Origin of the sequence: Pseudomonas syringae group sp. J309-1, assembly GCF_032582135.1 — a bacterium.
GTDB lineage: Bacteria > Pseudomonadota > Gammaproteobacteria > Pseudomonadales > Pseudomonadaceae > Aquipseudomonas > Aquipseudomonas quasicaspiana.
This window is the reverse complement of the sequence record NZ_JAWHNU010000005.1, coordinates 1-57,671: the sequence shown is the minus strand read 5'-3', so window position 1 is coordinate 57,671 and position 57,671 is coordinate 1. Positions and strand designations below refer to the sequence as shown.

The following is a 57,671-nucleotide window of genomic DNA, read 5'->3' as shown; positions in this document are numbered from 1 at the left end:
GGCGTTGCTGGTGGAAAATCTCGAGAACTTCCTAGCGCTCAAACAGACCGTCGACATCCTGGCCGACTGTGGCGTAGCTGAGCAAAGTGAAAGTTTCGACGTCATTTTCAGCGCCGGTAATCAGATCACCAACAGACTGAACATGCCATTTCTCATCCAATACCAGAGGTTGTACTGCCTTTTTGATGTCGACTTAGGTGGGCTGACAATGTATCGAACTCTTCTCAGAGGGTTGCCAGACGGGCACCGGGTAGTGTTTGTGTACCCTTATGATATCGCCGACCGGTTAAGCGCTTCCAAATACTCACTAAATGAGCAAACGAGACAGGATCTCCTTGAGTTTGTTGGTCTATCCAAGGAAACCAATGAACTGATCGGACTTATGCGAGACAGCCAAAAAGCGCTAGAGCAAGAAACCTATTTGATGTCGACAAGGACAAGGGACTGATGATGTTGAGCGACTCCTACGCGTTCCAGGACGTATACAAATTCCACAGGCTGATTTTTGTTAACAGTGCTGCCTATGCCTACACCGTAATCCGCGTGGACAAGCACACCGCTTTGTGTGGCCAGAACAACCTCGGAAAGACCTCGATGCTGAATGCATTGAAGCTTTTTTTGCTGCCACACGAGAACTTCAAGAGCTGCAATAAGAAATTCGCCTTCAAGGGGCCGGCCGGGACGTACTACTCGACTGATGCTAGCTACAGCTACTACTTCCCGGAAAACCACTCCTTCATCATCCTCGAAGCGGAGAACATGCACGGCCCGTTCTGCCTGGTCCTGCACCGCGGGAATCGACCATTCTCATACGGCCGTATGGCAGTACCTTGCAAGTATGCCGATATCCAGCACATGTTTTGGGACCTTGAGTCGCCCATCAATGGAGGCATGGGGGCTCCGATAGAAGGCATCTCACTTTCTGGTGTGCTTTCGGATCTCCGAGCTCGGGGCGGGGAAGCAATGAACGACAGTGCTATCATTCGCCAGCGGCTCTTCGGTGAACAGGCTCTTAATCGTGAGGAGGGCCGATTCTGCTTGCTGCCTCTTAGGAATGGCGGTACCGCACGCGAGATCGACGCGTGGAAGATGCTAATCCACCTGGCCTTCGACATTGGGGCGAAGGACAACCGCACTCTGCCGGATACTATCGCCACGATCATCGAAGGGGATAAGGACCGAAAGAATGCAGAGCTGAGTGTCAGCCTGAGCGAGATCCTCGATGACTATGAGAACCTGAAAAAAGAAGGCGATCGCCTGGCGGACATAGAAAGCGCGCGGAGGTCTTGGGAGGGCTTTGATAGCCAGTTCCAACTGTTTGAGACGAAATCCGAACTGATCGTTCAGAGTATCGTCGATGTTGAGCATGCCTTGGCTGAAAGGCAGTCCAGCATTCTTGATGATGTTAAGGCAGCATCCGAGAGATATCAGGCTCTTGATGTGGCTCACTCAGCTAAGAGACAGCACCACGGTCTGGTCAAGGCTGAGTATCTGAAGCTGGCTGGAGCACTGAGTCTCCGGCATAAGGATTTGGACGGTGTCCAAAAGCAGCTATTCAGGGTCAGCGAGATTCTTCGGCGTTACCCTGGCACAACAGAGCATGAGGTCCGCGAGCTCTTATCCGATCTCTCCGCAGAGTTGACCGCAGAGATCGAGACCCTGACAAACAAGGTTCAGAGCGCTGAGCAACTAGCCCAGGCGATCAGGAATAAGAACAGTCTTTCCCACCAGCGCGACCAACTCCGAAAAATTCTTGATGAACATGTGGAAACTGTTCTCGAGCAGGTCGATCGTCACAGTGCGTCGGTGCTGAGTAGCTTGAACTCGACGCTGTTCACCAAGCTGACTCCTCGACTCAACTCTGACCAGAAGCAAGCCATCAAAGAGTTTGGCTGTCTATTCCAGGAGCGAGGTTCGTTCATCAGCTTCCTGAGCCAGGAGACCTCATTTGGTTTCATGTCTTTCGACCCGACCAGAGCAAGGAAGCAGCACGAGCAAGACCTGATCAAACTGGATGACGATATCAAGGACTGTGATGACCTCATTCGGCGTCTAAACGATGACAGCAAGTTGACTGCTGAGCAGGCCAAGGATAAAGCCAAGAAGCTGACCCGCGAGCGGATTGAAACTGATGAAGAGGTTCAACTACTCAGTCGGCATGGCTACATGCGCGAGCAGCAGAAAGCATTGGAACTTGAGGTGGGGGAACAGACGGTAGAGTTGGCCAAGCTACATGAGAGTGTGGCGGATGCCGCCGGCGAGTTGGAGGACCTAGCGGTACAGGTTGAGCACGCAAAAGAAGTGCTCGGCAGGGTCAGGAAGGAAAACGAAGATCTGCGCAATTACCTTGAGCAGATCCGGAACGTAGCTGAGATCACTTTAGGATTCCTTTCGATCCGCGAAATGAAGCTGAAAGCTCGCGATACTTTCTTTCACCCTAGCCAGATCAAGGAGATTTCCCAGTTCGCTTCTGAGGTAGCCAAGAGCAGAGAAGCTCTGCAAGTGGCCTTGGATGAACTGCTGAAACGTAACTTGCTGGGCGAAGAGGGCAGAGACTTTGGCTACCATGCTTTCCATGACTTGAGTCGGATGCGTAGCTGTCGGAGAGCTTTCGCGGCGATGTTTGGCACCTTGGAAGGCGAGCAGCAGACCTACCAGGCCAAGGTCACCGCGCATAACTCGAATACCTCTATTCAAATCGACGAAATCAAACACGCCAGAAGGATGATCAAGGAGTTCGAGAAAGAGGTAGACGACCAGCTCTCGGAGTTCAGTGTGTCTGACCTCGAGGCGATCGAGATTTACTGCGTATTGAATCCCCATTTCGAAGAGCTGTTGGTCGATATTGATTCCATAAACCTCATGACAACCGGGCTCCACGAGAAGCGCTTGTATGAACGGTTACGAGCTTTCTGTACCGAGTTCTTTGTTAACGGTGGCCGTCGGGGGACCACCCTGGATATGAGCCTACTGATTGATCGGGTTGGATATCGGTACCGCAAGCGTGGGCATGACAAGTACACCGAAGAGGATCAATCCAACGGTACTACGGCAATGATTAACTGCCGCCTTCTATCGATTCTTCTGCGTAGGCTGCTGGTTGCGAATACACAGATCTGTTTGCCATTGGTAATGGATGAGCTGTCGAATCTGAGCCACTTGAATCTGAAGGCTGCGCGTGGCATCGCTGAGTCAGAAGGGTTCGTGCTGTTCGGGGCAACGCCGGAGCCGACGTCTACTATCGCGAAAGTAATCGAAAACTACATCGACCTTTCGCATTTTCTCGCCACCGACAGGGCATACAGCCACTTACGTCGAGTGATCTACACAGGTGAAAGCGAGTCGCTGAGAACAAAGAAAGATCCCGCCGACGCTGTTGCGGAGATCACTGCCGGATGATCGTTGCAGCAGACAAAACGGTCATGCTCATGATCGAGCATAAGCACATTTTTCTTGATCTTATCGACATCATGGATGAAGGCTCGGCTGGCGAAGAAGTGTCAACTCGCCTGTACGAGTCCAAAGTGATGAAGTTGCTTGATTCGCTGGGAGACAGTAAGTCCGATCGGCAAAAAATTGAAGCGGCCTTCGACGTGCGTAACCTCGTCCGGGCAAGCCTGATATTGCACCATGACACCAAGCGAGGAGTCATTGCCTTCGCCCCGTTTTTGATCGAGTTATTTCGCCACTTTGATAGATCGCGTCTTCGGCAGCTGAGTAGCTCCGATCTTGAGGCGCTGTGCGACAGCTTCAATGATAGTCTTAAAAAGCTTCGCGATTTGACAGTGATTGAGCCGGGGAACGACACGTTCGAGGATGAGCTTAAGCTCCTCCGGGAACGCATCCGCTACGCTCAAGGGAAGATCAAGGAGAACGTGGACAGTCTTCAGGGGCAGACTCTTCGCCTGGCGGAGATCGTCGAAGTGATGAGCCTTGAGAACCTCGACGAGGTGAAGCAGGCTCGCGGTGCTTTGCAGGCGATCACCCGAATCTACGGCAGGCATGTTCTCCCCACATTGCAGTTCCTCAACGAGAGGGAACCTCTGAAGAAAGGCCTGCCGGCACTCACTGCCTTGCTGCGGATATCCGAGATGTTCCGCGATGCCAAGTTGCCAAAATTGGGTCAGCAGGTTCTCTATGCAGTGGCATCCATTCGCTCCTATCGCTACGACGTGGAAGTCATCAGCAAGTCTCTGCAGCGCTACGTGCATCAGAATGAACGTCAGCGTCGTGAGTACGACCAGGTTGAGAGTGTTTTCAACGATCTACTAGTTGCCTGTCGGGAGCTCCATGACGGGAAACTAAGGGGCAACCTCATCCCTAAAGATCATGAGGTACTGGAGCGTTTCTCTACCTTCAAAGGCATGAAGAGGCAGAGAGCCGATAGCAAGATTGAATGGCATAACGTAGATCATTGGCTTCACCTTCAGGAGCATCTGCGGAGTAGCCTGGATTCACTCAAAAATACCCGAGTAACAACAACGTCTGTTGATCCGGTTGGAGAGGACGTGCTCAAAGCCAGGCGTGCTTCAGACGTGCGCCGAAAACTAATTGGAAGGCTGATAGATGAGTGGCCTGTTCAGGTCGGGCCTGACGCCCATGCGTCGATTCACGCACATCTGGCCCAGCAGATCAGCGACTACGAAATTGCTGACCTAGTGGAAGGCGTGTCTTGGCTAAAGCACCGAGAGGACATTGTGCTAACCCCCCGATTCCAGTTAGGGGTGATTGAGGACGACAGGCAGAAGTTGACCTATTACAAACTGAGGATCGAGGAGCAGGGCAGTGAGACAACAGCTTAGCCAAGCCATCTACAAAGAGTTGATGTCGGGGAAGGTGATCAACAAAGACACCTACGAGAATGGTGAAATAAAACCCAACCCGCTCTTCGAAGAGATGCTCAATAACTACGATCAGAGCTACAAGCCCTTGTACTTGAACATCGGGTTTGAGTTGATGATGCGGAATGGCTTTATCTACATCCGTTCAGTCGAGCGCGATGAGGAGTACAGCGAGGTGGTCAGGAAAATACAGGTTCTGCTGCTGATCCTTGCTCGTGGACTGCATGAACAGGGGTACCAACTTGATATTCTGCGCGACGGGGAAGCTGGTGTGTCTGATGGGATCATGGAGGAGATCGGGAAGGGAGAAGACAAACAAGATGTCATGTCTGCCAGCAACATGAAAGGGGAGGCTCTTGCATCTGCAGTTAGAAAAAATCTCGAGCAGCGTGGGATCGCCTACAGGAACGCAAAAGGCAATCTGGTACTGACTCATGCTGGATTAGCGTTCTTTGACGACGTATTTAAGTACAGTAATGCTGAACCAGGTGCAGTTATGGTGGCTTGAGTTTCCGGCTTTATCAATTGGTAGATGTTTTCTTTACCCTCCATCACATCCTCGACATAGATTGTTGGCGCCTACGCCGAATTGCCCCAGTTGCTGAGATTTCACTGACCCAGTCTGACTCCTCGCGAATCCTTGTCTGTGCTGGATTTTTGAAGGTTTGGAGATGGGGCAGTCTTGCCTCGGCACGTGGGTCAATTCAGCGTCGGCGTGAACACCCCTGGTATCAAGCCGGAGCTATTCGTCGTGAGTGCCATCATCTGTTATAGCGGATCTTGGCAATCCTGCAACGAAATCACGGGCGCTCTGCATCTGACTGACGACACCAAAGCTTTCGAGCTGCAGGAACTTGGAGCCAAATACTTCGGTTGGGATTTTCAATTTAAGCAAATCAAAGAAGTTTTCGTCGTGAGTTGAGATTATAATTTGCTTGTCGAAACGTAGCGAAATATTTCTAAGTAGATCGATTACCGCGAGCACGTTAATTGAATCCATCGATTGAATAGGATCATCAATCAGAATGGCGTCAAGCGAATTGCCCTTGTCGTCTTTGGCGTGCAGAGCGTTGGCCAGAAAAACGCTGAGGCTTAGAATATTGAGTTGTGCGGCACTGAAATACAGTATTGGCGAGATCACACCACCGAAATCATCCTTTATCACGATATTGAGCCCTGGCTGAGCACTATCGAAATCGGGAATAAAATCAACTTCTTTGAAAGAGGGGTGAGGGTCAATTTTACTGTATATGGCGTTGATAAGATCAGAAAAAAAGAAAGATCCGATACGTTCCCGAAGTTCCGCGAAGACCAGTTCACGATCAGCTGACAGTTTCGAATCGACTAGCTGGTGTTCTAGGATTTTTTTATCAATCTCAGCAAGCCTTTCACGCAATACCAGGCTTTCCAGATAAGGTTTAAATGCTGCTAACTGGACTGTCAGTAGCTCAAGTCTGTCGATCTTCGTCCCTAAATAAGCGGATTGTTTAGCCGCGGCTTGAATTGCCATTTCAATTTTGGACTTGATGAAAGTTGGGTTAGGCTCAATATCTTCCCCTAACAGTCTGCTGAGGCTACCTAAGAAAGAGTCCACAACGAACGTTGCATCGCTGATAGTTCTGGACACATCAGCTTTCTGAGCGATTAGCAACTGGAAATCAATCCAGTTCCCGTCTTCGAGCATGGTCTTGTGTAGCTCATGACATTGCGCAGACAAAGCCTCCATTTGAGTTGAGCTCTCATGGGCAGAGCGTTCGAGATTGGCCCGTTTCTGGAAGCAATGTCCCTGAAGGTGAACGAAGTCCCGTACCGCCTCTTTCGATGCAAACGCTACAATTGTCTTGTTTTGTTCCTTTGCGGTGATGCCCGCCAAAAGTAGGTGCAGCGCTTCTATACGATTACTGATTTTAACCATCTGAGCCTGCACATCAGTAAGACGTTTATTGGCCAGACTAAGCTGCTCTCGTTGTGAAGTGCTCGTATGAGAAAGACTGGCTAACTCCGCATCGATACGCGTGTGTAATTCGTTGGAGTCTAAGCTCCAAACTCTGAGCTGCAGTGCTGCAATATTTTGTTCGGTGGTACTGATTATTGTGGCAAGTGAATGGCATTCCTGTTCAACGGAATGGATTCGTGAGGATAGCTGGTTAAGTTGAGTTTTTATACCAATAATTTTCTTGTCAAGTCGATCCTTGGCTTCGGTCAAAGCTGAATCGACGAGGTATTTAAGTGAGATTATACGCGCTGCGATCTGCTCTAACTGAATCGCATTCTGCCTTTCCGCTTCAGTCAGGAGATCATTATTCCTGATCGCAGATGTGAGGGCGTCTGAAGAGGGGTGATTTGCTCGGCATAAAGGACAGTTATCGCTAGGCCAGCTAGTGAGGTAAGTCAGACCATGCGAAACCAACAGTTCTATTGCTTGCTTCTGCCGTGTAAGCGCCGACTGAGTGGTTCTGATTGCAAAATCGTGCTTCTGCAGTAACTCCAGTTCCTGCTGAGCAGAATAAACTTCTTGAATGCGGGAGGGCGGTAGCTCAAAAAGAATGCCGTCCGGCCCTTTTAACGATTCTGAAGTGACGGGAAGCGCCGACAATTTATTCAGATTTAATGTAATACGCTCCCGCTCTCCTTTGTCTATCTTAATGGAATCATGTTTTTTCTGGAGTTGAGATTTCAGCGCCAGCAAACCATCCTTATGCATTGAAATTTCTGAATAAATCGCTGAACTACCAGCTATCATTGAACGCAGGGCTAATGCACGCTGATCAGTCGCAGTCAGAGCATCTTGGCACTGTTTAACACTAGACTGGGCTGCATTTAAACTTAAAGAAATATCGGCCTTCTCATTAATTAATGCTTCTCGCTCACTAGTCGCCTTTTTTGACTCCGATTCGTCGGTGAGAAAGCCAGGAATGAACTTTTCAATAGCGTCCAGCTCTGTCAACTGCGCAGTGTATTGTTGCCAATCTTTCTGGGTTTTATCATAGGCGGCAGAAAGAGCCTGATAATGCTGAGAATCAGTAGCGCCCTTGGTCAGAAAGGTAAACCTGGAGCTTTGCTCAGTAATTACATCTAGATTGAGCTGAAACTCTTCCAGGCGGGATGCTTGCTCTAATAATGACCTTTCCCTTTGTCGCTCTACCGCACAGCTGGACGACAAAGCGTGTTTGCGTTCAATGATCGAGCTAACGAGCTTGTATTCCGCGCTTGAGTCGAAAGCTTCAGTGACAAGCGAGATCGATTCACCCTCATGGTTCAAACTTTCCGCTAAAGAATTGAACTTCTCAAAGATCGTTGGGTCGACTTGAGCTTTAAGGCGTTTTTTGACATCCGATTTCTGCTTTCGAAGACTGTCCAAGGTCATCTTGTTTTCGGTGAGAATCGCCGTGATCTCCGTGCGCAGCGCCTCGGCCTCGCCACCGAAATGCTGCATAAAGAGCTGATATCGCTCTTGCGGCTTTGCCTCTCTCAGAAAACGATCAATAGCATCTTGCGAGAGAATGATTTTCTCAAAACCCTTCCCTTCTTTTCCATTTTTATTCTTGGTTGGTCCCAGATTCAGATCCATGGAGTTGGATCTCAATTTCGGAAGCGACCTTGGAAAATCCCCACGCGTGGTGATTACCTCCACCCGAGTGATAATATGATCTGGCACATCCTTATTGCGGAGGATTTTCAACGGAACTTGATCTTGCTTGGTCCCCCGGGCGGCACTATGATTATTTTTCTTATTATGCTCTGCTGTGTATCTTTCCAAGTTTGCTGTAAATGCCCATTCCACTGCATCGTAAAAAGAGCTTTTCCCAAATCCATTGGGGGCATACAGCGCGACAAAATTTGAGGGAGTGTCGTCATCGAGGGTAAAGTCGAAAATTCCATCCTTTCTGAATTTATAGGCACGAAAGCCTTCAATTTCAACTTTCTTTATTTTCATTTTGCTTATAGTACTCGACTAGTTTACTCAAGATCTCGCCTCTTTTATCCTTCGACTTGCTTGTCGAGTCAATAGGCGCATTTTTGATCAGCGGCGCGATGGCAAGTTTGATGTTTGAAATTGGAGATGGGGTGCTTTTCCGCAATTCGAGATCTGCGCCAAGCAACTCTATATTGACTTTGGTCTCGACTTCCTCAGTGGTTAGCTGTTTTCCTAGCCCATCTAGGACTATTTTCCTCGCAGCGTAACGATCATTCTCAATGACATATTTGTCTCGAATATCTACCAAATCTGGGCACAGCATTACCAGATATATGTTCCACTTAGAGAAGCGGGCTTCAGGCTTGAACCTAACAGAAATTATGCTCTGGAGCGCCTTCCACTTCGCAACCAGTTCCTGAGGGGAGTCAAACCAGCAGACTATGCAATTTATGAAGCTCAGTTCATCAGCGGAAAACAGCTCGAATCTCAAACCCTCAAATTCAGAGGTTAAAAAATCGAGATCATGATCCTTCTTTGATAGCGCGATCATAATACTCCTTGAATATCGCCAGCTGTTGGCCGGACGAAGACCTTCCATATTCTCGGTGATTGTCCAGCACGAGTTTATTACGCAAACCTTTCAGATGCGCGAAAGAATAAGTTTTTACAATGTCGCCGTGGGCGCTGTCGATTCGAGTCATCGCTCTGAAATTCGGTGAAGAAGCAATATCATCGAGTACGTCCTGGATATCTTCGGCACCAGGCAAATCCGCGGCGTTTTCCTGTGGGCTATTTACGAGAATAGCACCGTTGGCATCCAGCATTTCTCTGGCGGACTTAATTAGATCTGATAATTTCCACAACCAATTGTCATCGCTACAGGAGTACATGAAGCGGCGCCTACGATCCAGCGATTCTAGATAAGTCTCATCGATCACGTCAACAGCATCAAGTATTGAACAAACTACCGCGAACTCCAGGTAAGCGACCCAAAGATCTCTATCCAATACTGTCGAATCAGGCTCTTTATCACCTAGCAGCAACTCTCGTTTATACCGTACCATCAAGTCATGAGGCGCTGGCATATTCTGCTCTATTAACCACTCGGCCAGTTGACCAAGTTTCAGCCTCAGCTTCTCAACGTTCCCCGGGTTTGCAGCGTTAAAGTGAAAAATATCGCTCTTTAAATTAGAGAAGCATCGCATGTAAAAAGGAGCCATCTTCGCTAGCTGATTGGCTTCTATAATCTGATCGAAACACTCCATGGAATGGCATCGAATTCGACCGTAACGCGCGTCGGCATCTTCGTCATCCATCCGGGCTTCTATCCCCCACAGAAATGGATGGCCTCCTCGGAAGCAGTAGACACCACCGCCTGACATACCTTCGATGAATTCCTGGCTCGGGCTGTTGTCCAAATTGCAGACAATAAGCTGATGAGCTTGATCGTTAGATGTACCTGTATAAATCTTGTACGGCCTATCCGAGCCAACGTTCGACCTAGGATAGCCTACGTACGAGATCCTAGATCCGGCGTCTAGCTCTCCTCGCCATATATGTTGTGAAATATCAGGCTGATACTCGACTTTTATAATCGAACAGTCATAGTCTGGATGACGATAGGGAACACCAATAATGTTTAATTCCTGACCGTTGCGATTTACAACAATTGGATCACCGATAACGTGGTGTGCTGTCAGGACATAACTGAAAGCTGGTGACAGGGCGCTCACTAGCACTCCGCTACCGCTATTAACCTTTACTGCATACGAAATAATCGACTCATCAGTAGTCATTAAAAAATAAACTCTTGATTGAGTCCCACTAGACGCCCAAGATAGGAGTTTTTTTCTTCGGGCAGGTGCAGTTCTCTAATGATTTTTTCGTAATTGAAATATATTGTCGCATTGGTTGCTGCTAGAATCCTGGCGACAGCTCTCTTATTTGGGAGTCCGTGGATCGCACCGTTAGTAGAGATGATGAATCGAGTACTCTCTATCAACTCTAGAAAAACTCGGCTTGTATTGTACTGGCTCCCGTGATGTGAAACCTTGACTAGGTCTACGGGTAGTTTGCATTCGGGGCTGTAGCCTAAAGCGTGTAACTCCGAAACCACCACTCCATCATGAGCGTCGCCCAGAAAAAGCATAGTAGCGTCGTCGGCTCTAAGAATGAATGCGATGGAACTTCCATTGGCGATAGACGTGTCCGACTCAAATGAATCTTTTGCCAGTATCTCTTCGAAACTCAATTGGTAGTCGGTCGCAACGGATGTCTCAGCTGGGCTCTTTTCCTCCGGCCAGATGCACAGAAGTCTCTTAAGGGCAGCCTCATCAGGAGAAAGCACATCGAAAGTGAAAGGGCCGCTTTTGATCGTCTGACCAGCCCGAATCAATGGTGCACGCTTGCAACCAACTTCCTTCAACACGGCCTCAAGCGACTTGCCTTGCTGCACACTGGTATCAGGCGAGTTCATGCCTAGGCGAACATTGTTCGCGGGGATATCTGGTGTGTTGAAGTAGTCAGTGATCAGCTTTGAGGAATTGAACCATATGGATTTGACCATCTCGCTCAGATAACCCGGCGCCTTGAATGCTCTCAAGAATCCGCCAATATGATCGTCGTCAATATGGGTCAGGATAGCCAAATCAATGCATTGGCCCTTCGTTTTCAATTCGTCAAGAACGACGCAAAGGGCTCCCTTGTGCCTCGCTGGTGCTCCCCGCTTGAAAGTGGCCGAATTTCCACCATCGATCAGCAGGTTAAACACACCATCAGGACCTTCATGCGTGACGAGGATGCAGTCACCATGGTTGGCTTGCAGGACGCGTACCTTGATGCTCATTCAAACTCCCTGTATCGCCCAGCCCCACGGCGGAGGATCGATTATCAAAACGCCACTAACATAGCGCTTCGCGAGATATCTTCCAAGAGCTCTGATTTCAATGCGATCAAATGCGAGCGCTAGATCAGCGCATAGCACAGTTACACCAAAGACCTTATTCAGAGGCGTTGAGCAGCTACAGCCACTCACAACGATGAGCTTGAGCAGATGGGGAAGCTAGTGACACCAAGGGCGAGGATGGAGCAAAGCGCGTCCTAGATCATGCCAGAGCGGCTGATTTCTGAATGAAAAACCGATACATTGCCCCCCATGGCCTAGCAATTGGACAGTTCACAGCTAGCGGTTAGAGCCTTGGGGCATTTTTTGATGCCGCTCACAGGCTTTTGGGCTGCCGTACGGCCTTGCGCTGCCGTTTTTACCCTAGTCTTCAGTGGGGTTTAAGTAACCCTCCGTCTTTTCTTGCATCTTTTCGATACACGCTGAAAGATACTTGCTGTCTCATCCGTTTAAGCCTTAAGCGAACGGATTGAGTGGCTTCACTGCCTGATACGCGCTCACCTATCGAAGTGTGCGGTTCCAGATTATTGACTTGAGTAGCATTGATGAGTGTCCATAAGCTTGTTGAGGATCTGGAGAAAAAACTACAGTTCTATAATCAAAACCTGCCTCCTGATAACCCCCTCAGAGATGCTTCGTATCATCAAATACTAGCCAGTTTACTGTTTCGTGCCGACATCTACCCTTTGGCGCTCACCAGAGAGGTAGTGCGTGGATTGTTGGAGAGCAAACTGCCGTGGCCGACGTACGATGGCGGACATGAATCGCTGTCCATAAGCGTCTCGCTTGACGAGCTGCTGAAACTGCGAGTCATTACGTTCTCTGCGGGGCTATTAGAGATGGTCCGTCTGGTCAGCCCCGAAGAGGACATGCCTGACAAACTCAGGAGTCAACTCGAAGCACTAGCGTTCCTGGACCGAATCCGCCGGGGAGATGGTCTCGTTCAGCCGCATGTAAGGATCGTGCGGAGTAAGGAGGATGTTTCGCACCTACTTATGCTGGCTGACCATCTGGAGCCGATGGGGGACGGTATAAGCGTCTCGGTAACGATGGACGATATTGCCGGTGTTGGCAGAGCACTCTGGAAAGCGATGCGGGGCCGGCCAGGGGATTCCCAGTGTGTATTCTTTAACTGGATGGTCAAGATGGCCATTTCATCTGGGCACTCCTTTGTTTTTGACATCTTTCCTCGCGGTTGCCAAGAACAGGAGGAATTTCTTGACGTCATACTGGAATTTATCCTGGCGGATGATTCACTTCGGGATTCCTGGCAGGACTGTGCTATCGATGTCGCACTGGCAAGCAACAGGCTCGACATCCTTGTCTATGACGCTGGGCCTCCAATGTCGTTCACAGCAACACCGAAAGGTGATGTTGTTCCAGAGACGAAGGGGAATGTCGTTCGGGCGTACTGCAGCGAGCTTGATATCAGGCAATTGAACTGGATCCTGGACGATTTGGCACGTCGAGCGCCGGTCGATGAGCTGGATATGATGGATTGGTGGGTGGATGCGCAAAGAGGCAGATACTCGGACTATGGCTATCTTTTCCATATGGTTCTGGCCATAGTGAAAAACGAACGGTTATCGCATAGCTCACATTCGTCTTTTCTACGCACTCAGCAGCTTGTATCACTGATCGATCAGTCGCCCCGAATGGCGAGATACCTGCTGGTTGAGGTGAACCTCACCAAGTATTCCTGTTTCCTGCTGTCCGAGCTCGGCACAAGCCACCTAGGGTTTATTAAAGTCTACAAGGAAGCATCGCGCATCCTTCTGAACCTGTCCGATGCTGTCGATTATTCACACATCTGGAAGGGTGTGCTGATGGATCAGGCGTTACATATCTATTCTATCGTTCATTCATCTGGGGTGAGTGAATCCGCCCCAGAGGCTATTTGCAACATTCATGATTTGGTCGTGTGGTTGGTGGAAAAAGAATTCGTTCGATCACCCAGCCGCCACACTTTTTCGGGCTCGCTCGTTGAAAAGCTGAAAACGGTGCTGGAGGAAATGCCTTACGTTGATGACAACGGAGGTTTTCTCCTGGGGGACAGAGCCTCATCCACCGCAGCTATCGTGATGAAGCGCGGTCGTACTCGCAACTATCGTCTAGGCGAGACCCCTCTGGGCGAGTGGGTGTTTTTATCCTGGTGCCTGGAGGGGATGGCCCCCCCAACTTTTGTTCGCGACAAGGGGGCGCGGCAGAGGATTCAGGCTGCGGGAAACTACTTGATCCACGACTACCTCAAGGTACTTGAGGAAAAAACGGGGGAGAATGGTTCGGGCGGCGATGAACCTTTGGTATTTGATGAGCTGGGTTGGTGGTTGTTGAGCAAAACCAGTTCTCCTGGATTGTTCGGTCGATTTCTTCACGTGATGGAGACCTACGAGCCTGTTATAGCTGTAGAAGATTCTTCTGATCGTCGAAAACTGGTCGGTGCTGCCCGGATACACACCCGCGTGCTGTTGCAGATTTTAACCCGGGATAACGAAAAAGGCATTCGGGATCAGGCTACGGACGCACTGCTACTTCTGGTGGAACGTTTTGGCTTTGACCCCCAATGCCTTTCGGGGATGTTCTCCGTCTTTAACGAACAGTCCGAATACACCCCCGTCAGGCTTTGGTTGGCGGTTGCCCGTGCCGCGAATGACTTCGATGACGAGAAATTCAACCATCTCCTCCATATCCTGAAGGAAGAGCCCTGTGCATTGGGTTGCCTGCTCAGGCTGTATAGCGAAACGGTGTCGGAGCAGAGGAGAACACAGGTCCACGGCATACTGACTACTTGGCATATAAGGGATGAGGAGCTTTTCTGGACGCCTGAGATTCGTGCCATGTCCATCCTAGCGGCCAACAATGGTCTTCCCCAAATCGCTAAGTACTTAGCGGACTATGGGCTTGAGAACGCGCGCACGCAGCACAGGCAGAGCTTCAGGATATTGTCGGACTTGTTCAGGTTGAAAGAGATTTTCGACACTGTCGATCAAGTCGGTCAGGACAAGATCAACGCCCTTGCGAAGTGCAGGATTGAAGTTGATGAGCAGGCTGAAACTGAGAAGGATGCATTGCGCGTCAGGAAAAACGAGTTCGAGTACTTCAAGCGTTATCTCATCGCTCATGTTTTGATCGATGTGGACCCTGATAAGGCGGTGAGCGACTTTACGAGGCTTTATAAAGAGCGCCGACAACTCGAATACCTGATTGGGAAACTCAAGGCCAGCCTAGGTAATATCAAGTCAGCTGGAGGCGGTCGAAGATCAGAATTCCAGAGGCTGTATCAGGATTGGTACGCCGATTACAAAGCGTTAAAGTTTCCTGAACTGTCGGTTGTTGATCTTACGGTTGTGCTCGGCGTTTTGTCCGAGGCTGAGGATTCTTCGGCCTATCAGTACTACTGGAACCAGCTTCCTGATTTTCAACGGGCGTCACCCGAAATTGCCAAAGTGCATCGAGACTACCTGCAACGGTGCGCAGGGAGCCTGCCTGTTGGACAATACTTCGACTTTTTGAAGAGCATCCATGGCGATGCCCCAGGGCTGCTTGATGAGTCGACCATGAAAACCGGGCGAGAGCTGCTGGGTAGTTGGCTGGATATAGATGAACTGTCGACTGCCGTCGACGATGCGGTCAGCAGGAAATTGGCATTTTTACCGCGCTCGCCCAACGAGTGGAACACCGACGAGATTGCAGAGACCGTCCTTAGCGATGTCAGGCAGGTTTGCGAGAGTCTACTCAAGAGAAAGAACAACCTGAGACGTCGTAAGCACGGCGGAAAGCAAGTCATGCCGCTCGATGAAGAAAACATGATAAACGACTGGTTGGTTGAGATCTGGCATAGCAGGGTTAACCGTTACGAATGGAGCGTGACGGATCAGTCCCGAATGGGCGCTTCAGGATCCCGGGGTGGAGTAGGTGAGGTTGATGCCGTCTTATCAGGTCGTCATGGCACGCTTTCGATTCTTGAAGCATTTCGCTTGGGGAGGAAGAACACGGGCAGCGTCATCGAGCATCTGGACAAATTGGCGGGGTATAACACTGTCGGCGCCTCCGTGTTGTGCGTGGTGGTGTACTCGGTTGCTTCCAGGTTTGATGAGCTTTGCAATTGGTACGAAGAAAAAGTCGTTAAGCATCGCTACATAGGTTTCTCAGGAAAAAACAAAGTTCCCCTAGAGAGGGTCGCGCCTGAAGATAAGCCGCATTTGAAGATTTTGAAAGAGGTGAAGATGATTGATACGCGGAGCTCAGTCCATATCTACCATTTTCTCCTGGACCTGAAAAATGAGTAGCTCCACGTTGGCATTATCCCGCCTTGCTCTGGGGGGCGATGCTAGTGGGCAGCGGGAAACTGGTGTGATGTATTTACAAATAACGATCATGATTTTCGAGTCATCGCTTCAGTTGCTCGACCTACACTCCCCAATGTCCTCGCCATTTCGATACCAGCGAAAATGTCGAAGGTTGGCGTTGTACGTAGATAGGTAACGCTCAATAGAGACCTCTAGATCATTCACTCAGGTATGTATCTGGCACTTAATCCACTTCCTGCTCAGTATCGAAAAAAGTGTTCATTAGGTCGGAGAAGGCTAAGATTGGCTCAGTAAAAGTGTTTGGATTGCCTGTTGTCAATAGATAAAAGCAGTCTGAGGATGCCGCCAACGGTCGAGTTGCAGCAGCAATTTTTAGTCAGTACCCAACGGGTGTTGTTCGGAAACATTGTTCACCGCGGTACTGCCAAGTGCCGGGAATAGGCCCTTGTTAAAACGGCGCTGCGACTCGGCATTGCGGTCTTTGCACGCGACGCCATCCAACAGCCAGGCGCTGGCCAGATCCTGGACGGTCAGCGTTTGCACCTTCGTCGTTATTGCATGTTCTGCCTCTACTTTAGCTGGGTCGTATGCCTGTGCCTTGGCGGTTTTCTTTTGCTAGTTGGGATTGATCTGCACGTCGAGGAGCGCTCTGGCCTAGTTGCGGGCCTTGCGAATGCCCGTCAGGGTTTTGCGCCGCCAGGTTCCGCAGGAGTACTCTTTGTTCTGGTCGCCCCACCGATACCGATAGAAAAAGCTAACCGACACACCATCCTTGCGGACTGTGATTCGACCGGCCAGATTGCCGTCCTCCCTGAGGATTTTGCCGACATCGTTGGCGGTCAGCGACTCGAGTTCTTTGATGGTGATTTTGGCCATGAAACGGACACCCCCTACTTTTACCCCCACAAAAACGTCGGCTCTTGATGGACGTTACTGGACTCTCGTAGAGCAGAACATCCTTGGAGCTCAAGTAAATACTAGCTTATAAAAATCCAGAGTAAAATTTTGGAGTCTTTCAAGAAGTATGAAAAAGGAGATGGGGTGCAAGGGGTCGAGTGTTCGAATCACTCCGTCCCGACCATATAAATCAAAAGGTTGCGAGATGCTATCTCGCGACCCTTTTTTATTTCTGGCCGTTTTTACCCCCCACAAAACCACCGGCTCTGGGTGGAATCCTCACGGCTTCCGCGTGGGCGGGCGTAGGCTTTGACGCTCACGCGTGGTCTCTTTACCAATGCTGTTTGGTCTTTCTCTTCAGGTCCTAACGTTTTTGAGTGTTTAAGGCTATTTTCTAGCTGATTGAGAACTACATACAGGTCAACCATCAGCTTGTTTATCTCAGGTCGCTCGGGTCACCCTGCATACCCGGTAGTTAGGCTTGGGCGGCACTGGGATCGTATAGCCGCCGGGGGACTAGACTGCGTAGGTCGTAGTCCATCATAAACAATCTGGCTTCAAAGGCGTGGCAGCGGCCTACAAGTTGAGGCTGCTTGGCGAATAGTTCGGACCCTTCTAGTTCTGCGCGGATGATCCAACCTAGATGGGCCACCAGCCGAGTAAAAACTCTTGCTTTGACTAGCAGCCGGCTATTAGCCCGTCCGTTAGTCCGCAAACTACTCGTTCCTGCTTGCTATGGAGCAGTGGTGCAGTCATCATTTCGCCGCCTTGATGGCTATTTGACACGGCTGCACGTTACGGACGACGATTCTTCCTGAACTCACCCTCCTGAACGATAAAAACGGCAATTTATGCTGCGTAGCACGCTTGCGCATATGAATGTCATAAGTCATTGATTAATAAAGCGCATGGATGTCTTCAATGCATTTTTTCAAAAGATTCTTTGCTTTCATTGCTGCCCTTTTTTCGAGCCAGGAAACAGAGCATAGCGAACCGCTCATCCCGAAGATCGACCCTGAGAAGCTCAAAAAAAAGCTGGATATTCAAAAAATCGCTAGAGAACACGGCGCGAAAGGCATCCCGAGGAGCGGCGATACGCAATTAACCGCTGCCGAGCACGCCGTCCGTGCGGAGCTTGGCCGGATGCGAGAGCAAACGGTGAAGTATGGCGAGCAGCGTGTTAAGCAAATTCAGAATCGCCTGGACTCGATCGACATTACGCTGGATATGAACCGCGCCATCGAGTTAGGGAACGAGTTTGTTCGTACGTCCGATCATCACCTCACTCGTGAAGGCGGGCGTATGAAGGATTTCGCAGCTGACACAAAAACAAAATTTCAGATCCTCAGCGATTTTCGTAGCGAAAACCGTCTGCCCAGCATCCCTGCAAAATGCCCCACTGGTGGTAGCCAATTTTTCAAGCTGATGGTCGTGCTTGGCTGTTGCGTCCTAGAAGGCGCGCTAAATGCCACGTTCTTCGGCTCAGGACTGGAAGGTGGTTTGCTCAGCGGTTTTACGATGGCCTTCATGTTGTCGTTTTTCAACGTACTTGCGTGTTTTCTCGCAGGGCTTGGTTTCAGAAACAAGAACCACGTCAGGGTAACACGCCAGTTTTGGGGCTGGATCTCTTTCGCTTTGGCAGTAGCCGTCATGATTGGATTGGGGGTGTTGATCTCCTATTTCCGTTATGTGCTGACCGTGGATGAAGGCGGAAGTCAAAACGCCTTTCCTCTGGTCTGGCAAAGCTTTCTCGCAGGCATATTCCCCATTCAGGATTTCGAGTCGTTGATTCTGTTCTTCGGGACCATCGCGTTTGGCTGTATCGGCGTTTGGGAGGGATACAACTTCACGGATCGCTATCCCGGATATGCAGGAGTATGGAGTCAATATGCGGAAGCTCACCGCTGCTACATTGAGCTGATCGAAAGCTTGCGAGATAGGCTGGAAGTCGAGAAGGCGCAAGTGCTACTAAAAATCGATAGCGGTGTGCAGGCAGCTGAAAATTCGATCAAAGCTTTCAAGTTCAATATGAACCAGAAGTCGATCGTGAAAAAACAGGTATCCGAAACGCTGGTCATGGCTGATGAAACGCTGCAGAGCCTGACGCGCTATTACCAGAACGAAAACATGATGGCGCGTCCTACGGACGCTCCACCACCCGATTATTTCGACCATCCAGTGACATTTGGTCCCCTGGATATGCCGGATTTCAGTGTCCAAAAGGATGAGTTGCGACTGGGTGCACAGGAACAGCTTTTGCGCGAATTGGTCGCTGAGGTTGAGCCGATCCGGGCGAGAATCCAATCCTCGTTCAATCAGCAATACAACCAGCTTCAGCCGCTTCAGGACTTGGTATAAGGGGATTTGTGATGTCGGTTTATGCCAAGCGTGAAAGTGATACCGGGAAATGGATTTGGGGCGGCGTGATTGGGGTTGCAGTCGCCTTGGTGCTCGGTGGGATTGGGTACTACAAAATGAACCACGAAACCTTGGACAAGGAGACTCTTTGTCCCAGTAACGGCCCTAAAGGCCAATACGTCGTGCTAATTGATAACACCTCGCCGTTCCCCTTCACCCAAAAGGCAGCTTTGTCCCAGCGGCTCAAGACGATGGTGTTGAACGAGGTGCCTGAGGGGCACCTGCTTTCCGTGTTTTTGCTTGGGGAAAAATTTGAGCAAAACGAAAAGCCCATTTTTGAACGCTGCAATCCTGGTCAGTGGGGTGATCGCAGTCAACTTACAGCGACCAAGAAGTTTGTTGATAGGGATTTCAATGAAAAATTTGCCAAACCGCTCGATTCCGTTGTGCGCCATATCCCCCTCGACGAGCACAGCAAACTGTCACCCATTTTCCAGATGCTCCAACTGGTAGGCATCAACGGGTTTGATCATGCCAACGTGAAAGGTGACCGCAAGCTCGTCATTTACTCAGACATGTTGGCCAACATGCCCGATTTCTCAATGTACAAAATTAAGCGACATAACTACGCGGAGTTTGCCAAATCATCATATGGTCGCAACGCCCAAGCACCAGGGTTAAGCGGAGCCATCGTGACCATTAATTTACTGGCAAATGAGCAAAAAACGCCACAAACCAACGATCTTGGCAATTTCTGGGCTCAATATTTCGAGGCCAACGGGGCTTCGGTTGAGGGAATTACTGCAATGGAGGGGCTGTAATTGGACTTCAACAAGCACGTGCGCCGGGTGCAAACCTACTTCATTGCGGCGGTAATACTCAAGGCTACTTTGGCCGTAACCAGCCTCCTACTCAACGAGCCTTTCTGGCTCGGCTTTGTGCTTCCATTGCTTGTGATGTGTTGTTATTGGTTTGTAGGTTACCGCGTACGGGAGAAGTGGAACGTCCAGCTCACCCTCGCAAAATTTGCGGACTCGGTGTACTACCTCGGGTTCTTATTCACTGTCGGCAGCATCATCATCTGTCTGCTCGACATTAACTCCATTGGTGAAGATCTCAATGGAATGGCCGTTCGGTTTGGCGCCGCGATGGTGAGCACAGCCATAGGAATGCTAGCCAGGGTGCTACATACAGGCTTCAAAGTTGATACAAACGACGCGGTCAGGAGCGTTGAGGAGCGTGCTGTTCAGTCGGCTGAAAACCTGACTATGGCTTTTGACGCTGCCAGCCAGCAGCTGGAGGTGTTCAGGGATCAAGTTATGGCTGCTTCCAAGGAAGCAGTGCAGAGCGTCCATGAACAAATCACCACGATCTCTCAGCACAGCACCAATGCTATGGATGCGTTTTTCGCCAGCGCTACCCGTCAAAGCAATGAAGCTTTCGAACGCATCCTTAAACAAGCCAATGACGCCAGTACGGATTTACTGACCACCATCAACGGGCTTTCTGAGAAGAGCTCTCAGACACTCGATCGCATGGAATCGCATGCACTCGACTTCGGTAAAAAAGCACAGGAGCGGCTCGATCAGACTCTGTTCCCGGATAACCTGTTCGCTCAAAAACTTAACCCCGCTATTGATACGCTATCCGGAACCACCGACACCCTGAACGAAGGGGTCTCTACATTGGCGTTGGACGTCAAGGCTGCCGCTCGGATGGTGGGCACTGCGATCCGTAGTTTGAACACCAAAACTGAAACGATCGGGCAGGCAGTCGCCGCGGTTAGTTCTATTGTGGAAAGCCAAGAGCGCTTGGCGCAATCGATGAAGTCACAGGGCAGTGACGTCATGGATCGAGTGGAACAAATTCAAAAAAGCTATCTGGACGCGTTGGAAGATCAACGAGAGGATTTCATGGAGGACATAAAAGCTAACCAGCAGGTATTCGCGAAAATTGTCGAAAAGCTTGAAGAATTACGCACTGTTGTGAGTGACGAAACCACAGTGGAGCGTTTAACTCAGGAAGTAACGGGCGCACTAAATGCCGTCAGCGATTCCGGTGTTAAGAGTAACGAGGTCTTCGCGGACAATTTACGCTTGACGTTGATGCCGTTGGTGGAGGCGGTCGTGGCCAGCAGTGATGTGCATAAGGCGCTAGCTGCCAGAGTTGAATCGAGCAACCGCGGCATCGAGGCGGCGAATGCCAGATTGCTGGATGAGCTGATGGGCAAGATTGATCTCATCAGCAATCCTGAAACACGTTTATTAGCGGCCAGCGAAGAAGCTTTCGGACCATCACTCGAGTCAATTGCCAACGCGACGCTGGCCCTCGACCATGTGCCTGCGTCGGACGTGAGAACTGCCTGATGAGTTCTAAAAATGATCAGGTGTTTCAGCTGTCACTTACCGAAATTTGGATCATTTTGTGTTTCATTCTTCTTTTGCTGATGGGGTACAAAGTTTGGCAGCTCACGCATAAGAATACGGAGATGGCGAAAAAAATTTCCGCCTATCAAAATATCGATGAGCGTGAACAGGCTATCAAGCTTGCGAGTGATGAGCTCAAGGCGCGAATGGTTTCTCTGAAGGTGAAAAATCCAGACGAGATCATTTCGAAGCTCATCGATGCCTCCAAGGCAAAAGAAGAGGCCGGCCGCCTCAAGGTGCTACTCACTCAGAAAGATGAACAGCTGACTGCGCTAGCCGCTATCGATAAGGCTTTGCAGGAGGCTGGTAGCAAAAACAAGGGTGAAGATGCCAAGCGCCTTATCCTTGAAACAATGATGTCCTATGACCAGCTCAAAAAACTCGTGGTCGATCCTGACCAGGAAAAGGACGCACAACCCACGGACGTCATCAAACGCATAGGTGCTCTCAAGGCAACTGAGCAATTGTTGAAGACCGCGTTAGGGCAAGAAGGCGTTCCGACTTCGGAGCAGATTTCAGACATTGTGAAGAACGCTGAAGCTTATGCCCAAGCCGAGAAACAAGGTGCAAATCCGACGACGTTGCAGAAAACCAACAGTGACCTGAAAGGGCAGGTTCAGTTTCTACAAAACAAGCTGAACAAGGGCAAGGGAGGCGATCTGCCGCCTTGCTGGGCGAACGAGGCCGGCAAAGCAGAAATGTTCCTCACGGTGTACTTGAAGGAGGACTCACTGAGCTTTGAACCGGCCTGGCCGCCAACACGACAGGCAGATGCTGAAGCGCTCCCGAATTTCTCCGCTCTGATGGCAAACACCACTCGCACGTATGAGGACTTTCTTCAGGCGGCACGCCCTATCTCTGATTTAGCCAATCAACGAGAGTGTAAATTCTATGTGCGACTGGCGAGTCAAATTCAAGGGGCCGTGATGTCCGATCGGCGCCGCCTGATGATAGAAAATTTGTTCTACAAGGTTGAAGTTCGACGTTAGGTCTTGTCGTCGACATGTGGTTTCTGAGCCGTGTTAACAGGCTCAGAATTACGCAAGGCTGGGCTGGTAATGATCACTCATCACCAGCCCAGTGGCGGGATGTCAGCGTGTTCGCGCGTAGTCGCGTCGGCGCAATGCAGTGCGGTTTCTTCCACTTATTTTTCCAGAGAATGACTCCGTGCAAAAAGAATTGCGGTCGAGATATCGAGCGATATGGAAGCAAACGACTTCATCAGCAAGGATTGCGGCAGTGCCCAATCCCACTTTTCGCGCAGCATGTTTTCCACCTCCGAAAGTATCGAGTCTAGATCAGCAGCATCCAGGCTTCCGACTTCCTTCAGTGCCATTTGGGTTCGGCCGATGTCGGCGTCAACCTCAATGGTAAGGCCTGCGTTATCACAAGAAAGGCCGACATGATTGAGTAACAAGCGCAGTGCATCGTTGGCATGATCACCTAGCCAGCTCATCAGATAACACTTACCGCCCGACTCAACTATGTAGCGCTTACCAAGGCCCAGCGAGACAAATGTCTTTCTAGCCTCGTCGAGAAGCTCTTGAGCCCCTTGATCAATAAAGGGGCAGGGGATTGTGTCTGCCAAGACGGCTCGCATTTCTTGGCGTACGTTGTCATGCACCATCGCACCCAGGCCATCGAACTGAGGAGGGGCACCACCGCGTGCTGCGGAAACGATGATAACTTTTGCCCGGAGATCAACATCACGAACCTGCCACCTACGGCCTCCGAAAATAATGCGCTGATCCTTGGTCAGTGGACGGCTTACCGGCACAGATCCCAGTGCCCTACCATCGCATACAAGGCGAAACTCTTCGTCGCTTGTGAATGCGCTGTAGAACTCATAGTGGTTGATCAATCGCTCTCCAACCGTCCCAGGAAGAAGCAACCCTGAGCTGTCCTGAACAATGAGCTCGTGTTCTCCGAGCGCCTTGAGCAGCTTCACAAAATCTGGTTTCTCAACTTTTGGAAATGCTCCCTCAGCAATCATGCTTTTCCAGAGATCGGCAGCAGACGCACCGCCGCGCTGGGCAATCACGGAAAGACATTGTTGAACGAGGGTGGACGCGTGAATGCCCTGAGCCCTGGGAGGTTCAAACCACCCTTTGGCCAGCAGTCGAACCATGGCAATGGTTTGAACCAAGCCTTGGCGCAGTTGATCCGAGAGGCTCGATCCATCTTTGAGTGGCGATTCCTTGCAGTAAACGCGCAGCGTTGCTTTTTCTCCTGGGCGCCTTCCCGATCGCCCTAGACGTTGTCGCAAACTCGCCACCGATGGTGGGGCACCAATCTGCACGACTGTTTTGATGCTGCCGATGTCTATGCCGAGCTCAAGCGTCGTGGTGCAAATCGCGGATGCTGCATGAGTCCCTGCCTTGAGAGCATGCTCTGCTTGCTCACGTAAGTCCTTCGAAAGGCTACCGTGGTGAGGCCAGAATTCGTTAGGCACGCCGTGTTTCTCGCAGCGCCGTCGCAGCTGATCTGCGTACCATTCAACCTGAGATCGGCTGTTTGGGAAAATCAGGTTGTTACTGCCGCGTAACACCTTGTAAAGATGATCGGCGATCGCGAAGTCTGGGCTTGCCTCGTTCTCTGTCTCGTCTTCATTTTCCGCTTGGTCAGACAGCTTTACGGGCTTGTTCTTGAGCTCGCTCATGAGGGGCTGAATGTAACCACGAACTTGCACTTGGAGAGTCTGGTTAGAGCTTTTTGATTCAATGACGGTAACGCCATCGGCATTTCCCGGACGCAAAAACTCCGACGCCATCTTCATATCGCCGAGGGTGGCTGAGAGCCCGACTCTAGGTAGACGGTGGCCGGAAACAAGTTCTACCCGGTGCATTAGCGACTGAAGTTGCTTGCCTCGTTCGCTACCGATGAACGCATGCAGCTCATCCACGACGATATAACGCAGGTGCTGGAACACCCCGCCAAGACTTGAACCGCGGTTGACGAACAGGGCTTCCAGGGATTCAGGAGTAATCAGAAGCACCCCCTCAGGGGACTTCAAAAAGCGATGTTTTTTGCTTGATGAGATGTCCCCGTGCCAAGCCACTACGGGAATCTCAAGCTGCTCACAAAGACGGCTTAACCTGTCCCACTGGTCGTTGATCAGGGCCTTGAGCGGGCTGATATACAGCACCGAACCGGGTGGATCATCACGATTCAACAAATTGGTGAGTATGGGAAGAAAAGCAGCCTCGGTTTTGCCTGCCGCTGTTGCTGCTGCGATGATGACATCCTGATCGGCATCCACCAGAACAGGTACCGCCCATTCCTGGGCGTCGCGCAAGGAAGTCCAGCCTTCCGCCCAAACCCATCTCTGGATTCGGGACTCAAGTTGATCGAAACCCGATGACTCAGAGTGTGAAGGTGGCAAGTTCATCGTCCGCATCTACTTTAGTATCGTCTTCGCCGCCTGAGTCCCTGGCGACCTCGACAGCTCCAAGCAGCGTCCGCCAATCGGCGCCTGGGTTTTGCTCCAAGATGGCTAGCAGGTTGATGAACGCTGTGATCGTGGTGCGCGGCGTACGGAAGTAGGCTTCCCCCAAGCGCTGATTACAGTGCGCCATAAACAGTGGGAGCGCCTCATCAGGCAGTAAGTACTTTTCAGCATCTCCGCCAGCGTATACGTGACGAAGTTTCTGAAGCAGTACGTAGAAGTCTTCCGGGGTAAGGCTGGTCAGGCGAATGACCGGCCCCGAAAGATCCACCAATCCTGATTTCGCAAACGAGTTCTCGGCCAATCGAGATTGCAGGGCAGGGTAGCTGAATAGCCCCCGACGAGTGTCCATCAAAAACTCAGGAGTGCCACCTAAAACGAAACCAAGCCCTTCGGACGATCCCTGCAGAGAGTCGTTGAGAATACGGAGGATCTGTTCGTAATTGGCATTACGAGCTTGGGTATTGGCCAGTTTGTAGAGGTTGACCAGTTCGTCGAGGCAGATCATCAGACCGCCAAAACCTGCAAGTCTGACGAATCTCGACAGGAGCTTGAGCTGATCGTAGACGGAGGCATCATCAATGATGGTTCGTACACCCAAGGCTGCTCGGGCATCAGTCTTAGTGGTGAACTCTCCACGCAACCAACGGATGGCGTCGGCCTTGAGCTGCTCGTTGCCTTCTTCGAAACCTCGGCAATAGGCGGCAATCACCTCCGCAAAATCATACCCGTTGACCATCTCGGTCAGCTCGGCCAAGTGAGCACGAATAACAGTCTCGCTTTCCGTACCCGCCGCCTTAGCTTCGGTTTTGGCCTGAGAGATGAATTTCTCAACAATGCCTTGCATAGCCCCTCCGTCGGGCTTCGTGCGCGTCGACATGTTTTTAGCCAACTCGGAGTAAAGTGAACGTGCTTGTCCACCCGTGGCATGTAATCTGCGATCTGGGTTCAAGTCGGCATGCATGGTGACAAGCTTGCGCTCCATGGCAATCGCTCGTACCAGGTTCAAAAAGAACGTCTTGCCCGCACCGTACTCGCCAATGACGACTCGAAATGCCGATCCACTTTCAACCAAGCGATTGACGTCCTTAATCAGTGCATCTAGTTCGCCCACCCGGCCAACCTGAATCAGGTGTTGGCCCACGCGAGGAACGACGCCTGCGCGTAGCGACTGGATGACCGCATCGCGATCCTTTGCTCTGATAGTGCTCATAGGGCTAACTCTTCCAGAATGTCTGTATTGATCTCGACAGGGTCATCACCCTCAGTAACGGGCATGTCGAAACGTTCAAAAGCCATATCGTTAATTTGTTCCAGGGCACCATCGAGCATCAGCTCCATGTCGCTGGCAGCAGCTTCAAGTTCGGAGCGGCTCCACTCAGGGCGTGAGATCAGTAACCGAAGGAATGCAGAATGTTCCAAATCGAGACCATCAATGTCTGCACTCGATTCTTGCACTGATTCTGCCACATCGATCAACTGTTCCGGTTCGTCAACCTGGTCATCAGTGAAGACTTTGGCAAGGAGGGCGGAGACCTCTGCGGTTTCTCGTTGCAGTTCTGCAATGCGCTCGTGATCAAGCACGAACCCTTGATTTGCAGTGGAGTTGATCGGGGTACCAGGCTCGGAACGAGTAATGCCGGCTTTTAGTTTTACGAAGGCAATATTTGCTCCAGATGCAGCACCGTGGAGATCGCTGTACAGCAACTGACTGTCCAGCTGCAGGGCCTTGTAAACGCGCTCAAGAAGTTTGACTTCCAATGGGCTGACGATGCCATCTGCTTGCGCCAGATGGGCCAGGAAGCTGGCAATCGTACGTTTGGCTTCGACCGTTAGTGGGTCGAGTTTTTTCTTTAAGCTGGCCAGCGTTGGTGGTTGCTGGATCTGGATTCGCAGGTGTGCTTTAAGGCGTTTGCGATGGGCCACACTCAGGTGATTCCAGGAGTCGATGTGTTGAGCAAGAAGCGTAACTTCCTCAGTGGAGGTATCACCATCGGCAGAAGCCACAGCACTAGCAAGGTCGAGCGTCACCGAAGCAGCATTGTAGGCTGCAGAAGCCCGCAGTGACCCGTCTTCTGGTTGAGTCACGAACAGCGCGATTTGATCTTCTGCTTTCGGTGTCTTACTGCCAGCCAGTACGTCGGGTTCAATACCGATGTGAAGCGATTCCAGCGCGCGGGCAAGTCCAAGTACTTTGTCGCGGGACAGGGCGCCGGCGCTCTTGAACCGGCCTGCGAGTTCGCCAAAGCTCATGATAATCAGGTCGTCGCCAATTCTGAATTGAAGCTCGTCCAATTCTGTACGGGCTGCCGTCGGCCAGAGAGCGACGGGAAGTTGCAAAAGACCTTCGAGAGCTTCTGCGCTATCAGGGTTGCGGCCCAAATATCGGCTGTAGGGTTCGAGCTCGGTAGTGCATAGATCAACCAGCAACTGCAGGCTTTTTCGTGTACCTGACGTGGCCAGAACATCAGGAAGGTCACCCAAGCTAAGCGTGGGGGCCATTAAGACCGCGGAGGCCGGCCGATAGCTGGTTTTAAGTTTGGTCTTGTTCTGCGCCAGGACAAGACCCTTAGGATGGGCGCTTGTGTACTTAAGCTTGAACAGTCTCGAAAAGACATCCTTGCAGCGAGTCACGGGCGTGCGTTTGCTGATGTTGGGGTCAGCTAGCGCCCAGGCTAATGCCCAACCGGCATCAAGGGGGCGCTTGTTGGAAGCGAATTGCCCCAGACCTACGCGCAGTGGCAGTGGCATCTCGTAGCTATACGCGACAACGTTGGGAGGTGGGCCAAGGTATAGGTCTGGATCGATCTTGGTGTTGCTCAGGTAATCCAGAAAACCTTCCACATATCCCCTGAACGACCTATTTTCCCCGTAGATACTCAATAGGCGCTGGACTTCTCCTACGATCAAAGGAAGCTCAGCCTTGACGCCCGGGTCACTCACTGCGTCAACGAGTGCTCGACGCTCTAGACCATAGAAATACAAAAAGACGTAGCCGGTGTCTGCCAGTGGGTAACGACGACCGCCCTCCAGCCATTGAAGGTATCCACGGCGAGCCTCTGACGTGATGGAGTGAAAACTGGGCCAATAGGACATCAGCCGTTCTTCTAGATCGACGTGTGTCTTTGCGATACGGAGCTTGGGGTTTATCAGTGAGGGTTCTTCGGCATCGTGTCGGCCACCTAGCACGCTGCCTATATAGAACATGCCACCGGGAATTGAAAAACCGGAAATAGTGACAGATTCACCTGCTGGCACCCAGCGAACATCAGGCTTTTGCGTGCTCGCATTTGGAATTTTGAAGGACTTTGAAGATGCTGAGCCAAGCTGTACAGTGTAAAAATCAGAGGCTTCCTCAGTGCCCATATGGCTCCCTGAAACCTCACGCATAGAGAAAGTGAGGCCTGATCTTTGATGCTCTCGCAGATGTTCCGTCTCCGAAGTGGCCACTGATAATTGCTCCGCATGCCGCCTTGAGCGACGAACCAGCAGCCAAAAAACCGCTGCAATGCAAGAAATAACACCAATGGCGATCCAAGCATTTTTCGGGACCGATACGACTGCGCCGAAGGCCAAAGCGAAAATGATCAGGATGCCGTTACTTGTGGAGTTTTTTGCTTTCTTCCTTGCCATGAGTCGTTTCAACCTTGAAATATGGGTGCTGGCGCAATGGCAGTATCCGATAATTGGCCTACAAGAACCATGGGCAGAGGAACGTTATTGATCGGAAAATTTTGCTTGCGCACGAAATAGCTACAATCATCAAAAGTAGCTCCTCAGCAGGAAGCGCGAAGATCATCCCCCTCCATTGCTAATAGCTGCGATTCATTGTGGGCAGCTATCGGCCAGAAGTCGAAGCTCACTAGTTGATGATGTAAGCCCGTTCGCAAAAGCTAGGATTGTTGCGTTGGCCATCTCTTCCCGACTATAGCGACAGTACCTAGAGTTCTTTGAAGATAATGTCGGCCATAAAATGGACTCCCCATACTTTTACCCCCACAAAAACGTCGGCTCTTGATGGATGTTACTGGACTCTCTTAGAGCAGAACACCGCTGGAGCTCAAGCAAATACTGGCTCAGAAAAATCCATAAAAATTCCGGAAGCTTTCAAGAAGTATTAAAAAGGAGATGGGGTGCAAGGGGTCGAGTGTTCGAATCACTCCGTCCCGACCATTTAATTCAATGAAAAAGCCCAGCTTTCACGAGTTGGGCTTTTTCATGTCTGCGAGATTTTCGAGCCTTCTCGATGCTCATCCTTCCTGCTCTTCAATTGTCAGCACCGAACCTCTTGAATCGGTTGCTGAGACCACGTCGGTGCCTCGTTGAAGTAATGTCCCAAACACTGGCATGATCTCGGCACTCAAAAAGTGAGAACCACAATTGTCTGAGAATCTTCCAGAGTTCGCGCTTCAAAGGGTGAGATTGAGGCCTGTCCGGCCGGGAGATTTGCCAGCGGTCTATGCTGGCTTGTCCGATCCTCAAGTCATCGCTCACTATGGAGTTTCGTACTCCAGCCTTGAGGCGACCGAGGTGCAAATGCGCTGGTTTGAGGAAATAGTTACCGAACAAACGGGGGCTTGGTGGGCTATCGCGGAGTTTAAAAACGACTCAATAATAGGTGCCTGCGGTTTCAATGACTGGAGCCATGAGCATCGCCGTGTAGATCTCGGGTATTTGCTCAAGCCTGCCTACTGGCGCCAAGGGCTATTGACCGAGGTTCTGCCTTCTGTGTTTCGCTATGCGTTCAATGCTTTGGGTGTTCATCGAATCCACGCTGATGTCGAGCCCGCCAACGCAGCGAGTTGTGCCTTGCTTCGCAAGCTCGGGTTTCATCTGGACGGAACTCTGCGGGACGTCGAGCTTAAGGACGGTGAGTTCTTGAGCCTGCATCAGTACAGCCTGCTGCGCTCTGACTCAGCTGCCCTGGATTACTGTGATTAGCAGCATTAAAGCTCTATCTCCGCCACCAGCCCCTAAGAGTAAATGAGGACAAGACTGACGGGTGGATTCGGGTGGTGATATAAAGTGCGGGTCGCTATGGCTGGCAACGTGCTGGCGAATTTTTCTATTGATAGGGAGTTTGTAATGTCGCCGATCAGGATGGCTGTCTTGTCGCTTTGTCTGGGCATACTGGGCTATACCGGCAGCACTTTGGCGAGCTCGGAGGATGAAAAGCAGCAGGGCCTTGTAGTCTTGGTTGCGATGGAGCAGGTCTGCAATAACGCGAACCCTGGTATGAACAGCGATGTCGAGAACGCAATGGCATCGGATCCCACCATTGACGAGGCGACAAAGACGGAAGTGAGAAAAATCAAATCCGACCCTGCCTATAAATCTAAAGTGAGCAACACCGCTGAAAACTTGATTCACTCCCCGATGGGAGCTTATGTCGCCAAAGACCTGTGCAAGAACTACGGCGCGAAATGATCAATTTCATTCTGCGCTAGTGAATGGTTGACACAGGGCCCGGTTTCTCGGTGTGTACTTATCCGCATCGGTGCTGCATGTCAGAGGGCTAACCTCCGCCCGCCGTATTGGCTGCCCTGTGACAAGCTTTCGGGTAATCGGTATTTACGTTCCGGCGAGATTGCAGGCCGCTGCGCGCGCACTGAGAGTATCGGGTTGGCGTGGCGCTGGTTGTTTAGTTAGTAACGTCGAGGCTGTTAGCATGGGCGCTCATTAGAGTGTGGGAGTTGCTATGCGCCAAGTTGTTAAAAGGGCACTGAGCGTGATTGCATCAGAGAGCTGCGAGCGCGAATACACTGATGCGTTTGGGCAGTTGTCATTGAGTTTGGCGAGCAAAATTTGGCTGAGCGGCTGTTTGCCGATATTCCCGACTCTTTCTCATTCTAATGGTGAACGAAGTGATAGGGTATAAGGCAGGTGCTAAATCAGTTGCGGTTCACATCTTTTTGCTGCGAATGAAGAATTCAAGTGTCAGTAAAATGTCCAGGTCAGAAAGGGGTATCGCATGATAAATGCCATTGAAATCATTGAAGCCACGAAGGCTGCTTTTGCAGAAAGAGATGTTTATTTCTCGCTTGCTCAACTGCCACCAAACCTCGAGATTCCTGGTGAATGGCAGAATTTTGGGATTGCCTTTTCTGAAACGCCTTCATTTCCTCTTGCTTGGCGGGCATTCAGTGCTGACTTACCTTGGCTTACATCGCTACTGGATAGGTGCTTGCTTGGCACCGCTATTTTAGCTGGGTCGCCAACTGAATTATTATATATATTTCATGACGCCAATGGTCTTTATTACTACATAGGGGGTGAGCCTCTAGCCAACTCTGATACTCCCTCTGCTTTTGGCACTAGACTGTCGGAGTTTTATAAAGGAGTTCACAATGGATTTACCTTCTGCCCAGCGCGCTCTATGGGGCCACAAAAAATTTCCGATTGTACCTACATCTCTGAACTGATTGACGAAGAGAGCACAGACTTTGCGGCAAAATGGTTAACGATACTATCAAATGGGGGCGGAGATTACCTTGCTATAGATCTGAATAATCTGACTGATAGTAACGGGATTATTTGGTGGCATGAACAACCCATGGAACCAGAAACAGGAATGGACGTCTTCGGCGTTATGGATGCATGGATTTCAATTTTTCTCGAAGACACCTTGCTTCGCAATGATGTCCTCAAATATTAAGATCAGCTCCTGGCCTATTTTAGTTGCTCTATTTACTCAGACCTTCTTCAGAGGGGCCTGGTTTTCCTGAGTGCTGCGGGAGATAGAACTAACGTCAATATTCATTGAGCGCGCAGTTAATCAGTACCTGGAATGACGGGGGTAGGGCAGATACGAAAAGCCCACCGGTGAGCCGGTCAGTCCCTTGCAGCAATAGCTTGGGCCAGTTGAAGGTCTGACATCTGGGGTTGGCTAGCAGTCGAGCGGTAGCGCTGGACGGCCTGCTCAAAGCGCGCGCCACGGATATCGCCATCTGATCCAATGAAAGCGAGGGCATCTTCTCGAGCTGGTGTGAACAAGTCAGCAATTTTTTTGGACGATATTTCACTCCCCAAAACCGTCGCGTACGAACTCATGTAGACGTATTCAGCCGCTTCTACCTTAGCGACGATCAAGGTTGCCAGAGCCATCACCACAGCTTTCCATGAGGTCATTCTTCAGTACATCCATGCCTGTTTGGGGGCGGCACAATAGCATAGGCGGGTACTCGTCAGATACGAAAAGCAGGGCACTTGGCCCGGATCTTTTTACTTACAGGTTCCACCCTTTTTCCGCTCAGAATTTTGTAAAAGTCGTGACTGGACTGCTCAGTCTCGTTCAACCGCATCAGGGCATCCCCCAAACGGATCGCATCACTGCTGAGTCATCAGCCAGCGGTGTTTTTTTCGGCAGGATTTCCCAGGGAAAAGGGAGCATGAAAATGCTTATACTAAAAACACGCTGCAATCGGACATGGAGCTTTAAAAGTGGGGCTTATTTTATCCGCGATCCTTACGCTAGGCGGGTTCATGCTCGGCGCCACCGTCATATATGAGTTGCCCGTCAGTCACGAAACCGGTACATGGCTTTTTGTAGGCTGGATGATCTTACAAACTGTCATCCTTCGTTGCATCGAACTAAAGGTCACCGGTCGCTGATCAGGTACCTTTCCGGGGATGCAGATTGCATACTTGCTCCTTGGTAAAGAAGGGCATGACAGAACACATGTGCGTCAAAAAGACTCAACGGCATGTCTGCCGTCGGGTCTGGCTAGCAAGTAAGATAAAGATGTTGTTTCATGCGGTCGAATTTTCAGGATTGTCAGACAATGAGACTGGACGAGCAGTATTTCGAGGATTTCCGGTGCATCGCCTGCAACGGCAACCCTTTTGATCCCAAAGATGGCACTACCAGCGGCCTGTTCGGGATTGAGGATCTGGTGGGCGAGCAATGTGCAGGGTGCGGTCATTCAATGAGTCTTGATGACCTGGAGGCCATGACTCATGCGGCAGAACTTCACATGATCAGGTCGCTGTTCTCTCCGGGCTGAAGCCCGCTGAAGTCGGCTAACTTCGATGGGCCGAGCGGGCTTTAGCCTTCCTTGCCAGCGCGAAGGGCCTGCCAACTGATGACCGAACTCACCCCAAGCCGTGTGAGAATTTTGGGGGGCAGCTTGCTGGGGCCGGGCGTGTTGCTGAAGTCATCCAGGAATCTGGACTTCAAGCCGGTCGCCAACTCAGCCGCCATGACGCCAGCCAGTGTGCTTTTAACCGTTCCGAGGCCGTTTTCGCAACATGCTGAATACAGGTTTTCTTCGATTTCCCCGAATGCCGGCGCGCTGTTGCGGCTCAAGCACAGACGGCCCGCCCAACTGAATTCCAGCGGTGTTGACTTCAATTCCGGGAAGCGAGCGTCCAGAGAGAGTCGTTGCTCCCGGGCGACATCTGCGACGCGCTGAGGTGTCACTTGAATGCTCGGGTCATAGGTGAATTTGGTGCGGATTACGATCCGTGAAAGTCCATCTACCGTAATTTTACGAACGGTGGCGCCCATCGGGTCAGCCGGTAGAAGGGCCCAGCGCTCGCGTCCCGTCACCGCTTTTGCGAAATCATTGTGGTTGTAACCCGCGGTCATCGAGGCATACGTGAACACATGCAGCAAGCGTCCCTGGAAGTGTCCGAAGTCTTCGATGTGACCGTTCACGGCAAGAATAACCTTGGGCGCCGTCACTACGCCGCGATGTGAGCGCGCTGTCCAGTCATTACCCGAGCGGGACAGTTCGACGATAGGAGAGCGTTCGTAAAGGCTTATACGTTCATCAAGTCCGGCAGCCAGATCGCGGATGTATTGCGCAGGCTGGATCATCACGGCGCCGGGTGTGTAGATACCGCCGTGATAATAAGTGGACCCGGTAATGTCGCGCATCTGCGCGGCATCGAAGAGCTCGTAGTGCTCGCCAATGCCTTTGAGCGACGCCGCGTAATTGGCGTTCAGGCGTTCGCCGCGTTCTGTGGCAGCGGCGTTTATCTTGCCCGAAGGGTCAAAGGTTGCGTCGGCCATACCGTAGTCTCGGGCAGCCTGAGCGGCGAAGTCGATGGCGAAGCGGTTCTGCGCGATTTCTCGTGCCGTCGCTGATTCGCCAGCCACTGAGTACTCCCCGGAGGAAAGGCTGTGGGGCACATCAATCATGAACCCGGAGTTTCTTCCCGCTGGCCCCGTGGCGATCTCGTGAGCATCGACGACCACGATGCGATCCTTGGGTCGTAGCTGGGTTAGCCGACGTGCCGCGGAGAGACCGGCGAAACCGGCCCCGATGATCAGCCAGTCTGCCATCACGCTCCCATCAAGCACTTGCACAGGAGTAGCCCGCCTGGAAATAGCCTCCCAACCCGAAACACCGGTATCTACCGGCAAGCGTTTGATGGAATGTGTGCTCATTTGACGGTCTCATCAACCGACCGATCAGACACATCGATCCAGATGGTTTTGATTTCGGTGTATTGATCGTGGGCGAAAACCGATTTGTCGCGACCACCGAAGCCTGACTCTTTGTAACCGCCAAACGGGGTAGAGGCATCGCCCTCACCGAAGCAGTTGACGGTGACAATCCCCGCACGGATTTCACGGGAAAGCTTTATCGCCTTGCGCAAGCTACCGGTGTAAACCGAGGCCGCCAGGCCGTATACCGTGTCGTTAGCCAGAGCAATCGCTTCAGAGATCGTATTGAAGGTAGTGACTGACAACACCGGCCCGAAAATTTCCTCCTGAAACAGTCGGCTGTCCCGTTCCACGCCGTCTACCACAGTCAACTGGACGAACGCGCCATCCTGAGTATCACCGCCGTAGACGATGTCCAGATTGGCAGCGCTGGCGTAGTCCAGGTAAGACTTCACCTTGTCGAAATGGTCGCTGCTGACCAATGCCCCAACCCGGTTTTGAGGATCCAGGGGGTCACCCATTTTCCACTCGCGTATGTAGGCACCCATACGTTCTAGCAATTGGTCTTTGACCGAGGCGTGAACCAGCAGTCGTGACGTCGCCGAGCAGTTTTCGCCCATGTTCCAGAACGCACCATTGACCACCTGTTCGGCCACCAGGTCCAGGTCTTCAGCATCGTCCATGACGACCGCAGGGTTCTTGCCGCCGCACTCAAGCACCACGCGTTTGAGGTTTGAATCGGCCGAGTAATGCAGGAAGCGCCGACCGGTCGCGGTGGAGCCGGTGAAGCTGACCATATCGACATCTTTGTGCAGGCCGATAGGCTCACCGACGTCTTTGCCGGTGCCGGTCACGATATTGAGCACGCCTGCAGGCACACCCGCTTCGAATGCCAGTTCGGCCACGCGCAAAGTGGTCAGGCTGGTCTGTTCGGCGGGCTTTACGATCACCGAGCAACCGGCGGCCAGTGCCGGGCCGATCTTCCAGGCGAGCATCAACAGCGGGAAGTTCCACGGCAGCACGCAGCCCACCACACCGATAGGCTCGCGCACCACCATGGTCAGCGCGTCGCTGCCCACCGGGGCCGTGTTGTCATACAGCTTGTCGATCAATTCGGCGTGCCAGCGCAAGGTATGAATGGTGTCGGGCACATCCACCAGTTGGCATTCACGTACCGGCTTGCCGCTGTCCAGGCTTTCCAGTACGGCCAGTTCGTGGCGATTGTTTTCGAGCAGACGCGCGAACTTCAACAACACGGCTTTCCGGTCGCCGGGCGCAATCAGCCTCCAGCGTCCATCATCGAATGCTTCTTTGGCTTTGCTGACCGCAATGTCCACATCCTCAGCCGTGCAGGCCGCCAGGTCGGTGAGAAACTCGCCCGTTGCCGGGTTGGTCGTCGCCAGCGTGTTGCCAGAAACGGAAGGCTTGAATGCACCGTTGATGAACGCGTTGGAGGGAAATGAAATCGATTGTGCGATAGCGGCATATTCATCCGCGGTAAGAAGGTCACGCATGGCTGGCTCCTGATGTGATGTGTGCAACGGTACGCTTCACGTTGGCGATAACGGTTTGGAGGCTACGTTTGTCTTCGCCATTCAGAGGCCGCAAAGGCGCGCGAACATCTCCGACTTTCAGGCCGTTCAATTCACAACCAAATTTGATGCATTGCACGAACTTGCCGCCATCCAGTGCATTCATCAGCGGCATCATGGCCGACATGATCTGCCGACCCTTGTCGAAGTTCTTCTCGACCACGCAGGCTTCATACAGCGCCACATGCTCCCGGGGCAGAAAGTTTGAACCGGCACATACCCAACTTCTTGCGCCCCAGGCGAAAAATTCCAGTGCCTGATCATCCCAACCGCAGGACAGTGCGATATGCGGGAATTCACGGGCGAGTAAATGCACCCGGCTCATGTCCCCCGAACTTTCCTTGATGGCCACCACGTTTTTTGATTTGCCCACACGAGCCAGGTAGTCCTCGTTCATCTGTACGCACATGCGCCCCGGGTAGTTGTACAACATGATCGGCATGTTGGCGGCCCGATCGATGGTCAACGCGTGGATGGCGTTTTCCTGATCGGTCGGCAATGCGTATGGGGGAGTGGTAACCAGAATCGCGTCGGCCTTGATTGCTCTGGCGTCCTTGGCAAACAGCACTGCATCTTCGGTACGAATAGCGCCCGTACCAATAATCAACTGAACACGGGAACCAATAACTTCTTTGGCGCGGGCAGCAAGTTTCAGGCGCTCTTCGGCGGTCTGAGCATAATATTCGCCTGTCGAACCGCCAATAATAATGCCATGCACTCTGGCTTCGATAAGCGACTCCAGAACTTCCGGAAAAACAGCCCAGTCAATCTCGCCGTCGGCTGTATGCGGTGTTACCGCAGGCGTATAAATACCTTCGAATCTCAAGAGGATTACTCCGAATAGTCATGGCCGGAAGAGCAATAAACGCGCGCGTTGTATTACTGCTGACGCGTTAAAGTTCCAGATTGTTGTAATGGCGCAGAGTTAAGAGGTGACTCAATAATGCCCTCTGAATATAAGGGCATCCTGAGTAGTTATTTATTATTGTCAGTCTTTCGGACAAGGCTGGCGGCGACTGTCTTAATCACCGCCATACTGTTATCCCACCGACTTCAGTTTCAGGGGAGCGGTGCCGCTGTCATCTTTAAGTCTGTCGAGCATGATGTCGCAGTACCAGTCGTCAAACTGACAGACGCCATTTTCGGCCTTCGAAGAAAAGGGTCCGGGTTCATAAGCCGGGGAGTTAACACCTACTTGTGCGCCTTCAACCAGCGTGCGGTCCTGATCATTGGTGGCAAGCCAGACTTTGGTCAGGCGCTCAAGGTCGTAGTCGACGCCTTCCTGAGCGGTCTTCTTGACGATCCATTTGGTGGTCACCAGTGTTTCGTTTGGGCCAATTGGCAGGACGCGGAAACTCAGCGCGTGATCGCCCAGGAAATGATTCCAGGTAGACGGATAGTTGAAATACAGCAGCGCACCTATGTCTGCTTCGCCACTGTTGTCCAGCCTGCCAGCGACTGCTGGTTTGCCATCCATGGTGTAGCTGACTGCACCGGATGACAGAGGGATTCGGGTAATGCGGAAGCGCCCGTCCTTATCCATGACCAGTTGGCTGGGCATGCCTGCGGCTTCGCAGCGGTCCCAATGAGCTTTTAGTTCCGGGTCATCACTGCCGCCGACGCCTGCTACCGACAGGTTTTCCACGAAGGAATTCATCAGTTCGGGGTGGGTGCCGTCGCAGTGATAGCATTCGCGATTGTTTTCGAAGACCAGCTTCCAGTTGCCTTTTTCAATCAGGTTCGATTCGAAAGCGACCTTGCAGTCTTCCAGCAAATGAGGTGCGAGGAAGGGGGTCACTGCTTCCCGGAATGTGGAGAAATCAGGGGCGAGATCAGCTACACAGACATAGATGTAGGTGTTGACGATCTCACAATGCACCGGCTTGAGGTTGTACTGAGACTTGTCGAAATCGTCACCCATATTGCCAGCGAACAGCAGCCGACCGTCCAGCTCAAAAGTCCACTTGTGGTAAGGGCACACCAGCTTGGCGACCTTGCCTTTTGCTTCAGGACATACCTTCGAGCCCCGGTGCCGACAAGCGTTGTGAAATGCACGAATCTGCCCATCGGCACCGCGAACTACAGCAACCGGATACTGGCCAACCTGCAGTGAAAGATACTGCCCGGATTTTTCCAGTTCAAAGGTGTGGCCGGCGAAAATCCAGTCCCTGTGCCACAGCTGTTCCAGGTCTTGTTGATAGACATCCGGATCGCTGTAAAGCGCCCCTGGAAGTGCGTGTCGGGGTTTGCGTTGTGCAATAAGCTGAGAAACGGCTGATCTGATATTCACGTCCCACGCACTCCATTCGCTTCAGGCGCTGCTGTCCGGTAAGAAAGCAGCTGCCGATCATTATGGGTTCGAACCTCTGTATTGACCGTCACTTGAAGTTTTCAATGATGACGCGATGATCCTGACAAGCATCTGTAAACGGCCAACCGTTAGTTCTCCCGGCTTTTGTGAAGGTTACGTGTACAAATCGACGTTCAACAAGAAACTTTTAGGTCAGGCAATGCATAAACAAATGTTATCAATTGCGAGAGGAGGACGGGAAAACAGGGCAGGGGAAGTGTGCGAAGCGCAGAGTGTCGCAGGCATATTTCAACTCCCTGACCGTGAGAAATCAGGGGTGATTGGCTTTGTCACGGAGAGTGAAGGGATATTTAAAAGGCTTGTTACGTGAAATAAGCGAGCAGCCAGTCGCGCAATTTGCAGCACGCCCGATCATTGGCCCGGTCTTCCCTGAATGCGAGGTAGTGTTGCGAATCCTTGTGGACCACTTCTTTCTGGATGGGGCGAACCAGTGCGCCGCTTTCAATCGACTCGGCTACCAGATGGCTCCAGCCGAGCGCGACGCCCTGATTGGCCAGCGCCATATTGATCACCACGTTGTAGTCATTGGCACTGAAGACGTGAGGCCGGTCGTGCGGGCGTTTTTCTATATCGGTATCGTGAAAGGCAAGCCAGACGCCCCAATCAACATGCTCCGCCACTTGCGAACGTCCGTAGGGGCTCAGGTTAAGTAGTGCACTGTCGCGCAAGCCTTCAAGCGTCGCGAGTTCCGGATGCTCATCGCGATACTGCGGCGTGCACACGGGGAATATCACGTCGTGAAACAGCGGGTAGTTGCGGTAACCGCTCTGCACGCTGGCGAATTTGGTGATGAAGATATCGGGCGTGACGCCAGGCTCCATCGAAAGAAAATTTTGTGTGCTAATCAGATTGAGGTCGATGTCCTGGTTCTGACTGAAGAAGCCCGGCAGCTTGGGCGAAAGCCACAGTGCTGCAAACGCTGCGGAACAACACAAGGTCAATTCCGATTTGCCAGCTCTGTACGCGCCCACTCGTTTGGCGGCCTGAGAGATGTTGACGAAGGACAACTGCGCTGCATCGAAAAACGCAGAACCGGCCTCGGTCAGCTCGACGGCTCTGCCGACCCTTCTGAACAGCTCAACGCCCAGATACGCTTCCAACTCGCGAATCTGCCTGCTGATAGCTGCCTGAGTGACGCAAAGCGCTTCAGCCGCTCGGGTGAAGCTCTGGTATTTCGCGGCTGCTACGAAAGACTTCACTGCTTTGAGCGACGGCATCTTTAATAACGTGTTGTCGGGGTCGATGTGCTTAACCATAACCTAAGGTATCCATTTTCTGGAAAACAGGTGTAGAGGGCTCGTGTCCGAGGCTGGCGGCCAGTGGCTCGCAGAAGCCTGCACCGCTGATAACCGCCGCTCCTTAGCCTTATGACAGGCGTAGACAGGCGCTGTCCATGAGGGACCGTCGAACATGTCGTTTTTGGATAAGTCACGATCAATAACCTGACGTTATTGATTGACTGGACGAAATGTTGTTAGACGTTACAGGGCTAAGGTAATAACTTTGTCATCAAGGCTCTCGTCTCACTCAGAAGCCACTGACAACTAAATAATAATAAGAGGATTCAAAAATGTCTCATTTCTCTCATTCAAACGCTCTTCTGCTGCCATAACAAGTTCATTCTGATCGGCGATAGCCCGGGCTATTCGCCGAGCCTTTTAAAGCACTCGCGGAAGGAAGGGATTATGAGTCATGGTGACGAAATACTCTCGGTCAAGCATATTTATAAAGTCTTTGGTACCCAGCCGAAAGTAGCAATGGATATGCTAAAGGGCGGGGCGGATAAAAATGAAATCTTCAATAAGACCGGGCAAGTCGTTGGTGTATTCGACGCAACGTTTTCGGTAAAGCGTGGCGAGATTTTTGTCATCATGGGCTTGTCGGGTTCCGGCAAGTCGACCATGGTTCGTTTGTTCAATCGTTTGATCGAACCCACGTCAGGCACTATCCATCTCAACGGCAAGGAAATCACGGGTCTCTCCGATGCGGCGCTTCTGAATGTGCGTCGCAAGGAAATGAGCATGGTCTTCCAGTCGTTCGCGCTCATGCCGCACATGAACGTTATCGACAATGCTGCGTTCGGTCTTGAAGTTTCCGGCATCGATGAAAAAGAGCGCCACGACCGCGCCCGTAAAGCGCTGGAGCAGGTGGGGCTGACAGGGCATGAATACAGCTATCCGCACCAGTTGTCTGGCGGTATGCAGCAGCGAGTCGGTCTGGCTCGCGCGCTGGCCAACGACCCGGCAATCCTGCTCATGGACGAGGCGTTTTCAGCGCTGGATCCGCTTATCCGTCATGAGATGCAGGGCGAGCTTATACGCCTGCAGGCTGAGCAGCACCGGACCATCATTTTTATCTCCCATGATATCGAAGAGGCCATTCGTATCGGCCATCGCATCGCGATCATGGAAGGCGGACGCATTGTGCAGATTGGCTCTCCTCAAGAGCTGCTTTGCAACCCGGTGAACGATTACGTCAGGGCCTTTTTCAAGGGCTTTGATGCATCGAAGATTCTTCGGGCTGGCGACGTTGCGACCCTCAGCGCAGAACATCCGTACGACGCAGACACATCGCGGCCTACGCTGCATGCTGATATTCCGCTGCAAGACATCTTTCACATCGTCGCCAATGCCGTGCACCCCGTCGCCGTTCTGGATGGGCAGGGCGTGTTCAAAGGCACTATTTCCAAGAGCCTTCTGCTGCAGACAATGAGTCGTCACTGACAGTGTTAACCGGGCGAAACATCAGGCTCAGCTACTCAGGTATCCAGCATGTCCGATTTCAGCGTTCTTGATCCGTTCCAAAGCATCACTATCCCCTTGGGCCAGTGGGTCGAGGTAGTGCTCAACTATCTGGTGCATAACTTCCGTGAAGTGTTTCGATCCATACGATGGCCCGTGGATCAAATATTGAACGGTATTCAAAGTGGATTGCTATCGATCCCACCGACGATCTTCATCATCTTTGCCACGCTGCTCGGTTGGCAGGTGGGCGGTAAAAAAGTGGGAGCCCTCTGTTTCGTCACACTCACGCTTCTGGGGCTGATTGGCGTCTGGAATGACGCGATGACGACCCTGGCGTTAGTGCTCACGTCGTTGGTGTTTTGCGTAGTGATCGGTGTCCCGCTGGGCGTGCTGTGTGCCCGCAGCGACCGCCTGGAAAGAATACTCAGGCCAGGGCTTGATGCGATGCAGACATTACCGGCGTTCGTTTATCTGGTGCCGGTAGTGATGCTGTTCGGGATCGGCAACGTACCAGGCGTTCTGGTCACCATTATCTTCTCGGTTGCGCCGTTGGTACGCCTGACCAATCTGGGCATCCGCCAGGTACCCGAAGACAAGGTCGAAGCCGCACGGGCGTTCGGCTGCACACGGCGGCAGATGCTACTCAAGGTGCAGCTCCCGCTGGCTGCTCCCACGATCATGGCCGGCTTGAACCAGGCACTGATGCTGTCGCTGTCCATGGTTGTCATCGCCTCCATGATTTCTGTTGGCGGCCTTGGGTTGATGGTACTTCGCGGTATTGGCCGACTGGACATGGGGCTTGCCACCGTGGGCGGTGTGGGGCTGGTGTTATTGGCAATCTTCCTTGACCGGTTAACCCAGGCCATGGGTGAGCGCAGTAACAGCGCAGTCAAGGGTGAACGCTGGTACCAGACAGGGCCCGTTGGAATGCTGTTCAAACTTGGAAAAAAGACTGAAGCAAAACAGACCGGCGCACCTTTAAAAGACAACTAAGTGCCGGACGTTAATTGATCGCTGTACGCCTGCCCCTTATCCCCCTGCAAGGTAGATGACGATGAATGCTGAAAAACACAGTGTAAAAACAAAAATGATTCGTTGTATGGCCGCTCTGGCTATCGCCATAACACCGGCTTTTGCTACTGCTGCTGCTCAGGAACCTGGCAAGGGCGTATCCATCACACCGATTTTCCCCACCATTGCCGAAGAGCGATTCCGTGGTGAGATTGCCATGGCCGGGCTCAAGGATCTGGGCTACAGCGTGCAGCAGCCCAAGGAAACCGACTATCCGGCAATGATGCTCGCGCTGTCTTATGGTGATGCGGACTTTACCGTGCATGCCTGGGAGCAGTTGCACGCGTCGTTCTACGCCAAGGCGGGCGGGGATGACACCATGGTGAAAGTCGGCAACATCATGCCCGGTGTATTACAGGGGTACATGATCGACAAGAAAACCGCTGATCAATACAAAATCACTTCAGTCGAAGATCTCAAGAAACCGGAAATTGCCAAGCTGTTCGACAGCAATGGCGACGGTAAAGCCGACATGACAGGGTGCAATCCCGGCTGGGGCTGTGAGGTTGTCGTCGAATACCATATGCAGGCCTACGGCCTTGAAAAGACGGTCACCGACAACCGTGGCTCTTACTTCGCTCTGATGGCCGACACCATTGCCCGCTATAAAGAGGGTAAGCCAATCCTTTACTTCACCTGGGTTCCACAGTGGATCTCCACCGTACTGGTCGAGGGCACGGATGTGGTCTGGCTAAGCGTTCCGAAGACCGACCTTCCAGGCGGGAAAAACGACGTCGACACCACTTACAAAGGCAAAAATCTGGGCTTTGCTGTGGACAACATTCGCGCGGTGCTGAACAAGGACTTTGCCGAGAAGAATCCGGTAGCGGTCAAGTTTCTGTCCGAGATGCAAATCACCACGGATGATGAAAGCGCTCAGAACCTGAAAATGCACAATGGCGAAAACTCTGCTGCGGATATCAAGCGCCATGCCGCTGAATGGATTGCCGCGCACCGGGCTGCCTACGATGGCTGGCTGGCAGATGCGCGAGCCGCCGCGAAGAAATAAGCCTTACCGATAAAGCCTCAGGCTGCCCATGTTCGGGCGGCCTTTTTATACCCCGTTTAAATAAGGAGGGGTGTATGTCCCTTTATTCGTTCATTCAGCAATTCGAACTTGCCGACGCACCGCTTGAAACCCGCAAGCGGATTGAAACCTGTTTGCTCGATATTATCGGCGTCGCCGCCGCTGCGCGTGACAACCATACCAGCCATGTCCTGAAGGAGTTTGCGGTTGCCCATTACCCGGCGGCCACACTTTCCAGCCGACTCTGGTTTGATGGCAGACCGGTCCACCCCTTGGGCGCAGCCTATGCGGGCGGCTTCAGTGTCGATAGCCTGGATGCTCATGAAGGACACTTCACGTCCAAAGGACACGCGGGGGCTACCGTGGTTCCGGCAATCATCGCGCTGATCGATACCTTTTGCGCCAGTGGCAAAAATATCAGCGGCGAGGAGATGCTCTGTGTATTGACCATCGGCTACGAGACGGCGCTAAGAGCCGGACGGGCCTTGATGGCGACCGCTGCGCAATATCATGCTTCGGGAGCTTTCGCCGGGATTGGAGTGGTGTGTGCTGGAGCCCGGCTGCTCAAGCTGGACGAGCAAACCTTCAGGCACGCCCTCGGTATTGCGGAATATTTTGGCCCACGCTGCCCAATGATGCGCGTGGTGGATTACCCGTCGATGCTGCGTGATGCGCACGGCGCCGGCGCTCATGCGGGCATAAGTGCACTGCTCATGGCCCAGGCTGGAGTCACTGGTGCGCCCGCTGAAACCGTCGAATTGCTGGGAGGGCTCCCTTACTGGCAGGGCTTGGGCGAAAGCTGGGAAATCGACGAGCAATACTTCAAACCCTGGCCGGTCTGTCGCTGGGCCCAGCCAGCATTGACTGCCATGACGCAACTGATGAGCGAGCACCCAGAGATCGCTCCTGAAAATATCGAAACGATCCAGATTGAGACCTTTCATGAGTCAGTGCGTTTGCAGGGGCATTTTCCAAAAAATGCCGATGAAGCCCAGTATGCATTGGCATTTCCGGTTGCAGCTTTAGTCGCGCGTGGTCAGGTCACCGCGAGCGAAGTGACAGGAACAGCTATCGATGCCCCGGACATTCTGGCTGTCAGCAAGATAATCAACATCGCTGAAGCGGCTGATTTATCAGCGCGCTTCCCGGAAGAAATCCTGTCTCGGGTCACGGTTCAACTCAAAGACGGCAGGTGTATTTCCAGCCCGACGACATCGGCCAAGGGCGATCCGGCCAACCCAATGTCTGCCGCCGAGTTCATCGAAAAGTATCGGTTATTTTCAGAGCAAAGCCTTGGGGTTTCTCGCAGTCGTTTGCTTGAGCAGGCAGTCGCCAGCCTGGCAGAAAAGCCTGATTGCGAAGGTCTGCTTAACCTTCTGTTGTCTCCCTGCACTGAAGCTGCGTACAAGTGAGTGCCTGGCCAAGGGGGGGAACCGATGACCTACGTTTTTGAAAGCGTGCTCAGGGATCAGAACCTGCGTTATTCGTCCTCTGCAAAAAACCGGTCAAAGCCGCAGTCGGCAGTGCGCGTTGCCTTTATCCTGCTGGATAATTTTTCCCTGATGTCTTTCAGCGGCGCCATGGACGCACTGGTGACTGCGAACCTGATGAGCGATTCACCGATTTTCGACATCCAGAAAGTCAGCCTCAAAGGCGGTGCAGTCTTGAGTGATCTGGGGGTCGCCGTTCCCGTTGACCTGGAGCTTTCGGAACTGCGTAGTCGCCATGATTTGCTTGTTGTGGTCGGCGGCTTGCGTGTCGAGTTGAAAAGCAATCCGTGTCTGCGACGCAAGCTGATTGCCGCAGCAGCTTGCGGCACGAGCATGGGAGGGTTGTGGAATGGCGCTTACTTTCTAGCAGATGCCCGGGTAATGGACGGATATCTCTGTGCCTTCCACCCTGATGGCCGCGCAATGATGGCGGATACTTTTCCCAATCTGCGTATCTGTGACCGGAGTCATGTGGTTGATTCCGACCGGATGTCGTGCGCAGGCGCGAGCAGTGCACTGCGAATGATGCTCGAGTACATGCGTGGCACCCACGGCAGTTCCTTGACCCGGGCAGTGCAGGAAATTCTCGGGTGTGACGAGCATGAGTATGTCAGCGGTGTATCTACTGTGTCGGTGGACTCTGATCCGACACTGCCGCAATCCCTGAAGCTGGCGCTGGAATTGATGCACAAGAACATAGAAGAGCCGCTAAGCCTTGATCATCTGGCTGCCTGTGCCGGAATCTCGAAACGCCAGCTTGAGCGCCGGTTCTTTCGCTTTGTCGGTGCCGCCCCCGGTCGGTATTACCTGGAACTGCGATTGACCCGAGCCCGGCAGCTTGTCCTGCAGACCAATCGTTCCATCACCGATATCGCCATGGCCACCGGTTTTGTGAGCATGCCGCATTTCCACAAGCGTTTTCGTGATTTTTTTGACGCCGCGCCGGGCAGTTACCGGGCGACGTATGAGCTGCGCAAGCGAGCACTTGTTTGATACGCGGGCAGGTGTTTTGGTCGTTGGGGGCGGATCGATTTCTGGGTCTATAAGTCTGTAGGATGCGTTAAAAGCTCATTCTTCCGAAGGCTATGGAAACCAACATGCACGCATCCAGCCCCGAGTCCTCCAGTCAAACCTCGCTCCGTAACCGACTTCAAAACGGCGTAATCGAACTGCCATTGCATTACATGCGCGGCGGTACGTCGACGGGTGTCGTCATCTGGGAGCCATTGTTACCCCGCGATGAAGGGCTGCGGGCGGAGTTGCTGCGGCATTTGATGGGCGTCCCACAATCTGGAAATCAGCCTGGTAATCGCCAGATCACCGGCCTCGGCCGCGGGCCTGCCACCAGTAATAAGGTGTTCCTGGCGAGGATCGAAGAAACACCGACAGGGCCTCAGATAGTCAGCACCCTGGCACAGCTAGCCAGTGATCACAGCGGCATCGACTGGAGTGTGAATTGCGGCAACATGTCGTCTGCGTTGCCGCTCTGGGCCATTGATAGCGGGCTGATAGAAGCGCCTGCCTGCGGCGTCTTCGAGATTGAAATCAAGAACACCAACACTGGCGTGGTGACGCTGGCGCGGATGTATCGCGACGAACAGGGCCGTTTTATCAATGCTGAAATTCCGGGCGTCCACGGTGCCTTTCCCAGTGTCGATCTGTTTCTCCAGTCTCCCGTAGGCAACAAGACCGGTGCGTTTCTGCCGACGGGTAATGTGCTGGATACAATCAACGGACACGACGTCTCCTGTGTCGATGTCGCGGTGCCAATGGTGATTGCCGACGCGGCGAGTTTTGGCAAGACCGGTCATGAACCCGTCTCGGAGCTTGAAGCTGACCCGACTTTCATGGCGCAGCTAAGGCAAGTCTGGATTGAGGCGGGGCTCAAAATGAAACTTCGTCGTCGCGACGGTGAGCTCATGAGCCTTGCAGATCTTGAGCGAAGCGAGACCATACCCAAGGTATGCATCGTCGGCGCGCCGCGTCATGGCGGCAACATCGCCGTGCGTTACTTCACGCCTCAGACGGGCCATGCGTCGATGGCGGTATCCGGTGGTTGCTGCCTTGCCGCTGCCTGCCTGCTTCCCGGAACAGTTGCCTATAAAGTCGCAGTGGGGATTGCTCAGCCTGGCGCTGAGTTTTCAGACATCGAAGTGAGTATCGAGAACCCGGCTGGCAAGCTGGATACGACGGTCAGTGCAAGAACCGAAGGCAGTCATATCGACGTCAAGGCCGCTGCATATCGCCGAAGTACGCAGGTCCTGATGCGCGGACATGTACCGTTGTATAGCGCGTCTGCCGGGTTGATTGAAGCATTGGGCGGGGACGCTCAAAGCCAGAGGCAATAAATCGCAGGCAAAAGAAAAGCCCGCGATGGGGATCAACGGGCTTAAAGTCATGAAGGAGCTGGGATAACAATACGAGGCAGGGCGTGAAAAAAGCGTGAACGTTTCGTGCAGATTTTTTCACATTCGCGCGCGTTCAGGCGTCACCGACCCTGGCCGTAGATACCATTCAAAATCACCAGCTCAAGCACCGCCACGATAATGCACAGGCTCACGAACCCTGCGCTGAACACACGCTTGCGGTTTGATGAGCCATCCCCAAGCCAGGATACATCCACGAAAAAGCTGACTATTATCAGGCAAGCCAGTAGCGCCCGATTCCGGGTCTTTTTCGTAAATTCTCTGGGTTCCCATTGAGTCATCTATTCAGTCCGTTCCAGCTTTAGCCTGGCGCAGATTCTACACCGTCAACAGTACCGTCTGGATTTGCTAATTCTCACCGGACCTATAGTTAAAATAATGTCATTGGGCAACAGACCAATGGGTTAGCATCACGACAACCACATGGAATGTGATTCTCACATTGAACAGGACTACAAGATGTCCATCAAAGCCTTCGTCCCGCTGATGTTGATAGCTTCGATGAGTCAGGCCGCGCCGACCGTGAAGATTTTCAACTGGACGGATTATTTCGCACCGGACACGTTGAAAAACTTTCAGAAAGAAACCGGTATTGCTGCCACTTATGACACTTACGAGCGTAACGAGAAGCTGGACGAAACACTGAAGGCAGGACATTCCGGTTACGACATCGTGGTGCCGTCGAGTCATTTCCTGGCTCGGCAGATTCAGCGTGGCGACCTGCAGAAGCTGGACAAGAGCCAATTGCCCAACTGGAAAAACCTCAATCCGGTTCTGCTGCAAGCCCTGGCTGGCGTTGATCCAGGTAATGCTTATGCGTTCCCCTATTTGTGGGGCACGACGGGAATTGGCTATAACGCCGCCCAGGTCGAAGCGGTATTGGGCAAAGACATGCCCTTGAACTCCTGGGATTTGATCTTCAAGCCCGAGAACATGAAGAAGCTGGCTCAATGCGGCGTTGCATTCGTCGACAGTGCGGCCAGTGTATTGCCGATCGCACTCAACTATCTGGGAGAAGCACCCGACAGTGCAAATGCTGCGGATTACCCGAAAGCCAAAGCGGCGTTGCTTGCGATCAGGCCTTATGTGCGCTACTTCAACTCCACCGATTACATAACTGATCTGGCCAGCGGCAAGATTTGTGTGGCAGTGGGGTACTCCGGGGACGTCATGCTCGCGCAGCAACAGGCGCAAGAGGCAGGTAAAGGCGTTGGCATCCGCTACATGCTTCCCAGGGAAGGCTCGCCGATGTGGTTTGACATGATGGCCATCCCTGCAGACGCACCAAACCAGAAAGCCGCCTATGCCTTCATGAATTACATACTCGACCCCAAGGTGATCAGCGGCATTTCAAACTATTTGCATTACGCGAACGGTAACGAGAAGTCCGAGGCTCTGGTCGAGGCCTCCGTGCACAACGACATCGCCATCTATCCCGATGCAGATACGCTCAGCACGCTGTTCCCCCTGCAGGCAATACCTCCAGATATCGAAGCGCTAAGGGTGAGCGTATGGGCGCAAGTTAAAGCAGGTCAGTGATCAATCAGATCAGTGTCTGTTCTGCCGCACCTGTTGCATCAACCAGTCCCGAAAAAGCAGTGCATGCTGCTTCTGGGATTTACGCTCGGGGCTTACTACCCAATACGATTCCCCCGAGCGTACGGGGTCGCCAAACGGCATATGAAGTTCGCCGCATTGCAATTCCCGTTCAACATAGTGGATGGGCACCACCGCAAGCCCCAGGCCGCTGACGGCGGCACTGATGAGCATCTCGCTCTGAGAAAACCGGACGCCCTGAATCAATCCCGTCCCCACACATCCCGACGCTCTTAGCCATTGCAGCCACAGGCTGGGCCGACTTGCGTTTTGCAGCGTTGGTACTTTGGAGAAATCCAGTTGGTCATGCCGTTCACCCGGAGCAATCAACCTGGGCGAGGCCACGACCACCAGTTCCTCGGCAAACAACTCCAGCGCTCTGGCTTCTTTCCAGGCACCCGTTCCACGCATGATCGCGATATCGAAACGGCAGGTCTTGAAGTCCACGTTGGCCTCGATCGGGTTGACCTCGACGGGGATCTCCGGTGCCTGGCGTACAAAGTCTTCAAGCCTTTGCGCGAGCCAGCGGGACACAAAGGTGGGATTCGCGCCGATCATCAACGAGGCATCCGCTTTGCGGCCGCGTACCAGGTCAATGGAGACTTCTTCGAGCCGGTTAAGCATCGGCACCACGTCCTGAACGTACTTGCTGCCCGCGTCCGTGAGGATCAGCCGGGAGCCCGAGCGCTCGAAAAGCCGCATACCGAGAAACTGTTCCAGGTTGGTGATCTGGCGGCTGATCCCGCTTTGTGTCACTGAAAGATCTTCAGCCGCCCGGGTGAAGTTCAGGTGCCGTGCCGAGGCCTCGAACGCCTGAAGCGCGGAGAGCGAGGGTAAAAATCGGCGCATAACGTTGATCCTGAGTGAAGGTGGCATGATTTTTAGTCATGGCGACCCCATTTTTCAAGGCTTCAGTTGTAAAACGCTTTATGTCATCAATATGTCGTACAAATCTGTCCCAGGTTTAAACACTCTGTCATGCAACATTCCCGGAGCATTGCGCGCATGTATGCAGGGCGTGCAGGGATACAGAATGAATACGTAGCACTGAGCAGAAGTCATCTGCCAACAATAAGTCGAACAGCGCCGAGACCTAGTCAAACGCGCCGTCCAATCGACAATTGCGTCACCTGTCTTTTTTCGACTGCCAGTCAGATTTTCGCGAGATGATGAATTCACAACATCACAAATGGCCCAGAAAAAGGAACGCTTTGCATGATTACGCGCAGAAGATTCACCAAGCTTTTCGGGGCGACCGTCATTAGCGCGTCGACGGGACTGGTTTCACTGAGTGCCAAAGCCGACAGCTCACTTGAGCGCATTAAATCTTCAGGCGTCTTGCGTATTGGCTCCATTGCCGATGGCGCCCCTTACTATCAGAAAAGCTTGACCGGCGGCCCATGGCGCGGCTTTTACATCGATATCTGTCAAAAGCTTGCGGATGATCTGGGGGTGAAACTCTCGATTCTGGAAACCACCTGGGGGAACTCGGTGCTGGATCTGCAGGCCAGTAAAATCGATGTGTTCTTCGGGCTGAATCCCACGCCAGAGCGACAAAAAGTCATCGACTTTTCCGGTCCGGTGTTCAAGAACTCGTTCACGTTCATTGCCAAAAAGTCAGTCACGGCCAAGACCTGGGATGACTTCAACACTGCCGATATGCGCATCAGCGTCGATGCAGGTTCTTCTCATGACAGCGCCGTGACCCGCCTCGCGCCGAACGCTGCGGTGTCTCGCCTCAAGACCGCCAGTGATGCCACGGCCGCGCTGCAATCCGGCCGAGTGGATGCGCAGTGTCTGGTGATGGTTCTGGCGCTTGCCTTGCGCGCGAAGAATCCTGCGATCGGTCAATTGATTGTGCCGACCCCGGTGAACTCAACCACCTCCAATGCAGGCTTCCGTCGTGAGGAAGATACTTCCTGGCGCGAATTTGTTGATGCCTGGATCACCGAGCATCGTGCCAATGGCTTCATCAAGGACGCGATCATGCGCAACATGGAACTGGTCAAAGTCACCCCGAAAGACTTCCCGGAAGGCTTCGAAATCTGATCACTCTTGATTGCTGATGGCGGCTTAAACGGTTTATGTGACGTGGGGTTTTGACATGTACGAGTGGGATTTTTCCGCACTCTGGGAATATCGCTGGCTGCTGCTTGAAGGCCTTGGCCTGACAGTGTCCTTTACCGCTGCCATCGTTGTGGGCGGACTGGTTATCGGACTGCTGGCGGCGATGGGGCTGCTGTCTCGTTTTGCGCTGGTGCGGGCTGTTGCACTGATGTTCACAGAGGTCTTTCGCTGCACGCCGGTGCTGGTGCAACTGATCTGGTTCTATTACGCGCTGCCGATTCTGGCGGGTGTCGAGATGACGCCGATCACCGCTTCGTTGCTGGCCTTGTCCTGTTATGGCGGCGCGTTCTACGCCGAGATCATTCGTGGCGGCATCGTTTCCATCGAGGCAGGCCAGCGCGAGGCGGGCGGTGCGTTGGGCATGACGCCGATGCTGACCATGCGACGGATCATTCTGCCCCAGGCAATCAGGCGCATGGTGCCTGCGCTGATGAACCAGTCGATCATGCAATTCAAAAACACCTCGCTGGTGTCGGTCCTGGCCGTACCCGACCTGGTGTATCAAGGGCAGATGATTGCCCATGACAGTTTTCGCCCGCTTGAGACCTACTCGGCGGTGGCCGTGGCCTACTTTGTGATCCTGTTTCCGCTCACCCTGATCGTGCGCTATCGCGAGAAGAAACACGGAGCCATTCAATGATGTCCGCGAAACCGAAGATCGAAATCACCGCACTGCGCAAGAGTTTCGGTGCGCTGGAAGTGTTGAAGAACATCAACTTCAAGGTCGAAGAGGGCGGCGTTGTCTCGCTGATAGGTCCTTCCGGTTCCGGCAAGTCGACGCTCCTTCGCTCCATCAATCTGTTGGTTGAACCTGATGCAGGTGAGATTCGCGTGGGGGATACCACTTTCCTGTTCGGTCAGGGCCGCCGTCCGCCTGGCACTAAAGAGCTCGCGGCTTTTCGGGCGAGAACCGGCATGGTCTTCCAGAACTTCAACCTGTTTCCGCACATGAGCGTACTGGAAAACGTGATGGAAGCGCCGGTCCACGTGCGTCGGTTGAGCAAAAGCGTGGCACGGGATCTGGCCATGGCGCAGCTGGAGAAAGTCGGTCTGGCTGACCGTGCTCAGCAAATGCCCAAAACATTGTCCGGCGGCCAGATGCAGCGCGTGGCCATTGCACGAGCGTTGGCGATGGAACCTGAAGTGATGCTGTTCGATGAAGCCACTTCGGCGCTGGACCCTGAATTGGTAGGCGAGGTGCTGAGCACCATTCAGCAGTTGGCGGCGGATGGCATGACCATGGTGATCGTCACTCATGAGATCGCCTTTGCCCGTGAAGTGGCTGATCGTGTGGTGTTCATGCGTGACGGCTATGTGATCGAGGAAGGTCCTGCGCGGGAGACCATCGACAACCCGCGTGAAGACGCCACGCGTAACTTCCTCAACCATTTCCATAAAGGTAGCGGCGCCCGTTGAACCGGGCCTGACCGATTTCAACAGACATTAATCGTGCCCAGTCTCTGATTGTTCAGGCTGCGCGGCGGGCGGAGGAGTCATGACCATGACAAATGAAAGCATTCAACGACTTCGGGTCTTCTTGATTGAAAGCCCGATCAAAATGGCGCGGCTTCAGGGCGTGGGCAATGTCAAAGGCAGCGTGAAACGGGTGCTGGTGGAGCTGACCTCGACTTCTGGCATTGTCGGCTGGGGAGAGGCTGCGCCCTGGGAGGTGTTTACCGGTACCGCCGAAGGCGCGTTCGCCGCCATCGACACCTATCTTCGGCCGTTGGTGATTGGCGCAAATATCCGCTCGATTCGGGCTACCACCCTGGCAATGGATACTGCGCTGGTGGGCCACGGCGAAGCCAAACTCGCCATTGAAACCGCGATGTTCGACATCCTCGGCAAGTCCTGCGGTTTGTCCATTGCTGACCTGCTGGGCGGCAGGGTGCGCGACAGCATTCCACTGTCGTTCTCGATTGCCGACCCTGACTTTGATGCCGACATGGAGCGCATGCGGGCGATGGTTCCGGCCGGCAATCGCATCTTCAAGGTCAAGACCGGAGTCAAATCCCATGCTGAAGACATGGCCCATCTGGAGGCCATGCGCAACGAATTCGGCAATTCGATTGATCTGCGCCTCGACTACAACCAGGCGCTGGCACCCTTTGGTGCGATCAGCATCCTGCGTGATGTTGACCAATTCCGTCCGACGTTCATTGAACAGCCGGTCCCCCGTAATTGCCTTGCTGCAATGGCGTCCTTTGCCGATGCCCTGGACACGCCGATTCTGGCCGATGAGAGCTGTTTTGACGCGCGCGATCTGATGGAAATTATTCGTCTCGGCGCGGCCGATGCGATCTCGGTCAAACTGATGAAAGCCGGGGGGATTCTCAAGGCGCAAGGCATCATGGCCATCGCCGATACCGTGCATATCCCGGCCTATGGCGGCACGTTGTGGGAGGGCGGTATTGCGCTGGCTGCGGGCACCCAGTTCATCGCCGCGACGCCTGGTATGTCGCTGGGCTGCGAGTTCTACATGCCGCATCACGTGTTGACCGAAGACGTATTGGAGGAGCGTATTCCCAACCGTGACGGTGCTGTGATCGTACCGACCGGGCCGGGTTTGGGCATCTCTGTCACTGAAGCATCGCTGCGCGGCAATGCACGCATTCTGGCTGAACGATGAGTAGCGCATCCGGTATGAAACAGCACACGGCAACAACGCCCCGGCACATCGTGGTGATTGGCGGCGGCATTGTCGGTGCGTGTACCGCGCTGGCGCTGCTGAAGGATGGCCATCGCGTGACGATATTGGAGCCCAATGATCCTGGTGGTGAGCACGCTGCAAGTTATGGCAATGGTGCGTTTATCAGCCCGGCGTCGATCATTCCGATGTCCATGCCTGGGCTCTGGAAAAAGGTCCCCGGTTTTCTGCTCGATCCTCTGGGCCCGTTCACAATTCGCTGGCAGTACCTTCTGAAGCTCGCGCCCTGGTTGATTCGCTTCGTCAAGGCGGGCGCAACGCCTGCAAAGGCCGCCCGGACTGCCGGTATTCTTTCTACCTTGTTGTCTGATGCGCCCGCTCGGCATCTGGCGCTTGCCACGGCATGCGGCGTGCCTGAGCTCATTCGTCAGGACGGTTTGCTCTACGTTTACCCGGATCGTGATGCCTTTCTTCTGGAAGCATTCTCGTGGCAGCTAAGGCGCGACAATGGCATTCAGTGGTGGGAACTGGACGCCGATGCCCTGCATGAGTTCGAGCCTGCCCTGAGTCGCCGCTATACCTTCGGCGTGTTGCTCGAAAGTGGCGGGCATTGCCTCGATCCGGGGGCTTATGTGCGCGGCCTGGTGGACAGTTTCATGTCTCAGGGCGGCGAGCTGATCCAGGTGCGGGCCGAGGGATTCAACATCAGCAACGCTCGACTGCAAAGCGTGGTTACCGACAAGGGATCTGTCGTCTGCGATGGAGCTGTGATCACCGCCGGTATTCATTCCAAAGCGCTTGCAAAGGGTGTGGGCGACCGGGTTTCTCTGGAAAGCGAGCGCGGTTACCACGTGCAAATCGCTCAGCCTGCCAGCGGCCCGCGCATTCCGGTCATGCCGTCTGACGGCAAGATGGCCAACACCATGACCAGCAGTGGGTTGCGTGCTTCTGGTCAGGTGGAATTGGCCGGTGTCGGATACCCGCCAGACTGGAAACGTGCAGACATCCTGTTGCACCACTTGCTGAAGACTTACCCCAAGCTTGGCGATGATCCCTCGCAATTGAACATTTCCCGCTGGCAGGGCAATCGTCCCTCAACGCCCGATGGGCTTCCTGTCATCACTAAAGCGAAGGCCACGCCTGACGTCGTGCATGCCTTCGGTCATGGCCATGTCGGCCTTGCTTCGGCGCCCATGACGGCTGAAATCGTCGCCAGTCTTTTTGCCGGTAAGTCTACGCCCATCGATATCACGCCGTTCTCGGCCTCGCGCTTCTGATTCGAGGAGTGCGTAGATGCCGCTGGAGGCAAACGGCATAAGCTTATGTTTATACGGTTCTTCAATAGTTTTCGTAAATTATTATAATTAAATGGAATTTAAAAAGCGTCGCTCATGCTTTCTGAAATGAGCGACGCCTCCTCCAAAGGCGAAGGATTCCATGACCCTACGAAAACTCATCCTCGCAGCAGGCTTGATGCTTGCGGCGGTCACCGCGCATGCCGAACAGACTATCAATATCGGCTACCAGCGTTCTTCCACGTTGTGGATCCTGCTCAAGGAAAACGGCCAACTGGAGGAGCGCCTCAAGCCTTTGGGTTTTAACGTCAACTGGCATGAATTCAGCAGCGGCCTGCTCAGTGCATTGAACGCTGGCGCGGTGGATTTGCACGCTGATGTGGCTGATGCCTTTGCGCTGTTTACCCAGGCAGCGGATGCGCCGTTGACCTATTACGCACGTGAAGCGGCCTCGCCGAGCGCGCAGGCAATTATCGTCGCGAAGGATTCGCCGATCAAAAGCGTGGCAGACCTCAAGGGTAAAACCGTGGCGGTTTCCAAGGGTTCGGGCAGTCACTTCCTGCTGATCTCTGCGCTTAAACAGGCCGGGCTGAGCCTCAACGACATCACGCCGCGCTATCTGGAAGCGCCGGATGGCGTCGCCGCGTTTGCCAGTGGCAAGGTTGATGCCTGGGCCATCTGGGACCCGTTCCTGGCCACCCAGCAACGCGAGCATCAGGTGCGCATCATCGCTGACGGCAGTCAGGGGCTGGCCAATTACAACCGTTTCTATCTGGCCAACACCAGCTTTGCCAAGGCGCACCCCGAGGTCTTGCAGGTGGTGATCGATACCCTGCGCGAGTCCGGCAAGTGGGTTAAATCCCATCCGCAGGATGCAGCGAAGATCCTTGCGCCGGTGTGGGGCAACATCCCGGTCGAAACCGTAGAACTGGCCAACAGCCGCCGCAGCTACGACATCGTCCCCGTCAAACTGGATGAGCTGGCCGAACAACAGCGCATTGCTGACACCTATTACGGCGCAAAGCTGATCCCCAAGCCGCTGAAGATTTCCGGCATCACTGTCTGGGCACCTGAAAGCAAATAACCTCAGGCCCGACCCCTTCGACTGGAGTTGCACATGAGCCGTCAAATTCACCTGTCCGCGTTTCTGCTGACCGGACCGGTCATTCACAGTCATGCCGTCTGGCGACATCCGGAGACGGTCGGGAGCTACCTCGACCCTGAGTATTACGCCCGCACGGCGCGCGTGGTAGAGGAGGGGTTGTTCGATTTTCTGTTTTTCGCTGACCGCCTCGCGGTCGGTGATCAAATGGGCGGATCCCGGGACGTGGCGTTGCGTTACGGGGCTCAGGACGCGACGCGTCTGGACCCGTTGCCGATCCTCTCTTATCTGGTCGGTCAGACTCGCAAACTGGGGTTGGGCGCGACACGTTCGACCACATACTACGAGCCAGCGCATATCGCCCGTGAGTTTGCGACGCTGGATCACCTGTCCAACGGTCGCGCCGCCTGGAACATCGTCACCTCGATGAACGACAGTGAAGGGCGTCTGTTCGGCAAGGACAAACACCTCGAGCACGATCTGCGTTACGACCGCGCCGATGAGTTCGTCGAAGTGGCGCTCAAGCTCTGGCGCAGTTGGGAGCGGGACGCGCTGAAGCTGGACCGCGAAACCGGAGTGCTGGCTGATCCATCGAAGATTCATCCGGTTCAACATTACGGCGACTGGTTCAAGGTCGAGGGACCGTTGAACATTCCCCGCACCCCGCAGGGTCGGCCGGTACTGATCCAGGCCGGTTCTTCGGGGCGTGGCCGGCGTTTCGGTGCGCGCTGGGCCGAAGCGATCTTCACCATTCACCCGCACCTGAAAGCCATGCAGGCGTTTCGTGAAGACGTGCGGGCGCAAGTGGTGCTACAAGGGCGTCCGGCAGACAGCTGCAAAGTGTTGACGGCAGTGATGCCGTTCATTGGTGGCAGCGAAGCCGAGGCCCGGGCCAAACGTGACAAGCACAATGCATTGGCTCGCCCTGAACTGGGCCTGGTAACGCTGGCCTCACAACTGAATGTGGACCTGTCGCCATTCCCGTTGTCAGCGACCCTGGCAGATATTGCCCGCTCGCCGCTGATTCATCCGGCGGCTGCCGAGAAACTGCTGATGCAGGGCGCTGATACGACGCTGGAAGAGCTCGGGCGGATCTTCGCAAGCAGTGTTCGCGTGCCGCAACTGGTGGGCACCGGTGCGCAGATAGCGGAGCAACTCGCGGATATTTTCCTGGCGGGCGGTAGCGACGGGTTTGTCATTTCCCCTGCTTATCTGCCGGGTTCGTTCAGCGAATTCGTTGAAAGTGTAATTCCGCATCTGCAGCGCAAAGGGTTGTTCCGCAGGGCGTATGAAGGTTCGACGTTAAGGGAGCATCTTGGCCTTGAAGCAATACCAGAGAGTTGAGCGCTTTTTACTCTGCTGAAAGAGATATGGCTAATACCCGAACGCCCCCCGTGCTAGAGCCGTCCTATGGAACAGCTCGGTCTCTGTGGGAGATTCTATGTTCGCCTGCAAGCGTTGATCTCGGTGGGAGCGAATTCATTCGCGAAGAGGCCGGTGAATGCGCAGCCTTTGTATCGACAAAAATAACGCCTTCCCGAATGAATTCGGTCCCACCGGTCCTGCATGAGCTTGAGATGTTACCAACTTGAGAGCGAGGCTTGCCCGCTATACAGGCGCTTCGGTCCGTCAGGCACACCGCGTTATCGTTCTTCGCGGGCAAGCCCGGCTCTCACAGGATTACGCAGATCTAT

40 protein-coding genes and 2 pseudogenes (1 of these 42 running past the window's edge) are annotated in these 57,671 nt (G+C 53.0%); 27 read left to right on the top strand and 15 right to left on the bottom strand.

The genetic code is table 11. From position 1 onward, the window contains the following. The 4 genes in view from RX972_RS04150 to RX972_RS04135 are tightly spaced (each overlapping or abutting the next) and all read left to right on the top strand, a layout consistent with a single transcriptional unit that may run on beyond the window. Nucleotides 1–448, top strand: the 3' portion of a protein-coding gene (locus tag RX972_RS04150; protein WP_316872662.1) for a hypothetical protein. The gene continues 425 nt to the left of window position 1, outside the view; 448 of the gene's 873 nt are visible here — the last part of the coding sequence; its start codon lies beyond the left edge, outside the window; its stop codon occupies nucleotides 446–448. After that, nucleotides 448–3,399 (top strand): hypothetical protein, encoded by a 2,952-nt coding sequence (locus RX972_RS04145; protein WP_316872661.1) that lies wholly within the window; start codon nucleotides 448–450, stop codon nucleotides 3,397–3,399. The genes RX972_RS04150 and RX972_RS04145 overlap by 1 nt, the downstream gene beginning before the upstream one ends. Further along, nucleotides 3,396–4,802 (top strand): hypothetical protein, encoded by a 1,407-nt coding sequence (locus tag RX972_RS04140; protein WP_316872659.1) that lies wholly within the window; start codon nucleotides 3,396–3,398, stop codon nucleotides 4,800–4,802. Before RX972_RS04145 ends, RX972_RS04140 begins: the two co-directional genes overlap by 4 nt. Then, nucleotides 4,786–5,349, top strand: a complete 564-nt coding sequence (locus RX972_RS04135; RefSeq protein WP_316872657.1) for a condensin complex protein MksE — start codon at nucleotides 4,786–4,788, stop codon at nucleotides 5,347–5,349. The genes RX972_RS04140 and RX972_RS04135 overlap by 17 nt, the downstream gene beginning before the upstream one ends. Nucleotides 5,350–5,583: 234 nt before the next feature. Here the strand turns inward: RX972_RS04135 and RX972_RS04130 are convergent, their stop codons facing one another. Genes RX972_RS04130 through RX972_RS04115 form a run of 4 tightly spaced genes read right to left on the bottom strand, consistent with a single transcriptional unit; the run spans nucleotide 5,584 to nucleotide 11,605 of the window. Beyond that, nucleotides 5,584–8,778 (bottom strand): AAA family ATPase, encoded by a 3,195-nt coding sequence (locus RX972_RS04130; protein WP_316872654.1) that lies wholly within the window; start codon nucleotides 8,776–8,778, stop codon nucleotides 5,584–5,586. Further along, nucleotides 8,759–9,310, bottom strand: coding sequence for an ABC-three component system middle component 1 (locus RX972_RS04125; protein ID WP_316872651.1), 552 nt, complete (start codon nucleotides 9,308–9,310; stop codon nucleotides 8,759–8,761). Before RX972_RS04125 ends, RX972_RS04130 begins: the two co-directional genes overlap by 20 nt. Beyond that, nucleotides 9,282–10,556 carry an ABC-three component system protein gene (locus RX972_RS04120; protein WP_316872650.1) on the bottom strand — a complete coding sequence of 425 codons (1,275 nt, stop codon included), beginning with the start codon at nucleotides 10,554–10,556 and terminating at the stop codon, nucleotides 9,282–9,284. The genes RX972_RS04125 and RX972_RS04120 overlap by 29 nt, the downstream gene beginning before the upstream one ends. Next, nucleotides 10,556–11,605 carry a ComEC/Rec2 family competence protein gene (locus RX972_RS04115; protein ID WP_316872649.1) on the bottom strand — a complete coding sequence of 350 codons (1,050 nt, stop codon included), beginning with the start codon at nucleotides 11,603–11,605 and terminating at the stop codon, nucleotides 10,556–10,558. Before RX972_RS04115 ends, RX972_RS04120 begins: the two co-directional genes overlap by 1 nt. A 602-nt stretch (nucleotides 11,606–12,207) precedes the next feature. Between RX972_RS04115 and RX972_RS04110 the strand changes: the two genes are divergently transcribed. Further along, nucleotides 12,208–15,951 carry a hypothetical protein gene (locus RX972_RS04110; RefSeq protein ID WP_316872648.1) on the top strand — a complete coding sequence of 1,248 codons (3,744 nt, stop codon included), beginning with the start codon at nucleotides 12,208–12,210 and terminating at the stop codon, nucleotides 15,949–15,951. 417 nt (nucleotides 15,952–16,368) lie between these two features. Here RX972_RS04110 and RX972_RS04105 read toward each other — a convergent pair. Then, a pseudogene (locus RX972_RS04105) lies at nucleotides 16,369–16,848 on the bottom strand (integrase arm-type DNA-binding domain-containing protein); the annotation flags it as partial. 942 nt (nucleotides 16,849–17,790) lie between these two features. On the opposite strand from RX972_RS04105, the gene RX972_RS04100 reads away from it, so the two are divergent. From RX972_RS04100 to RX972_RS04085, 4 genes are read left to right on the top strand one after another with little or no spacing between them, the layout of a single operon-like run. Then, nucleotides 17,791–19,227, top strand: coding sequence for a hypothetical protein (locus RX972_RS04100; RefSeq protein WP_316872647.1), 1,437 nt, complete (start codon nucleotides 17,791–17,793; stop codon nucleotides 19,225–19,227). Nucleotides 19,228–19,238: 11 nt separating this feature from the next. After that, nucleotides 19,239–20,048 carry a hypothetical protein gene (locus RX972_RS04095; protein WP_316872646.1) on the top strand — a complete coding sequence of 270 codons (810 nt, stop codon included), beginning with the start codon at nucleotides 19,239–19,241 and terminating at the stop codon, nucleotides 20,046–20,048. Then, nucleotides 20,049–21,593: a hypothetical protein gene (locus RX972_RS04090; protein WP_316872644.1), complete on the top strand. Its 1,545-nt coding sequence runs from the start codon at nucleotides 20,049–20,051 to the stop codon at nucleotides 21,591–21,593. Continuing rightward, nucleotides 21,593–22,642, top strand: coding sequence for a hypothetical protein (locus RX972_RS04085; RefSeq protein WP_316872642.1), 1,050 nt, complete (start codon nucleotides 21,593–21,595; stop codon nucleotides 22,640–22,642). The genes RX972_RS04090 and RX972_RS04085 overlap by 1 nt, the downstream gene beginning before the upstream one ends. A 155-nt stretch (nucleotides 22,643–22,797) precedes the next feature. Here RX972_RS04085 and RX972_RS04080 read toward each other — a convergent pair whose 3' ends face one another. The 3 genes from RX972_RS04080 to RX972_RS04070 are packed head-to-tail and all read right to left on the bottom strand — an operon-like array spanning nucleotide 22,798 to nucleotide 28,731. Then, nucleotides 22,798–25,041: a DEAD/DEAH box helicase gene (locus RX972_RS04080; protein WP_316872640.1), complete on the bottom strand. Its 2,244-nt coding sequence runs from the start codon at nucleotides 25,039–25,041 to the stop codon at nucleotides 22,798–22,800. Then, the gene (locus RX972_RS04075) at nucleotides 25,016–26,311 is read right to left on the bottom strand and encodes an ATP-binding protein (RefSeq protein WP_316872638.1); all 1,296 of its coding nucleotides are present in this window, start codon (nucleotides 26,309–26,311) and stop codon (nucleotides 25,016–25,018) included. The genes RX972_RS04080 and RX972_RS04075 overlap by 26 nt, the downstream gene beginning before the upstream one ends. Beyond that, a complete protein-coding gene (locus tag RX972_RS04070; protein WP_316872636.1) occupies nucleotides 26,308–28,731 on the bottom strand; it encodes a TerB N-terminal domain-containing protein in 2,424 nt (807 codons plus the stop codon). Before RX972_RS04070 ends, RX972_RS04075 begins: the two co-directional genes overlap by 4 nt. A 783-nt stretch (nucleotides 28,732–29,514) precedes the next feature. Here RX972_RS04070 and RX972_RS04065 point away from each other — a divergent pair. The 3 genes from RX972_RS04065 (at nucleotide 29,515) to RX972_RS04055 (ending at nucleotide 31,753) form a co-directional block, all read left to right on the top strand. Then, nucleotides 29,515–30,039, top strand: coding sequence for a GNAT family protein (locus RX972_RS04065; RefSeq protein WP_316873021.1), 525 nt, complete (start codon nucleotides 29,515–29,517; stop codon nucleotides 30,037–30,039). 96 nt (nucleotides 30,040–30,135) lie between these two features. After that, nucleotides 30,136–30,525: a hypothetical protein gene (locus tag RX972_RS04060; protein ID WP_316872635.1), complete on the top strand. Its 390-nt coding sequence runs from the start codon at nucleotides 30,136–30,138 to the stop codon at nucleotides 30,523–30,525. 544 nt (nucleotides 30,526–31,069) lie between these two features. Beyond that, nucleotides 31,070–31,753, top strand: coding sequence for an SMI1/KNR4 family protein (locus tag RX972_RS04055; protein ID WP_263271824.1), 684 nt, complete (start codon nucleotides 31,070–31,072; stop codon nucleotides 31,751–31,753). Nucleotides 31,754–31,929: 176 nt separating this feature from the next. Here the strand turns inward: RX972_RS04055 and RX972_RS04050 are convergent, their stop codons facing one another. Beyond that, the gene (locus RX972_RS04050) at nucleotides 31,930–32,226 is read right to left on the bottom strand and encodes a DUF2388 domain-containing protein (RefSeq protein ID WP_263271826.1); all 297 of its coding nucleotides are present in this window, start codon (nucleotides 32,224–32,226) and stop codon (nucleotides 31,930–31,932) included. Between the two features lie 653 nt (nucleotides 32,227–32,879). Between RX972_RS04050 and RX972_RS04045 the strand changes: the two genes are divergently transcribed. Beyond that, a complete protein-coding gene (locus RX972_RS04045) occupies nucleotides 32,880–33,101 on the top strand; it encodes a hypothetical protein (protein ID WP_027898694.1) in 222 nt (73 codons plus the stop codon). A 41-nt stretch (nucleotides 33,102–33,142) separates the two neighbouring features. Here the strand turns inward: RX972_RS04045 and RX972_RS04040 are convergent, their stop codons facing one another. From RX972_RS04040 to RX972_RS04020, 5 genes are all read right to left on the bottom strand, one after another. After that, nucleotides 33,143–34,489: an FAD-binding oxidoreductase gene (locus RX972_RS04040; RefSeq protein ID WP_316872627.1), complete on the bottom strand. Its 1,347-nt coding sequence runs from the start codon at nucleotides 34,487–34,489 to the stop codon at nucleotides 33,143–33,145. Continuing rightward, nucleotides 34,486–36,003 (bottom strand): aldehyde dehydrogenase, encoded by a 1,518-nt coding sequence (locus RX972_RS04035; RefSeq protein WP_316872625.1) that lies wholly within the window; start codon nucleotides 36,001–36,003, stop codon nucleotides 34,486–34,488. The genes RX972_RS04040 and RX972_RS04035 overlap by 4 nt, the downstream gene beginning before the upstream one ends. Then, nucleotides 35,996–36,907, bottom strand: coding sequence for a dihydrodipicolinate synthase family protein (locus RX972_RS04030; protein WP_122806355.1), 912 nt, complete (start codon nucleotides 36,905–36,907; stop codon nucleotides 35,996–35,998). The genes RX972_RS04035 and RX972_RS04030 overlap by 8 nt, the downstream gene beginning before the upstream one ends. A gap of 213 nt (nucleotides 36,908–37,120) precedes the next feature. Next, on the bottom strand, nucleotides 37,121–38,371 hold the full coding sequence (locus RX972_RS04025) for an aromatic ring-hydroxylating dioxygenase subunit alpha (RefSeq protein ID WP_316872621.1): 1,251 nt from the start codon (nucleotides 38,369–38,371) through the stop codon (nucleotides 37,121–37,123). Nucleotides 38,372–38,754: 383 nt separating this feature from the next. After that, complete coding sequence (locus tag RX972_RS04020; protein ID WP_099268708.1) at nucleotides 38,755–39,708, bottom strand: LysR family transcriptional regulator; 954 nt, start codon at nucleotides 39,706–39,708, stop codon at nucleotides 38,755–38,757. Between the two features lie 429 nt (nucleotides 39,709–40,137). On the opposite strand from RX972_RS04020, the gene RX972_RS04015 reads away from it, so the two are divergent. From RX972_RS04015 to RX972_RS03985, 7 genes and pseudogenes are all read left to right on the top strand, one after another. Beyond that, nucleotides 40,138–41,175 carry a glycine betaine/L-proline ABC transporter ATP-binding protein gene (locus tag RX972_RS04015; RefSeq protein ID WP_231674800.1) on the top strand — a complete coding sequence of 346 codons (1,038 nt, stop codon included), beginning with the start codon at nucleotides 40,138–40,140 and terminating at the stop codon, nucleotides 41,173–41,175. Nucleotides 41,176–41,220: 45 nt separating this feature from the next. Next, nucleotides 41,221–42,189 (top strand): annotated as a pseudogene (gene proW / locus RX972_RS04010) (glycine betaine/L-proline ABC transporter permease ProW); the annotation flags it as partial. 106 nt (nucleotides 42,190–42,295) lie between these two features. Further along, nucleotides 42,296–43,276, top strand: a complete 981-nt coding sequence (gene proX / locus RX972_RS04005) for a glycine betaine/L-proline ABC transporter substrate-binding protein ProX (RefSeq protein WP_316872620.1) — start codon at nucleotides 42,296–42,298, stop codon at nucleotides 43,274–43,276. 74 nt (nucleotides 43,277–43,350) lie between these two features. Continuing rightward, nucleotides 43,351–44,706, top strand: coding sequence for an MmgE/PrpD family protein (locus RX972_RS04000; RefSeq protein ID WP_316872619.1), 1,356 nt, complete (start codon nucleotides 43,351–43,353; stop codon nucleotides 44,704–44,706). A gap of 24 nt (nucleotides 44,707–44,730) precedes the next feature. After that, nucleotides 44,731–45,777: a GlxA family transcriptional regulator gene (locus tag RX972_RS03995; RefSeq protein ID WP_316872618.1), complete on the top strand. Its 1,047-nt coding sequence runs from the start codon at nucleotides 44,731–44,733 to the stop codon at nucleotides 45,775–45,777. A 104-nt stretch (nucleotides 45,778–45,881) separates the two neighbouring features. After that, entirely contained in the window at nucleotides 45,882–47,132 is a 1,251-nt protein-coding gene (locus RX972_RS03990) for a PrpF domain-containing protein (protein ID WP_316872617.1), read from the top strand. 537 nt (nucleotides 47,133–47,669) lie between these two features. After that, entirely contained in the window at nucleotides 47,670–48,749 is a 1,080-nt protein-coding gene (locus RX972_RS03985) for a polyamine ABC transporter substrate-binding protein (protein ID WP_316872616.1), read from the top strand. Nucleotides 48,750–48,758: 9 nt separating this feature from the next. Here the strand turns inward: RX972_RS03985 and RX972_RS03980 are convergent, their stop codons facing one another. Further along, the gene (locus RX972_RS03980; protein WP_316872615.1) at nucleotides 48,759–49,655 is read right to left on the bottom strand and encodes a LysR substrate-binding domain-containing protein; all 897 of its coding nucleotides are present in this window, start codon (nucleotides 49,653–49,655) and stop codon (nucleotides 48,759–48,761) included. A 366-nt stretch (nucleotides 49,656–50,021) separates the two neighbouring features. On the opposite strand from RX972_RS03980, the gene RX972_RS03975 reads away from it, so the two are divergent. From RX972_RS03975 to RX972_RS03945, 7 genes are all read left to right on the top strand, one after another. After that, entirely contained in the window at nucleotides 50,022–50,855 is an 834-nt protein-coding gene (locus RX972_RS03975; protein WP_027898701.1) for a transporter substrate-binding domain-containing protein, read from the top strand. A gap of 55 nt (nucleotides 50,856–50,910) precedes the next feature. After that, nucleotides 50,911–51,573, top strand: coding sequence for an amino acid ABC transporter permease (locus RX972_RS03970; protein ID WP_095095847.1), 663 nt, complete (start codon nucleotides 50,911–50,913; stop codon nucleotides 51,571–51,573). Continuing rightward, a complete protein-coding gene (locus RX972_RS03965) occupies nucleotides 51,570–52,349 on the top strand; it encodes an amino acid ABC transporter ATP-binding protein (RefSeq protein ID WP_200866039.1) in 780 nt (259 codons plus the stop codon). Before RX972_RS03970 ends, RX972_RS03965 begins: the two co-directional genes overlap by 4 nt. Before the next feature lie 79 nt (nucleotides 52,350–52,428). Beyond that, complete coding sequence (locus RX972_RS03960; RefSeq protein ID WP_200866040.1) at nucleotides 52,429–53,562, top strand: enolase C-terminal domain-like protein; 1,134 nt, start codon at nucleotides 52,429–52,431, stop codon at nucleotides 53,560–53,562. Beyond that, nucleotides 53,559–54,857, top strand: a complete 1,299-nt coding sequence (locus tag RX972_RS03955; protein WP_316872614.1) for an FAD-dependent oxidoreductase — start codon at nucleotides 53,559–53,561, stop codon at nucleotides 54,855–54,857. Before RX972_RS03960 ends, RX972_RS03955 begins: the two co-directional genes overlap by 4 nt. A gap of 160 nt (nucleotides 54,858–55,017) precedes the next feature. Beyond that, a complete protein-coding gene (locus RX972_RS03950) occupies nucleotides 55,018–55,959 on the top strand; it encodes an aliphatic sulfonate ABC transporter substrate-binding protein (protein ID WP_027898706.1) in 942 nt (313 codons plus the stop codon). Between the two features lie 33 nt (nucleotides 55,960–55,992). Beyond that, complete coding sequence (locus tag RX972_RS03945; RefSeq protein WP_316872613.1) at nucleotides 55,993–57,321, top strand: LLM class flavin-dependent oxidoreductase; 1,329 nt, start codon at nucleotides 55,993–55,995, stop codon at nucleotides 57,319–57,321. Nucleotides 57,322–57,671 lie beyond the last annotated feature (350 nt).

Coding starts and splice junctions, on each gene's coding strand:
- RX972_RS04145 (WP_316872661.1), top strand. CDS start 448: ATGATGTTGAGCGACTCCTACGCGTTCCAGGACGTATACAAATTCCAC.
- RX972_RS04140 (WP_316872659.1), top strand. CDS start 3,396: ATGATCGTTGCAGCAGACAAAACGGTCATGCTCATGATCGAGCATAAG.
- RX972_RS04130 (WP_316872654.1), bottom strand. CDS start 8,778: ATGAAAATAAAGAAAGTTGAAATTGAAGGCTTTCGTGCCTATAAATTC.
- RX972_RS04125 (WP_316872651.1), bottom strand. CDS start 9,310: ATGATCGCGCTATCAAAGAAGGATCATGATCTCGATTTTTTAACCTCT.
- RX972_RS04120 (WP_316872650.1), bottom strand. CDS start 10,556: ATGACTACTGATGAGTCGATTATTTCGTATGCAGTAAAGGTTAATAGC.
- RX972_RS04115 (WP_316872649.1), bottom strand. CDS start 11,605: ATGAGCATCAAGGTACGCGTCCTGCAAGCCAACCATGGTGACTGCATC.
- RX972_RS04110 (WP_316872648.1), top strand. CDS start 12,208: ATGAGTGTCCATAAGCTTGTTGAGGATCTGGAGAAAAAACTACAGTTC.
- RX972_RS04100 (WP_316872647.1), top strand. CDS start 17,791: ATGCATTTTTTCAAAAGATTCTTTGCTTTCATTGCTGCCCTTTTTTCG.
- RX972_RS04095 (WP_316872646.1), top strand. CDS start 19,239: ATGTCGGTTTATGCCAAGCGTGAAAGTGATACCGGGAAATGGATTTGG.
- RX972_RS04085 (WP_316872642.1), top strand. CDS start 21,593: ATGAGTTCTAAAAATGATCAGGTGTTTCAGCTGTCACTTACCGAAATT.
- RX972_RS04080 (WP_316872640.1), bottom strand. CDS start 25,041: ATGAACTTGCCACCTTCACACTCTGAGTCATCGGGTTTCGATCAACTT.
- RX972_RS04075 (WP_316872638.1), bottom strand. CDS start 26,311: ATGAGCACTATCAGAGCAAAGGATCGCGATGCGGTCATCCAGTCGCTA.
- RX972_RS04070 (WP_316872636.1), bottom strand. CDS start 28,731: ATGGCAAGGAAGAAAGCAAAAAACTCCACAAGTAACGGCATCCTGATC.
- RX972_RS04060 (WP_316872635.1), top strand. CDS start 30,136: ATGGCTGGCAACGTGCTGGCGAATTTTTCTATTGATAGGGAGTTTGTA.
- RX972_RS04055 (WP_263271824.1), top strand. CDS start 31,070: ATGATAAATGCCATTGAAATCATTGAAGCCACGAAGGCTGCTTTTGCA.
- RX972_RS04050 (WP_263271826.1), bottom strand. CDS start 32,226: ATGACCTCATGGAAAGCTGTGGTGATGGCTCTGGCAACCTTGATCGTC.
- RX972_RS04045 (WP_027898694.1), top strand. CDS start 32,880: ATGAGACTGGACGAGCAGTATTTCGAGGATTTCCGGTGCATCGCCTGC.
- RX972_RS04040 (WP_316872627.1), bottom strand. CDS start 34,489: ATGAGCACACATTCCATCAAACGCTTGCCGGTAGATACCGGTGTTTCG.
- RX972_RS04035 (WP_316872625.1), bottom strand. CDS start 36,003: ATGCGTGACCTTCTTACCGCGGATGAATATGCCGCTATCGCACAATCG.
- RX972_RS04020 (WP_099268708.1), bottom strand. CDS start 39,708: ATGGTTAAGCACATCGACCCCGACAACACGTTATTAAAGATGCCGTCG.
- RX972_RS04015 (WP_231674800.1), top strand. CDS start 40,138: ATGAGTCATGGTGACGAAATACTCTCGGTCAAGCATATTTATAAAGTC.
- proX (WP_316872620.1), top strand. CDS start 42,296: ATGGCCGCTCTGGCTATCGCCATAACACCGGCTTTTGCTACTGCTGCT.
- RX972_RS04000 (WP_316872619.1), top strand. CDS start 43,351: ATGTCCCTTTATTCGTTCATTCAGCAATTCGAACTTGCCGACGCACCG.
- RX972_RS03995 (WP_316872618.1), top strand. CDS start 44,731: ATGACCTACGTTTTTGAAAGCGTGCTCAGGGATCAGAACCTGCGTTAT.
- RX972_RS03990 (WP_316872617.1), top strand. CDS start 45,882: ATGCACGCATCCAGCCCCGAGTCCTCCAGTCAAACCTCGCTCCGTAAC.
- RX972_RS03985 (WP_316872616.1), top strand. CDS start 47,670: ATGTCCATCAAAGCCTTCGTCCCGCTGATGTTGATAGCTTCGATGAGT.
- RX972_RS03980 (WP_316872615.1), bottom strand. CDS start 49,655: ATGCGCCGATTTTTACCCTCGCTCTCCGCGCTTCAGGCGTTCGAGGCC.
- RX972_RS03975 (WP_027898701.1), top strand. CDS start 50,022: ATGATTACGCGCAGAAGATTCACCAAGCTTTTCGGGGCGACCGTCATT.
- RX972_RS03970 (WP_095095847.1), top strand. CDS start 50,911: ATGTACGAGTGGGATTTTTCCGCACTCTGGGAATATCGCTGGCTGCTG.
- RX972_RS03965 (WP_200866039.1), top strand. CDS start 51,570: ATGATGTCCGCGAAACCGAAGATCGAAATCACCGCACTGCGCAAGAGT.
- RX972_RS03960 (WP_200866040.1), top strand. CDS start 52,429: ATGACCATGACAAATGAAAGCATTCAACGACTTCGGGTCTTCTTGATT.
- RX972_RS03955 (WP_316872614.1), top strand. CDS start 53,559: ATGAGTAGCGCATCCGGTATGAAACAGCACACGGCAACAACGCCCCGG.
- RX972_RS03950 (WP_027898706.1), top strand. CDS start 55,018: ATGACCCTACGAAAACTCATCCTCGCAGCAGGCTTGATGCTTGCGGCG.
- RX972_RS03945 (WP_316872613.1), top strand. CDS start 55,993: ATGAGCCGTCAAATTCACCTGTCCGCGTTTCTGCTGACCGGACCGGTC.